50 protein-coding genes (1 of these 50 running past the window's edge) are annotated in these 57,350 nt (G+C 63.2%); 39 read left to right on the top strand and 11 right to left on the bottom strand.

The window, feature by feature from the left end:
* Positions 1–442, top strand: partial view of an MFS transporter gene (locus CAG44_RS03480; RefSeq protein ID WP_085691594.1) — the 3' portion only. 884 nt of this gene lie to the left of the window's left edge; 442 of the gene's 1,326 nt are visible here — the last part of the coding sequence; its start codon lies off the left edge, out of view; it ends in the stop codon at positions 440–442.
* Between the two features lie 230 nt (positions 443–672).
* Here CAG44_RS03480 and CAG44_RS03475 read toward each other — a convergent pair whose 3' ends face one another.
* Positions 673–2,355 (bottom strand): electron transfer flavoprotein-ubiquinone oxidoreductase, encoded by a 1,683-nt coding sequence (locus tag CAG44_RS03475; protein WP_085691593.1) that lies wholly within the window; start codon positions 2,353–2,355, stop codon positions 673–675.
* Between the two features lie 537 nt (positions 2,356–2,892).
* On the opposite strand from CAG44_RS03475, the gene CAG44_RS03470 reads away from it, so the two are divergent.
* From CAG44_RS03470 to CAG44_RS03430, 9 genes are all read left to right on the top strand, one after another.
* Positions 2,893–3,642: an electron transfer flavoprotein subunit beta/FixA family protein gene (locus CAG44_RS03470; protein WP_025339979.1), complete on the top strand. Its 750-nt coding sequence runs from the start codon at positions 2,893–2,895 to the stop codon at positions 3,640–3,642.
* Positions 3,643–4,572: an electron transfer flavoprotein subunit alpha/FixB family protein gene (locus CAG44_RS03465; protein WP_085691592.1), complete on the top strand. Its 930-nt coding sequence runs from the start codon at positions 3,643–3,645 to the stop codon at positions 4,570–4,572.
* A gap of 189 nt (positions 4,573–4,761) precedes the next feature.
* A complete protein-coding gene (locus CAG44_RS03460) occupies positions 4,762–5,583 on the top strand; it encodes an ABC transporter substrate-binding protein (RefSeq protein ID WP_075045848.1) in 822 nt (273 codons plus the stop codon).
* Positions 5,584–5,592: 9 nt separating this feature from the next.
* Positions 5,593–5,946, top strand: coding sequence for a DUF4398 domain-containing protein (locus tag CAG44_RS03455; protein WP_013973451.1), 354 nt, complete (start codon positions 5,593–5,595; stop codon positions 5,944–5,946).
* Complete coding sequence (locus CAG44_RS03450) at positions 5,943–6,755, top strand: OmpA family protein (protein WP_085614447.1); 813 nt, start codon at positions 5,943–5,945, stop codon at positions 6,753–6,755. Before CAG44_RS03455 ends, CAG44_RS03450 begins: the two co-directional genes overlap by 4 nt.
* 289 nt (positions 6,756–7,044) lie before the next feature.
* Complete coding sequence (locus CAG44_RS03445; protein ID WP_025339975.1) at positions 7,045–8,487, top strand: PLP-dependent aminotransferase family protein; 1,443 nt, start codon at positions 7,045–7,047, stop codon at positions 8,485–8,487.
* A gap of 63 nt (positions 8,488–8,550) precedes the next feature.
* A complete protein-coding gene (locus CAG44_RS03440) occupies positions 8,551–9,039 on the top strand; it encodes a hypothetical protein (protein ID WP_085691591.1) in 489 nt (162 codons plus the stop codon).
* A gap of 130 nt (positions 9,040–9,169) precedes the next feature.
* Complete coding sequence (locus CAG44_RS03435; protein ID WP_025339973.1) at positions 9,170–9,424, top strand: YkgJ family cysteine cluster protein; 255 nt, start codon at positions 9,170–9,172, stop codon at positions 9,422–9,424.
* Positions 9,425–9,457: 33 nt separating this feature from the next.
* Positions 9,458–10,063, top strand: a complete 606-nt coding sequence (locus CAG44_RS03430; RefSeq protein ID WP_085691590.1) for an START domain-containing protein — start codon at positions 9,458–9,460, stop codon at positions 10,061–10,063.
* Between the two features lie 176 nt (positions 10,064–10,239).
* Here CAG44_RS03430 and gltA read toward each other — a convergent pair whose 3' ends face one another.
* The gene (gltA, locus tag CAG44_RS03425) at positions 10,240–11,529 is read right to left on the bottom strand and encodes a citrate synthase (RefSeq protein WP_013973445.1); all 1,290 of its coding nucleotides are present in this window, start codon (positions 11,527–11,529) and stop codon (positions 10,240–10,242) included.
* Between the two features lie 351 nt (positions 11,530–11,880).
* On the opposite strand from gltA, the gene sdhC reads away from it, so the two are divergent.
* The 11 genes from sdhC to CAG44_RS03370 all read left to right on the top strand — a co-directional run bounded on the left by sdhC (position 11,881) and on the right by CAG44_RS03370 (position 26,073).
* Positions 11,881–12,267 carry a succinate dehydrogenase, cytochrome b556 subunit gene (sdhC, locus tag CAG44_RS03420; protein ID WP_012315350.1) on the top strand — a complete coding sequence of 129 codons (387 nt, stop codon included), beginning with the start codon at positions 11,881–11,883 and terminating at the stop codon, positions 12,265–12,267.
* A complete protein-coding gene (sdhD, locus tag CAG44_RS03415; RefSeq protein ID WP_003254214.1) occupies positions 12,261–12,629 on the top strand; it encodes a succinate dehydrogenase, hydrophobic membrane anchor protein in 369 nt (122 codons plus the stop codon). Before sdhC ends, sdhD begins: the two co-directional genes overlap by 7 nt.
* Before the next feature lie 3 nt (positions 12,630–12,632).
* Positions 12,633–14,405 (top strand): succinate dehydrogenase flavoprotein subunit, encoded by a 1,773-nt coding sequence (sdhA, locus tag CAG44_RS03410; RefSeq protein ID WP_025339971.1) that lies wholly within the window; start codon positions 12,633–12,635, stop codon positions 14,403–14,405.
* Between the two features lie 11 nt (positions 14,406–14,416).
* A complete protein-coding gene (locus tag CAG44_RS03405; RefSeq protein WP_016711649.1) occupies positions 14,417–15,121 on the top strand; it encodes a succinate dehydrogenase iron-sulfur subunit in 705 nt (234 codons plus the stop codon).
* Between the two features lie 246 nt (positions 15,122–15,367).
* Positions 15,368–18,199, top strand: coding sequence for a 2-oxoglutarate dehydrogenase E1 component (locus CAG44_RS03400; RefSeq protein ID WP_025339970.1), 2,832 nt, complete (start codon positions 15,368–15,370; stop codon positions 18,197–18,199).
* Between the two features lie 42 nt (positions 18,200–18,241).
* Positions 18,242–19,462, top strand: a complete 1,221-nt coding sequence (odhB, locus tag CAG44_RS03395) for a 2-oxoglutarate dehydrogenase complex dihydrolipoyllysine-residue succinyltransferase (protein WP_085691589.1) — start codon at positions 18,242–18,244, stop codon at positions 19,460–19,462.
* A 93-nt stretch (positions 19,463–19,555) separates the two neighbouring features.
* Positions 19,556–20,992, top strand: coding sequence for a dihydrolipoyl dehydrogenase (lpdA, locus tag CAG44_RS03390; protein ID WP_013973439.1), 1,437 nt, complete (start codon positions 19,556–19,558; stop codon positions 20,990–20,992).
* Positions 20,993–21,164: 172 nt separating this feature from the next.
* Entirely contained in the window at positions 21,165–22,331 is a 1,167-nt protein-coding gene (gene sucC, locus CAG44_RS03385) for an ADP-forming succinate--CoA ligase subunit beta (protein ID WP_003254205.1), read from the top strand.
* A complete protein-coding gene (gene sucD / locus CAG44_RS03380; RefSeq protein WP_004376004.1) occupies positions 22,331–23,215 on the top strand; it encodes a succinate--CoA ligase subunit alpha in 885 nt (294 codons plus the stop codon). The genes sucC and sucD overlap by 1 nt, the downstream gene beginning before the upstream one ends.
* A gap of 484 nt (positions 23,216–23,699) precedes the next feature.
* Positions 23,700–25,013 (top strand): branched-chain amino acid transport system II carrier protein, encoded by a 1,314-nt coding sequence (gene brnQ / locus CAG44_RS03375; RefSeq protein WP_025339968.1) that lies wholly within the window; start codon positions 23,700–23,702, stop codon positions 25,011–25,013.
* Between the two features lie 310 nt (positions 25,014–25,323).
* Positions 25,324–26,073, top strand: coding sequence for a DUF599 domain-containing protein (locus CAG44_RS03370; protein WP_025339967.1), 750 nt, complete (start codon positions 25,324–25,326; stop codon positions 26,071–26,073).
* Between the two features lie 67 nt (positions 26,074–26,140).
* On the opposite strand, the gene CAG44_RS03365 is transcribed toward CAG44_RS03370, so the two are convergent.
* A complete protein-coding gene (locus CAG44_RS03365; RefSeq protein ID WP_015271093.1) occupies positions 26,141–26,434 on the bottom strand; it encodes a hypothetical protein in 294 nt (97 codons plus the stop codon).
* Positions 26,435–26,588: 154 nt separating this feature from the next.
* Between CAG44_RS03365 and CAG44_RS03360 the strand changes: the two genes are divergently transcribed.
* The 4 genes from CAG44_RS03360 (at position 26,589) to CAG44_RS03345 (ending at position 30,324) form a co-directional block, all read left to right on the top strand.
* Complete coding sequence (locus tag CAG44_RS03360) at positions 26,589–27,065, top strand: PaaI family thioesterase (RefSeq protein WP_085691588.1); 477 nt, start codon at positions 26,589–26,591, stop codon at positions 27,063–27,065.
* The gene (locus tag CAG44_RS03355) at positions 27,062–27,544 is read left to right on the top strand and encodes a PaaI family thioesterase (protein WP_025339965.1); all 483 of its coding nucleotides are present in this window, start codon (positions 27,062–27,064) and stop codon (positions 27,542–27,544) included. Before CAG44_RS03360 ends, CAG44_RS03355 begins: the two co-directional genes overlap by 4 nt.
* Before the next feature lie 70 nt (positions 27,545–27,614).
* Positions 27,615–29,519, top strand: coding sequence for a molecular chaperone HtpG (htpG, locus tag CAG44_RS03350; protein ID WP_085691587.1), 1,905 nt, complete (start codon positions 27,615–27,617; stop codon positions 29,517–29,519).
* A gap of 79 nt (positions 29,520–29,598) precedes the next feature.
* The gene (locus CAG44_RS03345; protein ID WP_085691586.1) at positions 29,599–30,324 is read left to right on the top strand and encodes a dienelactone hydrolase family protein; all 726 of its coding nucleotides are present in this window, start codon (positions 29,599–29,601) and stop codon (positions 30,322–30,324) included.
* A 115-nt stretch (positions 30,325–30,439) separates the two neighbouring features.
* On the opposite strand, the gene CAG44_RS03340 is transcribed toward CAG44_RS03345, so the two are convergent.
* Positions 30,440–31,303: a pirin family protein gene (locus tag CAG44_RS03340; RefSeq protein ID WP_085592769.1), complete on the bottom strand. Its 864-nt coding sequence runs from the start codon at positions 31,301–31,303 to the stop codon at positions 30,440–30,442.
* A 117-nt stretch (positions 31,304–31,420) separates the two neighbouring features.
* On the opposite strand from CAG44_RS03340, the gene CAG44_RS03335 reads away from it, so the two are divergent.
* Positions 31,421–32,425 carry an amidohydrolase family protein gene (locus tag CAG44_RS03335; protein ID WP_085691585.1) on the top strand — a complete coding sequence of 335 codons (1,005 nt, stop codon included), beginning with the start codon at positions 31,421–31,423 and terminating at the stop codon, positions 32,423–32,425.
* A gap of 176 nt (positions 32,426–32,601) precedes the next feature.
* On the opposite strand, the gene fabB is transcribed toward CAG44_RS03335, so the two are convergent.
* From fabB to CAG44_RS03310, 5 genes are all read right to left on the bottom strand, one after another.
* On the bottom strand, positions 32,602–33,822 hold the full coding sequence (gene fabB / locus CAG44_RS03330; RefSeq protein ID WP_085664051.1) for a beta-ketoacyl-ACP synthase I: 1,221 nt from the start codon (positions 33,820–33,822) through the stop codon (positions 32,602–32,604).
* A gap of 11 nt (positions 33,823–33,833) precedes the next feature.
* Complete coding sequence (gene fabA, locus CAG44_RS03325) at positions 33,834–34,349, bottom strand: 3-hydroxyacyl-[acyl-carrier-protein] dehydratase FabA (RefSeq protein WP_003251509.1); 516 nt, start codon at positions 34,347–34,349, stop codon at positions 33,834–33,836.
* Positions 34,350–34,556: 207 nt separating this feature from the next.
* Positions 34,557–36,488: an ATP-binding protein gene (locus CAG44_RS03320; protein ID WP_085691584.1), complete on the bottom strand. Its 1,932-nt coding sequence runs from the start codon at positions 36,486–36,488 to the stop codon at positions 34,557–34,559.
* A complete protein-coding gene (locus tag CAG44_RS03315; protein WP_085592764.1) occupies positions 36,485–37,375 on the bottom strand; it encodes an ABC transporter substrate-binding protein in 891 nt (296 codons plus the stop codon). Before CAG44_RS03315 ends, CAG44_RS03320 begins: the two co-directional genes overlap by 4 nt.
* Positions 37,375–39,522 (bottom strand): TonB-dependent siderophore receptor, encoded by a 2,148-nt coding sequence (locus CAG44_RS03310; protein ID WP_177325767.1) that lies wholly within the window; start codon positions 39,520–39,522, stop codon positions 37,375–37,377. Before CAG44_RS03310 ends, CAG44_RS03315 begins: the two co-directional genes overlap by 1 nt.
* Positions 39,523–39,734: 212 nt before the next feature.
* Between CAG44_RS03310 and CAG44_RS03305 the strand changes: the two genes are divergently transcribed.
* The 13 genes from CAG44_RS03305 (at position 39,735) to CAG44_RS03245 (ending at position 53,669) form a co-directional block, all read left to right on the top strand.
* Positions 39,735–40,760 carry an NAD(P)H-dependent glycerol-3-phosphate dehydrogenase gene (locus CAG44_RS03305; RefSeq protein ID WP_025339958.1) on the top strand — a complete coding sequence of 342 codons (1,026 nt, stop codon included), beginning with the start codon at positions 39,735–39,737 and terminating at the stop codon, positions 40,758–40,760.
* Between the two features lie 36 nt (positions 40,761–40,796).
* Positions 40,797–41,144 carry a DUF4389 domain-containing protein gene (locus CAG44_RS03300; RefSeq protein WP_025339957.1) on the top strand — a complete coding sequence of 116 codons (348 nt, stop codon included), beginning with the start codon at positions 40,797–40,799 and terminating at the stop codon, positions 41,142–41,144.
* Positions 41,141–41,599 (top strand): phosphohistidine phosphatase SixA, encoded by a 459-nt coding sequence (gene sixA / locus CAG44_RS03295; protein WP_085691583.1) that lies wholly within the window; start codon positions 41,141–41,143, stop codon positions 41,597–41,599. The genes CAG44_RS03300 and sixA overlap by 4 nt, the downstream gene beginning before the upstream one ends.
* A gap of 303 nt (positions 41,600–41,902) precedes the next feature.
* Positions 41,903–42,691, top strand: a complete 789-nt coding sequence (locus CAG44_RS03290) for an alpha/beta fold hydrolase (protein WP_085691582.1) — start codon at positions 41,903–41,905, stop codon at positions 42,689–42,691.
* Positions 42,688–43,542 carry an alpha/beta hydrolase gene (locus CAG44_RS03285; protein ID WP_085691581.1) on the top strand — a complete coding sequence of 285 codons (855 nt, stop codon included), beginning with the start codon at positions 42,688–42,690 and terminating at the stop codon, positions 43,540–43,542. The genes CAG44_RS03290 and CAG44_RS03285 overlap by 4 nt, the downstream gene beginning before the upstream one ends.
* Positions 43,543–43,651: 109 nt before the next feature.
* Entirely contained in the window at positions 43,652–44,446 is a 795-nt protein-coding gene (locus CAG44_RS03280; protein WP_025339954.1) for a DUF4892 domain-containing protein, read from the top strand.
* A 12-nt stretch (positions 44,447–44,458) separates the two neighbouring features.
* Positions 44,459–45,511, top strand: coding sequence for an AI-2E family transporter (locus CAG44_RS03275; RefSeq protein ID WP_085691580.1), 1,053 nt, complete (start codon positions 44,459–44,461; stop codon positions 45,509–45,511).
* Between the two features lie 229 nt (positions 45,512–45,740).
* A complete protein-coding gene (gene kdpF / locus CAG44_RS03270; protein WP_003251485.1) occupies positions 45,741–45,830 on the top strand; it encodes a K(+)-transporting ATPase subunit F in 90 nt (29 codons plus the stop codon).
* Between the two features lie 9 nt (positions 45,831–45,839).
* Complete coding sequence (gene kdpA, locus CAG44_RS03265) at positions 45,840–47,534, top strand: potassium-transporting ATPase subunit KdpA (protein WP_085691579.1); 1,695 nt, start codon at positions 45,840–45,842, stop codon at positions 47,532–47,534.
* 9 nt (positions 47,535–47,543) lie between these two features.
* Positions 47,544–49,598, top strand: coding sequence for a potassium-transporting ATPase subunit KdpB (gene kdpB / locus CAG44_RS03260; protein ID WP_085691578.1), 2,055 nt, complete (start codon positions 47,544–47,546; stop codon positions 49,596–49,598).
* A 10-nt stretch (positions 49,599–49,608) separates the two neighbouring features.
* A complete protein-coding gene (kdpC, locus tag CAG44_RS03255) occupies positions 49,609–50,160 on the top strand; it encodes a potassium-transporting ATPase subunit KdpC (protein ID WP_085691577.1) in 552 nt (183 codons plus the stop codon).
* 162 nt (positions 50,161–50,322) lie between these two features.
* Positions 50,323–52,977, top strand: coding sequence for a sensor histidine kinase KdpD (locus CAG44_RS03250; protein ID WP_085691576.1), 2,655 nt, complete (start codon positions 50,323–50,325; stop codon positions 52,975–52,977).
* Positions 52,974–53,669 (top strand): response regulator, encoded by a 696-nt coding sequence (locus CAG44_RS03245; protein ID WP_013973414.1) that lies wholly within the window; start codon positions 52,974–52,976, stop codon positions 53,667–53,669. Before CAG44_RS03250 ends, CAG44_RS03245 begins: the two co-directional genes overlap by 4 nt.
* A gap of 372 nt (positions 53,670–54,041) precedes the next feature.
* Here CAG44_RS03245 and CAG44_RS29255 read toward each other — a convergent pair whose 3' ends face one another.
* Positions 54,042–54,647, bottom strand: a complete 606-nt coding sequence (locus CAG44_RS29255; protein ID WP_371858062.1) for a DUF6708 domain-containing protein — start codon at positions 54,645–54,647, stop codon at positions 54,042–54,044.
* 164 nt (positions 54,648–54,811) lie between these two features.
* A partial coding sequence (locus tag CAG44_RS03235) for a T6SS effector BTH_I2691 family protein (protein ID WP_085691575.1) occupies positions 54,812–57,350 on the bottom strand: 2,539 nt, incomplete at its 5' end.

Below are 57,350 nucleotides of genomic sequence, written 5' to 3'. Positions count from 1 at the left end.
CATCGGCTGCGTGCTGGCCGGGCTGCTGGTCGACCGTGCAGGCGCCTGGCGCGCACTGATGTTCTACAGCCTGTTGCTGCCGGTGGGCATCGGCGCGTTGTATGCCAGCCTGGTGGGGCAGTGGGGCATGACCTGGCTGGCCTATGCGCTGGCGGGCCTGTCCTGCGGCGTGGTGGGCGTGGTGCCGTCAGTGATGGTCGGGTTGTTCCCGGCCGAGATCCGCGTGTCGGGCATCTCCTTTACCTATAACGTGGCCTACGCGCTTTGGGCCAGCACCACACCGCTGGCGCTGATTGCGCTGATGCCGTGGAGCCCGTGGGTGTGTGTCGGCTTTTGTCTGGTCATGGGCACGGTGGGTTTGCTGACGGCCTTGTATTTCGGGCGTCGGGAGCCATTGGCGTTTGCCGCGGAGCCGATGCCGGTAATGTTTGGTGAAAAATAGTTTTCTGTTGTCTGTTCTGGCCTCATCGCCGGCAAGCCAGCTCCCACAGGGGATCGCGCCAACTTTTAGAATTTGAGCAAGACAGCTGCTCCCACAGGGATAGCGCATGGCTCGAGGTCGATGCGGTCGAGGTGGGAGCTGGCTTGCCGGCGATGAGGCCAGAACAGGTAAAACAAAAAGCCCCCGGCTCGTGAGAACCGGGGGCTTTTCGTTAGTGCAGGGCAGGGGCCTTACATGTTCGGGTAGTTCGGCCCGCCAGCGCCTTCAGGGGTGACCCAGGTGATGTTCTGGGCCGGGTCCTTGATGTCGCAGGTCTTGCAGTGCACGCAGTTCTGCGCGTTGATCTGGAAGCGCTTGTTGCCATCCTCCTGAGTGACCACTTCGTACACGCCCGCCGGGCAGTAGCGCTGGGCCGGCTCGTCGTACAGCGGCAGGTTGCTGGCGATCGGCACGTTCGGGTCGGTCAGCTTCAGGTGGCAGGGTTGTTCCTCTTCGTGGTTGGTGCTGGAGAGGAATACCGAACTGAGCTTGTCGAAGCTGAGCTTGCCGTCCGGTTTCGGGTAGTCGATCTTCTGCGACTCGGCCGCCAGCTTCAGGCAGGCGTAGTCCGGCTTGGTGTCGTGCAGGGTGAACGGCAGCTTGCCGCCGAACCAGTTCTGGTCCACATAGTTGAACGCCGCGCCCAGCAGCGGGCCGAACTTGTGCATGGCCGGGCCGAAGTTGCGGCTGGCGAACAGCTCCTCGTACAGCCAGCTGGCCTTGAAGGCGCTGACGTAGCCGTTGAGCTGGTCACCGCCTTCGCTGCCGGCGATCAGTGCGTCAGCCACCGCTTCGGCGGCCAGCATGCCGGACTTCATCGCGGTGTGGCTGCCCTTGATCTTGGCGAAGTTCAGGGTGCCCAGGTCGCAGCCGATCAGCGCGCCGCCGTTGAAGACCATCTTCGGCAGCGAGTTGAAGCCGCCCTTGCAGATGGCACGGGCACCGTAGCTGATGCGCTTGCCGCCTTCGAGATATTGCGCCATCACCGGGTGGTGCTTGAGGCGCTGGAACTCGTCGAACGGCGACAGGTACGGGTTGGCGTAGGACAGGTCGACGATCAGGCCGACCACCACCTGGTTGTTTTCCAGGTGATAGAGGAACGAACCACCGGTGTTGTCCTTGGCCATCACGTCCAGCGGCCAGCCGGCGGTGTGCACCACCAGGCCCTGCTCGTGCTTGGCCGGGTCGATTTCCCAGATTTCCTTCAGGCCGATGCCGTAGTGCTGCACATCGGATTCGCTATCCAGGTTGAAGCGCTTGATCAGCTGCTTGCCGATGTGGCCACGGCAGCCTTCGGCGAACAGGGTGTACTTGCCACGCAGCTCCATGCCAGGGGTGTACATGCCGTCTTTCGGGTTGCCTTCGCGGTCGACGCCCATGTCGCCGGTGACAATGCCGCGCACCACGCCGTTTTCATCGAACAGCGCTTCCTGGGCGGCGAAGCCCGGGTAGACTTCCACGCCCAGGTTCTCGGCCTGCTGGGCCAGCCAGCGGCACAGGTTGCCCAGCGAGATGATGTAGTTGCCCTGGTTGTGCATGGTCTTGGGCACGAACAGGTCAGGCACCTTGGTCGAACTGCCGGCATCCTTGAGCACGTAGATGTCGTCACGCTTCACTTCGGTGTTCAGCGGCGCGCCGAGCTCTTTCCAGTCTGGGAACAGCTCGTTCAGGGCACGGGGTTCGAACACCGCGCCGGAGAGGATGTGGGCGCCGACTTCAGAGCCTTTTTCCACCACGCAGACGCTGATTTCGCTACCGGCTTCGGCGGCCTTCTGCTTCAGGCGGCAGGCGGCGGACAGGCCCGCCGGGCCGGCGCCGACGATGACCACGTCGAATTCCATGTATTCGCGTTCCACTGGTTCTCTCCTACTCATCAAGGCTCGTGCTGTTGCTTTGTCTTATGGGTGCGCGGGGCATTCGCAGCGGTTCTACGCAACGGCGGAACTGTAGCTGGGCAAATGACGGACTACACCGTTTTGTCTTGGCCGCGCATTATATCTACACCACTTGGCGGGTCCAATACAAACGTTTGTTTGAATTTGCCGCAGGCCAGTAAAATCACAGGAACGCGGCTGGAGGGTGACCGATTTGCCGTATTGACCGGATTGGGTGTTACGGTCAAGATACGAGCGGTTTTACGTTCGCCGTAGGCTTGCAGCCGGGCGCAGGTACACCTCTAAAGACCAGGTGTGGAGCAGGGTTTTGCGGCCTTGGGCCGGTTTGTAGTGGAGTTTACACGCCACGACAGAAAATGACCCGTGAGTATTTGTCGCAAGAGTCCGGACAAGACTGTTCGGTCACTGTGAAGTTACCGCCTCCCGGTACGTTTTTAGAGGTGCCCTTGTACCCACGCGCATCGCAGGGCTCTGCCCCTGGCGACTATCTATTCACCGGAGAGTAACGAGGAATCCATGAAGGTTCTTGTAGCTGTCAAACGAGTGGTCGACTACAACGTCAAGGTTCGCGTCAAGGCGGACAACTCCGGCGTCGACCTTGCTAACGTCAAGATGTCCATGAACCCCTTCTGCGAAATCGCCGTGGAAGAAGCCGTACGCCTGAAGGAAAAGGGCGTCGCGTCCGAGATCGTCGTCGTTTCCGTCGGCCCGACTACTGCCCAGGAGCAACTGCGTACTGCCCTGGCCCTGGGTGCCGACCGTGCCATCCTGGTCGAAGCCGCTGACGAACTGAATTCCCTGGCTGTGGCCAAGGCGCTGAAAGCCGTTGTCGACAAAGAGCAGCCTCAGCTGGTCATCCTCGGCAAGCAGGCCATCGACAGCGACAACAACCAGACCGGCCAGATGCTGGCTGCGCTGACCGGCTTCGCCCAAGGCACCTTCGCCTCCAAGGTGGAAGTGGCTGGCGACAAGCTGAACGTCACCCGTGAAATCGACGGCGGCCTGCAGACCGTTGCACTGAACCTGCCGGCCATCGTCACCACCGACCTGCGCCTGAACGAGCCACGCTACGCGTCGCTGCCGAACATCATGAAGGCCAAGAAGAAGCCGCTGGAGACCGTTACTCCAGACGCGCTGGGTGTTTCCCTCGCCTCCACCAACAAGACCCTGAAGGTTGAAGCCCCGGCTGCCCGCAGCGCTGGCATCAAGGTCAAATCGGTGGCCGAACTGGTCGAGAAGCTGAAGAACGAAGCGAAGGTAATCTAAATGACTATCCTGGTTGTCGCTGAATACGAGAACGGTGCCGTAGCCCCGGCCACCCTGAACACTGTTGCCGCTGCCGCCAAGATCGGTGGTGATGTGCATGTGCTGGTCGCTGGCCAGAACGTGGGCGGCGTTGCCGAGTCCGCAGCCAAGATCGCTGGCGTGGCCAAGGTGCTGGTCGCCGATAACGCCGCCTACGCCCACGCCCTGCCAGAAAACGTCGCGCCGCTGATCGTCGAGCTGGCCAAGGGTTACAGCCACGTGCTGGCCCCGGCCACCACCAACGGCAAGAACATCCTGCCGCGCGTTGCCGCGCTGCTGGACGTGGACCAGATCTCCGAGATCATCTCGGTCGAGTCCGCCGACACCTTCAAGCGCCCGATCTATGCCGGTAACGCCATTGCCACCGTGCAATCGAGCGCTGCCATCAAGGTCATCACCGTGCGTACCACCGGCTTCGACGCCGTGGCCGCCGAAGGTGGTTCGGCTGCCATCGAAGCCGTTGGCGCTGCGCACAACGCCGGCATCTCGGCCTTCGTTGGTGAAGAGCTGGCCAAGTCCGACCGCCCAGAGCTGACCGCTGCCAAGATCGTCGTTTCCGGCGGCCGTGGCATGGGCAACGGTGACAACTTCAAGCACCTGTACAGCCTGGCCGACAAGCTCGGCGCTGCCGTCGGTGCTTCGCGCGCCGCGGTCGACGCCGGCTTCGTGCCGAACGACATGCAGGTCGGCCAGACCGGCAAGATCGTTGCGCCACAGCTGTACATCGCCGTCGGTATCTCCGGCGCGATCCAGCACCTGGCCGGCATGAAGGACTCCAAGGTGATCGTGGCGATCAACAAGGACGAAGAAGCGCCGATCTTCCAGGTAGCCGACTACGGCCTGGTCGCTGACCTGTTCGAAGCGGTTCCGGAGCTGGAAAAGCTGGTCTGATCCGCTTGCTTCACTTATAAAGAACCCGGCCCTCGTACAGGGGGCCGGGTTTTTTTTGTGGTCAGTTCCGGCCCAATCGCCGGCAAGCCAGCTCCTACAGGTACAGCGCAGTTCTCAAGGGCGTTGCTGTACCTGTGGGAGCTGGCTTGCCGGCGATTGGGCCGGGCAAAGCAATACAAGGAGTGAGCAATGGTGCTGCGTAAAGCAGGCAGGGTGCTGGCATGCATGGCGGTGCTGGTTTCGCCGCTGGCCATGGCGGCAGGCAAGTGCGAACGCCTGGTGGCAACCGGCAGCCCTGATGCGCCGCCCTATTCATGGCAGGACCCGAACGACCCGAAACACCTGATCGGCGCCAACGTCGACCTGCTGCGCCAGGTGGCTGGCGAGCTGGGCGTGAAGGTGGAGGTGCTGAGCGCCGGTCGTCGTGACCAGGCGCTGGAAGAAGTACGTAGCGGGCGCATGGACCTGCTGCTCGACACCCCCATGCAGGTGGAGCAACTGACCGCGCTGGACTACATCCATCCGCCCCTGCAGCTCAACGAATACCTGGTGTGGACGCGCCACGACGCCACACTGGCCTTCGAGGGCCCGGCGGACCTGGCCCAGTACCAGGGCAGTTTGTCCGAGCGTGCGCGGCTGACCCCGGCCTTTACTGCTTTCGCCAAGGCCCAGCTGAAGCTGGTGCCGGCACAGAACCTGACCCAGGCGTTCCAGAAGCTGGTGCTCGGCCAGGTGGATTACGTGCTCGCTGGCCGCTATTCGGGCATGGCCATGGCCCAGAGCCTGGGCATGAGCAATGACCTGATCGCCCGCGGCCTGCCGGTGGATCGGCCGGGCCTGTACCTGGCCCTGTCGCACAATTCGGCCTGCAATGACAGCTGGTTGCGTGGGCAATTGGCGAAAAAACTGACAGAATTGCCGATCTCCGGAGCATCCGAGGCCGTGCTGCAACGTAATGTCGAGCGCTGGAAAGCGCAGCTGCAGGTGCCGTCGGACGCCCCCAAACACTAGGAAGATTGCGTGAGAACCCAACCACTAATCCTTGCCCTGGCCGTGCTCGGCCTGGCTGGCTGCGCCAACGATCCGGCCCCTAACGAGCAGATGCGCATTTCCGAACAGGCACTGGAGCAGGCCAGGGCCGTCGGTGCCACCGAGCAGGTCGATGCGCTCAAGCTGGCTGAAGACAAGCTGGCCCGGGCCAAGACCAACATGCTCACCGAAGACTACCGCGATGCGCGCATGCGTGCCGAGCAGGCCGAACTGGATGCGCGCCTGGCCGAGGCCCAGGTACTGAACCAGAAGAGCGAAGAGCAGCTGCAACTGCTGCAGTCGCGGGTTCAGCGCCTGCGCAAGCAGTTGGAGGTGCAGCCATGATCCGTCGTGTGCCATTGGCCGCGCTGGCAGTGCTGGCGTTGGCGGCAGGTTTGCAAGGTTGCGCCAGCCAGCGCAGCAGCGCAGCGCTGGATGATGCCACTGCAGCTTTCCAGAAGGTCAAGGATGATTCCAATGTGTTGCGCAGCGCGCCGCGTGACGTGATTCGCGCAGGCGAATCACTGGCCCGTGCCGAGCGCCTGTCCAGCTACATCGGCACCGGTGCCGACGTGCGCCATTACGCCTACCTGAGCCAGCGCTACAGCGAAATTGCCAGCGAGCATGCCAAGCTGGCGCTGAACCAGGAGCGCCAGGCCAAGCTCGACCTGGAGCGCCAGCGCCTGCAGCTGGCCCTGCGCGAGGCCAAGCTGGCCAGTGTTCAGCAGCAGGGCAAGTGGGTCGAGTCGCAGATCGCCGCGCTGGCCTCGGAGCAGGCCGACCGTGGTCTGGTGATGACCCTGGGGGACGTGCTGTTCGACACCGGCCGGGCCGATCTGAAGAACTCGGCCAGCCGTACCGTGCTCAAGCTGGTGCAGTTCCTCCAGCTCAACCCGCGCCGGGTGGTGCGGATCGAGGGCTATACCGACAGCACCGGCCCGGCGGAGGACAACCTGAAGCTGTCGCGTGATCGGGCGCAGGCCGTGGCCGACATGCTGGTAGACCTGGGCATCGACGAGAAGCGCCTGCAGGTCGAGGGCTATGGCGACCAGTACCCGATCGAGGCCAATGCCTCGGAGCGGGGCAGGGCGCAGAACCGTCGGGTGGAGATCGTGTTCTCCGATGACAAGGGCAAGCTGGCGCCAGCACGCTGAATCATGTGAAAGGGGCCGCTTTGCGGCCCATCGCAGGCAAGCCAGCTCCCACAGGTGATGCACAGGGCTTGAGGTCAATGCGTCAAGGTGGGAGCTGGCTTGCCGGCGATGGGCTGCGAAGCAGCCCCGCTTTTCGTCGGGCTACCCGGGCTTGATCGTTTCCATGGCTGTCACGCAACTGTATTGTTGACTATCCTGCGATCTGTCCCAGTACACTTTGCAACTGTTACGGTATCCTCTACCGTCAGACACAAGAACAACGAGCCCGTCCTCGCGTCGAGAGCCAGCCATGACCAACCTGCTGTTGTACCAGCGTATCGCCCAGCAACTGGCCGATGACATCCGTCGTGGTGTCTACCAGCCAGGCGAGCGGGTACCCTCCGTGCGCAAGATGAGCGCCCAGCTCAATGTCAGCCATGCCACGGTGCTGCAGGCCTATGCCAATCTCGAGGACCAGGGGCTGATCCGTGCGCGGCCGCAGTCCGGCTACTACGTGCACCAGACCCCGGCCCTGACCGCGCAGACCCCGGACATCGCCCGGGTCGAGCGCCCCGGCCTGGTCACCCGCGCCAGTATCATCCAGCAGGTACTGACCGAGGCTCGCCGTGATGGCGTGTTCCCGTTCGGCGCCGCGGTGCCGCACGTCGACTACCTGCCGGTCCGTGCCTTGCACCAGCAGATTGCCAAGGTCACACGCTTCCACAGCCCGCGTGCCTTCAGCTACATGTTCAGCCCCGGTTTCGAGCCGCTGCGCCGGCAGATCGCCATTCGCATGCGTGATGCCGGTGTGCTGGTCGACCCGCGTGAAGTGATCGTGACCCATGGCTGTGTCGATGCGCTTCAGATGTCGCTGCGCGTGCTGACCCGTCCCGGCGACCTGATCGCCGCCGAATCGCCCACCTATTACGGGCTGCTGCAACTGGCCGACCTGCTAGGCCTGAAGGTGATCGAGATCCCCAGCGACCCGTCCACCGGTATCAGCCTCGAAGCGCTGCAGCTGGCGGCCAACCAGTGGTCGATCAAGGCCCTGGTTCTGACTGCGCGCCTCAGCAACCCGCTGGGTGGCACTGTCCCGGAAGAGCGGCAGAAGCAGTTGCTGCGCCTGGCGTCGGACTTCGATATCCAGATCGTCGAGGATGACATCTATGGCGAGCTGATGTTCGAGCAGGGCAAGACCAAGGCGCTCAAGGCATTCGACCGGCTGGACCGGGTGATCTATTGCTCGAGTTTTTCCAAGACCCTGTCCCCCGGCGTTCGCGTTGGCTGGATGATCGCCGGGCGCTATCAGGACGAGATCCAGCGCCTGCAAACCTTCACCACCCACTCGGCCTGCAGCGTGACGCAGATGGGTGTGGCGGCCTACCTGGAAAATGGCGGCTACGACCGGCACCTGCGTTACATCCGCCAGGAGTACCGCAAGAACCTCAGTGCCTACCAGCTGGCGGTGCAGCAGCACTTCCCCGAGGGTACCCAGATGACCCGGCCGACGGGCGGTTTCATCCTGTGGGTGAGCCTGCCGGGGCGGGTCAATACCCAGGAGCTGCATGTGCGCGCGCTGGAGCAGGGCATCAGTATTGCGCCGGGGTTGATCTTCAGTAACACCGAGCAGTTCAACCACTGTATCCGGCTTAATTGCGGTATACCCTGGAACAAGGAAGCCGAGCGCGCGGTGATCACGCTCGGTTTGCTGGCTCAGCAATTGTGCCGGGAGCCAGCAGCGGCACTTTTGTAGGCTTGCCACGCGCCCGTGGAACAGGGAGCATACGCACTTTTCCTGCCAGTCTGTCTATTTGCCATGAATGCTTTGCGCCGTTTTGCCCTGATCTTGTGCCTTGTACCGCTCGGCAGCCTGGCTGGTGTTGCCCAGGCTGCGCAGCCGGCAGGCCAGGCGCAGGCGGCGCCGCTGCAGAAAGCCAAGCCGGTGCAGAAGGCCGCAGCCAGGCCAGCGCACAAGCAGCCTGCAAAAAAAGCCGGTAACAGCAAGGCCAGGCCGGCGCGCAAGCAGGTGAGCAAGGAGGTTGCCAAGCCGCTACCCAAGGCGAAGCTGGACCTCAGCCTGCCGGCCGATATGGTCGATGGCCTTGAGCCGAATGTGGGCAGCCCTTCGCCGATACAGCGACGCAAACCTTTGCTGCCACCCATGTTCACTGAAAAGCCGGAGACCAGCGATAGCCCGTTCCAGCTCAATGGCCGGTTGATCAGCAACGAAATGCAGCTGCAGCTGCGCAATGACAGCCGTCGCGACGTGGAAGGGGCGGCCATCGATTTCGAGTACCGCCAGTAGCAGGTGAACTGACTGCCGGGTCACGGCAGATTTCATCATGCCAGCAATTTCAAACGCCTGTTTGAGCGGTTACTATCCAGGGACGTTCGTCCCGTTTTGTTCCAGGGAGTCCTGATTTTGGTGAATAGCCATGAATTGCCGTGAGGGCTGTGGTGCCTGCTGTATCGCCCCGTCCATCACCTCTGCGATGCCGCGCATGCCCAATGGCAAGCCGGCTGGCGAGCGCTGCCTGCACCTGACCGTCGACAACCTCTGCGACCTGTTCGGCAAGCCCGAGCGGCCGGCAGTGTGTGGCGGTTTCAAGGCGGATGTGGAGGTGTGCGGCAGTGACCGTGACGAGGCCATCAGGATTCTTGGCTGGTGGGAGCAGATGACGGCGGCGTGACAGGCTGGATCTTCGACAACAAGGATAAACATGATGAGATCGTTCAAGCGTATTGCTCTGCTGTGTGGCATGGGTGTTCTGCTGTCGCCCGCGGCCTGGGCCGAGAACTGGCAGGTGGCCAAGGACGAGGAGGGGATCAAGGTCTCCCTCAGTGAAGTGGCTGGTTCCAAGTACAAGGCCTATCAAGGCGTCACCGTGATCAAGGCGCCGCTGGCCAAGGTGCAGGCGTTGCAGGAGGACGTGGTCGGGGCTTGTGCGTGGATTCACGAATGCAAGTCGCAGAAGCTGCTCAAGCACGAAGGTGACCAGAGCTGGACCTACACCCAGTTCAATACGCCGTGGCCGGTGACGCCGCGTGACTCGGTATTGCATGTGACCACGGTCAAGGGGGCTGATGGCAGCCTGGTGCGCAACCTGAAGGAAGAGCCGACCTACATCCCGGAAGAGAAGGGCTTTGTGCGGGTGGCGAAGGTCGAAGGCTTCTGGAAGCTGGTGCCCAAGGGTGACAGCACGGAAGTGACCTATCAGGTGCACACCGAGCCGGGTGGTAGCGTGCCGGCGATGGTAGCCAACAAGTTCGTGGTGGATGCGCCGTTCAATACCCTGAAAGGGTTGCGGGAGCGGGCTGAGAAAAACTGAGGCTTTTGGGTAGCCTGTCCCGGCCTCTTCGCGGGCTTGCCCGCTCCCACAGGTGCGTCATGGTCTTCGAGGCCTGTGGAGTTCCTGTGGGAGCGGGCAAGCCCGCGAAGAGGCCAGCACAGGATGAATAAAAAAGGCTGCCCGAGGGCAGCCTTTTTGCGTTCGGCTATGGAAGCTTACTTGCGGTCCTGCAGCGCAACGATGTCGCGCTTCTGCTCGCCGGTGTACAGCTGGCGCGGGCGGCCGATCTTGTACGGGCTGGAGAGCATTTCTTTCCAGTGCGAGATCCAGCCCACGGTACGGGCCAGGGCGAAGATCACGGTGAACATGCTGGTCGGAATGCCGATCGCCTTGAGGATGATCCCCGAGTAGAAGTCGACGTTCGGGTACAGCGAGCGCTCGATGAAGTACGGATCGGTCAGGGCGATCTCTTCCAGGCGCATGGCCAGTTCCAGCTGCGGGTCGTTCTTGATGCCCAGCTCGCGCAGGACTTCGTCGCAGGTCTGCTTCATCACGGTGGCGCGCGGGTCGCGGTTCTTGTACACGCGGTGACCGAAGCCCATGAGCTTGAACGGGTCGTTCTTGTCCTTGGCCTTGGCGATGAACTTGTCGATGTTCGAGACATCGCCGATTTCATCGAGCATGGTCAGTACCGCTTCGTTCGCACCGCCGTGGGCCGGGCCCCAGAGTGCGGCGATACCGGCGGCGATACAGGCGAACGGGTTGGCACCCGACGAACCGGCCAGACGAACGGTAGAAGTGGAGGCGTTCTGCTCGTGGTCGGCGTGGAGGATGAAGATCCGGTCCATCGCCTTGGCCAGCACCGGGCTGATCGGTTTGATCTCGCACGGGGTGTTGAACATCATGTGCAGGAAGTTTTCCGCGTACGACAGGTCGTTGCGCGGATACATCATCGGCTGGCCCATGGAGTACTTGTAAACCATCGCGGCCAGGGTCGGCATCTTGGCGACCAGGCGCACCGCGGAAATTTCGCGGTGTTGCGGGTTATTGATGTCCAGGGAATCGTGATAGAACGCCGACAGGGCGCCGACCACGCCGCACATCACCGCCATCGGGTGGGCGTCGCGGCGGAAGCCGTTGAAGAAGGACTTCAGCTGCTCGTGAACCATGGTGTGGTTCTTCACGGTGCTGACGAACTGGGCCTTCTGCTCGGCATTCGGCAGTTCGCCGTTGAGCAGCAGGTAGCAGGTTTCGAGGTAGTCGGACTTTTCGGCGAGCTGCTCGATCGGGTAGCCGCGGTGCAGCAGGATACCTTTGTCGCCGTCAATGTAGGTGATCTTCGACTCGCACGAGGCAGTCGCCATGAAACCAGGGTCGAAGGTGAAGTGACCAGTGGCCCCCAACCCGCGGACGTCGATTACATCAGGACCAACGGTGCCGGTTAAAATGGGCAGCTCGACGGGGGCAGCGCCCTCGATGACCAACTGCGCTTTTTTGTCAGCCATGTGGCCTCCTATTAATGCTTGAAATCATCAGACAGACCCCCCACGCAGGGCCCGCACCACTATAGAGGGATAAATTCAGATGTCAATTTGCCTAAAGGCTTGTTGAAACAGGCATTGAGGCCTGATTTTTCGCGAAATTCTCGCCCATTTACGCCTTTTGTGCGTTAAAGGCAATGCGCTATTTGGGCTACCCCGTCACGTTGTCATAAGCAGCCTAACTGTCTATACTCGCAACCCGACCGCCAGGGGCTTGCAAGCCCGAACTGCTGGGGTCGCCGTTCCCTGGGTGGTGGGTACCTGACCAGTACACTTACCAACAACTTTGCCCTGATTCGCTAGGGGCTCTTCAGTGTGAAAAAAGCCGTGAAAAGCCAACGACCTGTAAACCTAGACCTAAGGACCATCAAGCTCCCCGTCACTGCGTACACGTCCATCCTGCATCGTATCTCCGGCGTCATCCTGTTCCTTGGCCTTGCCATCATGCTTTATGCACTGGGCAAGTCGCTGGGTTCCGAGGAAGGCTTTGGTGAGGTGAAGGCGTGTCTGACCAGCCCGCTGGCCAAATTCGTGACCTGGGGCCTGCTATCCGCCCTGCTTTATCACCTCGTGGCAGGTGTACGTCACCTGATCATGGACATGGGCATCGGTGAGACGCTGGAAGGCGGCAAGCTGGGCTCGAAAATCGTGATCGTCATCTCCGTGGTGCTGATCGTTCTGGTGGGAGTTTGGGTATGGTAACCAATGTCACGAACCTGTCGCGTTCGGGCCTCTATGACTGGATGGCGCAGCGCGTTTCTGCGGTCGTTCTCGCGGCTTACTTCCTCTTCCTGATCGGCTACGTGGTCGCCCACCCAGGCATCGACTACACCCAGTGGCATGGTCTGTTCTCCAACAACGCGATGCGGATCTTCAGTCTGCTGGCCCTCGTTGCCCTGGGCGCTCACGCCTGGGTCGGCATGTGGACCATTGCGACCGACTACCTGACGCCAATGTCGTTCGGCAAGTCGGCAACTGCGATTCGTTTCCTGTTCCAGGCGGTATGCGGCGTTGCGATGTTCGCTTACTTCGTCTGGGGTGTGCAGATTCTCTGGGGTATCTGATCCATGGCTAGCATTCCAACCATTTCCTTCGACGCCATCATCATCGGTGGCGGCGGCGCCGGCATGCGCGCAGCGCTGCAGCTGGCTCAAGGCGGCCACAAGACTGCCGTGGTCACCAAGGTCTTCCCGACCCGTTCGCACACTGTATCCGCCCAGGGCGGCATCACCTGCGCCATCGCTTCGGCCGACCCGAACGACGACTGGCGCTGGCACATGTACGATACCGTCAAAGGCTCCGACTACATCGGTGACCAGGACGCTATCGAATACATGTGTCAGGAAGGCCCGGCTGCGGTCTTCGAGCTGGACCACATGGGCCTGCCGTTCTCGCGTACCGAAACCGGTCGTATCTACCAGCGTCCGTTCGGTGGCCAGTCCAAGGACTTCGGCAAGGGTGGCCAGGCCGCCCGTACCTGTGCTGCTTCCGACCGTACCGGTCACGCGCTGCTGCACACCCTGTACCAGGGCAACCTGAAGGCAGGCACTACCTTCCTCAACGAGTACTACGCTGTTGACCTGGTGAAGAACCAGGACGGCGCGTTCGTCGGTGTGATCGCAATCTGCATCGAAACCGGCGAAACCATGTACATCAAGTCCAAGGCCACCGTTCTGGCCACTGGCGGTGCCGGTCGTATCTACGCCTCCACCACCAACGCCCTGATCAACACCGGTGACGGTATCGGCATGGCGCTGCGTGCAGGCGTGCCGGTGCAGGACATCGAGATGTGGCAGTTCCACCCGACCGGCATCGCCGGCGCCGGTGTACTGGTTACCGAAGGTTGCCGCGGTGAAGGTGGCTACCTGATCAACGCCCACGGCGAGCGCTTCATGGAGCGTTACGCGCCGAACGCGAAAGACCTGGCCGGCCGCGACGTGGTTGCCCGTTCCATGGTCAAGGAAATCATCGCCGGCAACGGCGTGGGCCCGAACAAGGACCACGTGCTGCTGAAGCTGGACCACCTTGGCGAGGAAGTGCTGCACAGCCGCCTGCCAGGTATCTGCGAGCTGTCCAAGACCTTCGCCCACGTCGACCCAGTCGTCGCGCCTGTCCCGGTCGTACCGACCTGCCACTACATGATGGGCGGCGTTGCCACCAATATTCATGGCCAGGCCATCACCATGGACGCCGAAGGCAAGGACCAAATCATCCCGGGTCTGTTCGCAGTGGGTGAAGTGGCGTGCGTATCGGTCCACGGTGCCAACCGCCTGGGCGGCAACTCGCTGCTCGACCTGGTGGTATTCGGCCGTGCCGCTGGCCTGCACCTGGAAAAATCGCTGTCCGACGGCGTGGAATACCGCGACGCCAGCGACACCGATATCGATGTTGCCCTTAACCGCCTGAACAAGCTCAACGAGCGTACCGCTGGCGAAGACGTTGCCAGCCTCAAGCGCGAGCTGCAGAGCTGCATGCAGAACTACTTCGGTGTATTCCGTACCGGTGAATACATGCAGAAGGGTATCGAGCAGCTGGCCGGCCTGCGTGACCGTATTGCCAACGTCAAGATCAACGACAAGTCCCAGGCCTTCAACACCGCGCGTATCGAAGCGCTGGAGCTGCAGAACCTGCTGGAAGTCGCCGAAGCTACCGCCATCGCGGCCGAAGCCCGTAAAGAGTCCCGCGGCGCCCACGCCCGTGAAGACTTCGAAGACCGTGACGACGAAAACTGGCTGTGCCACACCCTGTACTACCCGGGTGAGAAGCGCGTTGCCAAGCGCGGCGTCAACTTTGCGCCGAAGACTGTTCCAGCCTTCGAACCAAAAGTCCGGACTTACTAAGGGTGGCTGCTATGTTGAAAGTCGAAGTTTATCGTTACAACCCGGACACCGACTCGGCGCCCAAAATGGAGTCGTTCGACGTCGATACCGGCGGCAAGGACCTGATGGTTCTCGATGTATTGGCGCTGATCAAGGAAAAGGACGAAGGTTTCTCGTACCGTCGCTCCTGCCGTGAAGGCGTTTGCGGTTCCGACGGCATGAACATGAACGGCAAGAACGGCCTGGCCTGCATCACCCCGCTGTCGGCGGTGGTGAAGGGCAACAAGCTGGTTCTGCGCCCGCTGCCGGGCCTGCCGGTCATTCGTGACCTGGTCGTCGACATGAGCATCTTCTACAAGCAGTACGAGAAGGTGAAGCCGTTCCTGCAGAACGACACTCCTGCGCCGGCCATCGAGCGCCTGCAGTCGCCGGAAGACCGCGACAAGCTGGACGGCCTGTACGAGTGCATCCTGTGCGCTTGCTGCTCGACTTCCTGCCCATCGTTCTGGTGGAACCCGGACAAGTTCCTGGGCCCGGCCGCACTGCTGCAAGCCTATCGCTTCCTGGCCGACAGCCGTGACACCAAGACCCAGGAGCGCCTGGCGTCCCTGGATGACCCGTTCAGCGTATTCCGCTGCCGCGGGATCATGAACTGCGTCAACGTTTGCCCGAAAGGTCTGAACCCGACCAAGGCAATCGGCCACGTACGTAACATGCTGCTGCAAAGCGGCACCTGATACAAAGTGTTGTACCTGCAGTAAGCCGAGGTGCGGGTGGTGAGCCCGCACTGAGGTAAAACCCGAACAAGGGCTCACAAAGCCCGCGTTCATTACCTATGAAGATATGAGACCAGCAGGGGCTTTCCGGGCTGGTACCCGGAAAATCAGCAGGATCCAAGTGGCGTGGTTCAGTCGCTGTATTCGGACTTTTCCAGGTTTGCTGTGGCTCTCGCCGATCAGTCCCCTAACCGAGGGTGACCAAGCATGCAAGAAAGCGTGATGCAGCGCATGTGGGAAAGCGCCCACCTTTCAGGTGGTAACGCTGCATATGTGGAAGAGCTTTATGAGCTCTACCTGCACGACCCTAACGCTGTGCCAGAAGAGTGGCGCACCTACTTCCAGAAGTTGCCCGCCGACGGCAGCACCGCTACCGATGTATCGCACTCGACAATCCGCGACCATTTCGTACTGCTGGCAAAGAACCAGCGCCGCGCCCAACCGGTATCCGCCGGGAGCGTGAGCAGTGAACACGAGAAGAAGCAGGTTGAAGTTCTGCGACTGATCCAGGCCTATCGTATGCGCGGCCATCAGGCTGCCAAGCTCGACCCGTTGGGGTTGTGGCAGCGTCCTGCGCCCGTAGACCTGTCGATCAATCACTACGGCTTGACCAATGCCGATCTTGATACGACCTTCCGTGCCGGCGACCTGTTCATCGGCAAAGAGGAGGCGAGCCTACGCGAGATCTTCGAGGCGCTCCAGAAGACATATTGTCGCACCATTGGCGCCGAGTTCACCCACATCGTCGATTCCGAGCAGCGCAGCTGGTTCCAGCAGCGTCTGGAAAGCGTGCGCGGCCGTCCGGAGTTTTCCGCTGACGTGCAGGCCCACCTGCTCGAGCGTGTGACCGCCGGTGAAGGCCTTGAGAAATACCTGGGCACCAAGTACCCGGGCACCAAGCGTTTCGGCCTCGAGGGCGGCGAAAGCCTGATCCCGATGCTGGACGAGATGATCCAGCGTTCTGGTTCCTACGGCACCAAGGAAGTCGTGATCGGCATGGCCCACCGTGGCCGCCTGAACGTTCTGGTCAACACCTTCGGCAAGAACCCGCGCGAGCTGTTCGACGAGTTCGAAGGCAAGAAGATGAACGAGCTGGGCTCCGGTGACGTGAAGTATCACCAGGGCTTCTCCTCGAACGTGATGACCCCGGGTGGCGAAGTGCACCTGGCCATGGCGTTCAACCCGTCCCACCTGGAAATCGTCTCGCCAGTGGTCGAGGGTTCGGTGCGCGCCCGTCAGGACCGCCGCAACGACACCGTTGGCGACAAGGTACTGCCGATCTCGATCCACGGCGACGCAGCATTCGCCGGCCAGGGCGTGGTCATGGAAACCTTCCAGATGTCGCAGACCCGCGGTTTCAAGACCGGCGGTACCGTGCACATCGTGATCAACAACCAGGTTGGTTTCACCATCAGCAACCCGCTGGACGCGCGCTCCACCGAGTACGCCACCGACGTTGCCAAGATGATCCAGGCGCCGATCCTGCACGTGAACGGCGACGACCCGGAAGCCGTGCTGTTCGTGACCCAGCTGGCCATCGACTACCGCATGCAGTTCAAGCGTGACGTGGTCATCGACCTGGTCTGCTACCGCCGCCGCGGCCACAACGAGGCCGACGAGCCGAACGGCACCCAGCCTTTGATGTACCAGCAGATCAGCAAGCAGCGCACCACGCGTGAACTGTACGCTGAGGCGCTGATCCAGGCCGGCCGCATCGATTCCGAGCGCGCCCAGGCCAAGATCGACGAGTACCGCAACGCGCTGGACAACGGCCTGCACGTGGTGAAGAGCCTGGTCAAGGAGCCGAACCGCGAGCTGTTCGTCGACTGGCGTCCGTATCTGGGCCATGCCTGGACCGCGCGTCACGACACCCGCTTCGACCTCAAGACCCTGCAGGAACTGTCGGCCAAGCTGCTGGAGATCCCGGAAGGTTTCGTCGTCCAGCGCCAGGTCGCCAAGATCTACGAAGACCGTCAGAAGATGCAGGCCGGTGGCTTGCCGATCAACTGGGGTTATGCAGAGACCATGGCCTACGCCACCCTGCAGTTCGAAGGTCACCCGATCCGCATGACCGGTCAGGACATCGGCCGTGGCACCTTCTCGCACCGTCACGCGGTGCTGCACAACCAGAAGGACGCCAGCACCTACGTACCGCTGAAGAACCTGTTCCCGGGCCAGCCTCAGTTCGAACTGTACGACTCCTTCCTGTCGGAAGAAGCGGTACTGGCCTTCGAATACGGCTACTCGACCACCACGCCGAACGCGCTGGTGATCTGGGAAGCCCAGTTCGGTGACTTCGCCAACGGTGCGCAAGTGGTGATCGACCAGTTCATCACCAGCGGCGAGCACAAGTGGGGCCGTCTGTGCGGTCTGACCATGCTGCTGCCACACGGTTATGAAGGGCAGGGCCCGGAGCACTCCTCCGCGCGCCTGGAGCGTTACCTGCAGCTGTGCGCCGAGCACAACATCCAGGTCTGCGTACCGACCACCCCGGCCCAGATCTACCACCTGCTGCGTCGCCAGGTCATCCGTCCGCTGCGCAAGCCGCTGATCGTGCTGACGCCGAAGTCGCTGCTGCGCCACAAGCTGGCCATCTCTACCCTGGAAGACCTGGCAGAAGGCTCGTTCCAGACCGTGATCCCGGAAATCGACAGCCTCGATCCGGCCAAGGTCGAACGCCTGGTCCTGTGCGGCGGCAAGGTTTACTACGACCTGCTGGAAAAGCGCCGTGCCGAAGGCCGCGAAGACATCGCCATCGTGCGTATCGAGCAGCTGTATCCGTTCCCTGAGGACGACCTGGTCGAAATCCTGGCGCCTTACACCAACCTCAAGCATGCGGTCTGGTGTCAGGAAGAGCCGATGAACCAGGGCGCCTGGTACAGCAGCCAGCACCACATGCGCCGTATCCTGGGCCGCCACAACAAGGCACTGGTCCTGGAATACGCCGGCCGCGACGCTTCCGCCGCGCCAGCCTGTGGTTACGCATCGAAGCACGCCGAACAGCAGGAAAAACTGCTGCAAGACGCCTTCACTGTTTAATGCCTTCGCGCACCTGAAACCGAATTTAAGGAAACACAGATAATGGCTATCGAGATCAAAGCCCCAACCTTCCCGGAATCGGTTGCCGATGGCACCGTTGCCACCTGGCACAAGCAGCCGGGCGATGCCGTCAAGCGTGACGAGCTGATCGTCGACATCGAGACCGACAAGGTCGTCCTGGAAGTACTGGCCACCGCCGACGGCGTGCTGGGCGCCATCGTCAAGGGCGAGGGCGACACCGTCCTGTCCGACGAAGTACTGGGTTCGATCGTTGAAGGCGGTGCTGCCGCCGCTGCACCAGCTGCCGCCCCGGCCACTGCTGCCCCGGCTGCCGCTGCTGCCGACGCTGGCGAAGAAGACCCGGTTGCCGCCCCGGCCGCGCGCAAGCTGGCTGAAGAGAACGGCATCGACCTGGCTACCGTTGCCGGCACCGGCAAAGGTGGTCGCATCACCAAGGAAGACGTCGTCGCTGCCGTCGCCAACAAGAAGTCGGCGCCTGCTGCAGCTGCCAAGCCTGCCGCCGCTGCCGCTGCTGCCCCGGTTGTCGTTGCCGCTGGCGACCGCACCGAGAAGCGTGTGCCGATGACCCGCCTGCGCGCCAAGATCGCCGAGCGTCTGGTCGAAGCCCAGTCGAGCATGGCCATGCTGACCACCTTCAACGAAGTCGACATGACCGAAGTCATGGCCCTGCGTTCGAAGTACAAGGACCTGTTCGAGAAGACCCACAACGGCGTACGCCTGGGCTTCATGTCGTTCTTCGTCAAGGCCGCCACCGAAGCCCTGAAGCGCTTCCCGGCTGTCAACGCCTCGATCGACGGCAACGACATAGTCTACCACGGCTACGCCGACGTCGGCGTTGCCGTGTCCAGCGACCGTGGCCTGGTGGTACCGGTACTGCGTAACGCCGAGTCGATGAGCCTGGCGGAAATCGAGAACGGCATCGCCACCTTCGGCAAGAAGGCCCGTGACGGCAAGCTGGCCATCGAAGAGATGACTGGCGGCACCTTCACCATCACCAACGGTGGTACCTTCGGTTCGATGATGTCGACCCCGATCGTCAACCCGCCGCAGGCCGCCATTCTCGGCATGCACAACATCATCCAGCGCCCGATGGCCATCAATGGCCAGGTGGTGATTCGCCCGATGATGTACCTGGCGCTGTCGTACGATCACCGCCTGATCGACGGCAAGGAAGCGGTAACCTTCCTGGTCACCATCAAGAACCTGCTGGAAGATCCGTCTCGCCTGCTGCTGGACATCTAACCCTCTGGCTGCGTACCGTGCCGGCCCTGGCTTCGCAGGAAGCCATGCCGCGCGGTCCGCGGCTTGTAGCTTGTAGCTGATAAGGAATCTTTTATGACCCAGAAATTCGACGTAGTGGTGATTGGTGCAGGTCCTGGCGGCTATGTGGCTGCCATCAAGGCCGCACAACTTGGTCTGAAGACTGCCTGTATCGAGAAGTACACCGACGCCGAGGGCAAGCTGGCCCTGGGCGGCACCTGCCTGAACGTAGGTTGCATTCCTTCCAAGGCGCTGCTGGACAGCTCCTGGAAGTACAAGGAAGCCAAAGAGAGCTTCAACGTCCACGGTATCTCCACTGGTGAAGTGAAGATGGACGTCGCCGCGATGGTTGGCCGCAAGGCTGGCATCGTCAAGAACCTGACCGGTGGCGTTGCCACCCTGTTCAAGGCCAACGGCGTTACTTCGATCCAGGGCCACGGCAAGCTGCTGGCCGGCAAGAAAGTCGAAGTCACCAAGGCTGACGGCACCACCGAAGTCATCGAAGCCGAGAACGTGATCCTGGCTTCCGGCTCGCGCCCGATCGACATTCCGCCGGCTCCGGTCGACCAGAACGTCATCGTCGACTCCACCGGCGCCCTGGAATTCCAGGCCGTGCCGAAGCGCCTGGGCGTTATCGGTGCTGGCGTGATCGGCCTGGAGCTGGGCTCGGTATGGGCTCGCCTGGGTGCTGAAGTCACCGTCCTGGAAGCCCTGGACACCTTCCTGATGGCTGCCGACACCGCCGTGTCGAAAGAAGCCCAGAAGACCCTGACCAAGCAAGGCCTGGACATCAAGCTGGGCGCGCGCGTCACCGGCTCGAAAGTCAACGGCAACGAAGTCGAAGTGACCTACACCGACGCCAACGGCGAGCAGAAGATCACCTTCGACAAGCTGATCGTCGCGGTCGGCCGTCGCCCGGTGACCACTGATCTGCTGGCCGCCGACAGCGGCGTGACCATCGACGAGCGTGGCTACATCTTCGTCGACGACTACTGCGCTACCAGCGTGCCGGGCGTGTATGCCATCGGTGACGTGGTACGCGGCATGATGCTGGCCCACAAGGCCTCGGAAGAGGGCATCATGGTGGTCGAGCGCATCAAGGGTCACAAGGCCCAGATGAACTACGACCTGATCCCGTCGGTCATCTACACCCACCCGGAAATCGCGTGGGTCGGCAAGACCGAACAGGCCTTGAAGGCCGAGGGCGTTGAGGTTAACGTGGGCACCTTCCCGTTCGCGGCCAGCGGCCGTGCGATGGCTGCCAACGACACCGGTGGTTTCGTCAAGGTCATCGCCGATGCCAAGACCGACCGCGTCCTGGGTGTACACGTGATTGGCCCATCGGCTGCCGAACTGGTGCAGCAGGGCGCAATCGCTATGGAATTCGGCACCAGTGCCGAGGATCTGGGCATGATGGTCTTCAGCCATCCGACCCTGTCCGAAGCGTTGCATGAAGCAGCGCTGGCAGTGAATGGCGGCGCCATTCACGTGGCCAACCGTAAGAAGCGTTAATTATAAGAAACCACGGCGGGCTGCCCGTCGTGAGTCTTGCGTGCATGACTCACCGCGGAAAGTCCGCCGGACCGGATCACACGGGAAAACCCGGGGTCAACGGTCACAGGTGGTGCGGCGCCAGTGATGGCGCAGCGCCGAAGCGCAGTACCTAACGAAGACGGTAAAAAGCATGAATCTTCACGAGTATCAGGGTAAGCAGCTGTTCGCTGAATACGGCCTGCCAGTTTCCAAGGGTTTCGCTGTCGATACCCCTGAGCAAGCTGCAGAAGCCTGCGACAAGATCGGCGGGAACGAGTGGGTGGTAAAAGCCCAGGTTCACGCGGGTGGTCGCGGTAAAGCGGGCGGCGTCAAGCTGGTTCGCAGCAAAGAAGACGCCAAGGCGTTCGCTGCACAGTGGTTGGGCAAGAATCTGGTTACCTACCAGACCGATGCCAACGGTCAACCCGTCTCCAAGATTCTGGTCGAATCCTGCACTGACATCGCCAAAGAGCTGTACCTGGGCGCTGTAGTCGATCGTTCGAGCCGCCGTATCGTGTTCATGGCTTCCACCGAAGGTGGCGTGGACATCGAGAAAGTTGCTCACGAAACGCCTGAGAAGATCCTCAAGGCCACCATCGACCCGCTGGTCGGCGCTCAGCCGTTCCAGGGTCGCGAGCTGGCATTCCAGCTGGGCCTGGAAGGCAAGCAAGTTCAACAGTTCGCCAAGATCTTCGTTGGTCTGGCCAAGCTGTTCAAGGATCACGACCTGGCCCTGCTGGAAGTGAACCCGCTGGTGATCAAGGCCGACGGCGACCTGCACTGCCTCGATGCCAAGATCAACATCGACGCCAACGCCATGTACCGTCAGCCTAAGCTGAAAACCTTCCACGACCCGTCGCAGGACGACGCCCGTGAAGCCCACGCTGCCAAGTTCGAACTGAACTACGTTGCCCTCGAAGGCAACATCGGCTGCATGGTCAACGGTGCCGGCCTGGCCATGGGTACCATGGACATCGTCAACCTGCACGGCGGCAAGCCGGCCAACTTCCTCGACGTTGGCGGTGGTGCTACCAAAGAGCGCGTTACCGAAGCGTTCAAGATCATTCTGTCCGACAGCAATGTCGCGGCCGTTCTGGTCAACATCTTCGGCGGCATCGTTCGCTGCGACATGATTGCCGAAGGCATCATCGGTGCAGTGAAAGAAGTCGGCGTGAAAGTTCCGGTCGTCGTTCGCCTTGAAGGCAACAACGCCGAACTGGGCGCTAAAGTACTGGCAGAAAGCGGTTTGAACATCATTGCGGCAACCAGCCTGACCGACGCTGCTCAACAAGTTGTCAAAGCTGCGGAGGGCAAGTAATGAGCGTCCTGATCAATAAAGACACCAAAGTCATCTGCCAGGGCTTCACCGGCTCGCAGGGTACTTTCCACTCCGAACAGGCCATCGCCTACGGCACCAAGATGGTCGGCGGCGTAACCCCAGGCAAGGGTGGCACCACCCACCTGGGCCTGCCAGTGTTCAACACTGTGAAAGAAGCTGTGGAAGCTACCGGCGCTGACGCTTCGGTCATCTACGTTCCGGCTCCTTTCTGCAAGGACTCGATCCTGGAAGCTGCCTTCGGCGGCATCAAGCTGATCGTGTGCATCACCGAAGGCATTCCTACCCTGGACATGCTGGATGCCAAGGTCAAGTGCGACGAGCTGGGCGTGACCCTGATCGGCCCTAACTGCCCAGGTGTCATCACCCCGGGCGAGTGCAAGATCGGCATCATGCCAGGCCACATCCACCTGCCAGGCAAGGTCGGTATCGTTTCGCGTTCCGGCACCCTGACCTACGAAGCTGTGAAGCAGACCACCGACGCCGGCTTCGGCCAGTCGACCTGCGTCGGCATCGGCGGTGACCCGATCCCGGGCTCCAACTTCATCGACATCCTGAAGCTGTTCCAGGAAGACCCGAAGACCGAAGCGATCGTCATGATCGGCGAGATCGGCGGTTCGGCTGAAGAAGAAGCTGCGGCCTATATCAAGGCCAACGTCACCAAGCCTGTCGTTTCCTACATCGCTGGTGTTACCGCACCTGCGGGCAAGCGCATGGGCCACGCTGGCGCCATCATCTCCGGCGGCAAGGGCACTGCGGACGAGAAGTTCGCCGCCCTGCAGGACGCTGGTGTGAAGACCGTGCGTTCCCTGGCTGACATCGGCAAGGCCCTGGCCGAGCTGACTGGCTGGGAAGTCAAGAAGTAATACTGCTACACCCCCCACGCGCACAGAGGCCACCTTCGGGTGGCCTTTGTCGTTTCTGGGGGTTGGGTATTCCTGTGCCGACCTCTTCGCGGGCTTGCCCGCTCCCACAGGAGATCTCCACATTCCGGGCCTGTCGTGATTCCCTGTGGGAGCGGGCGAGCCCGCGAAGAGGCCGGTACAGGCAACATGGATTTTTCGATGAGTTTGATAGGAATTTTCACGCAGACGAATATTTCAATCCGAGGATAATTCTCGCTGTCCTCGGTCGCACAGACGACAAACATGTACGCACATCGGACAAGCAGCACTGTGCCAGTGCGTTTGACTGACAAAACAGTTACATTACGCGTTCACTCTGTGCCCGTACCCCAAAAGGGAACGACACGCTAAACGGGTCTGGCCTATCAAGCCGGGCAGCATTTCCCCTCATCCAAAGGGAAATCCCCTCTCGAATCCCGATTTCAGCAGTGTGGTACTACCTTAAATGAAAGTTCTCAAAGGCCAGGATATCCTGGCGCTTGGCTTTATGACGTTTGCGCTTTTCGTGGGCGCTGGCAACATCATCTTCCCGCCTATCGTCGGTCTGCAGTCTGGCCCGCACGTATGGATGGCGGCCCTGGGCTTCCTGGTTACCGCCGTGGGCCTGCCGGTCATCACCGTGGTCGCCCTGGCCAAGGTCGGCGGCGGCATGGATGCCCTGAGCAGCCCGATCGGCAAGTTCTTCGGTGGCCTGCTGGCGGCCGTGTGCTACCTGTCGGTCGGCCCGCTGTTCGCCACCCCGCGCACCGCGACCGTATCGTTCGAAGTGGGCGTTGCGCCGTTGACCGGTGAAAGCCCGCTGGCGCTGTTCATCTACAGCCTGGTGTACTTCCTCGTGGTACTGGCCGTGTCCATGTACCCGGGCAAGCTGCTCGACACCGTGGGCCGCTTCCTGGCGCCGTTGAAGATCATCGCCCTGGCGGTGCTGGGCATCGCCGCCTTCGCGCTGCCTGCCGGCACCATTGGTGAAGCGCAGCCGGCCTATGCCGCCGCAGCGTTCTCCAAGGGCTTCTCCGATGGTTACCTGACCATGGACACCCTGGGTGCCCTGGTGTTCGGTATCGTCATCGTCAACGCCATCCGCTCGCGCGGTGTCGAGTCGCCGAAGCTGATCACCCGCTATGCCATCATCGCCGGCCTGATCGCCGGTGTCGGCCTGGCCCTGGTGTACATCAGCCTGTTCCGCCTGGGTGCAACCAGCCACGATATCGCGGCTGACGCCACCAACGGCGCGGCGGTACTGCATGCCTACGTGCAGCACACCTTCGGTTCGCTGGGCAGCGGCTTCCTCGCCGTGCTGATCGCGCTGGCTTGCCTGGTGACCGCAGTCGGCCTGACCTGTGCCTGCGCCGAGTACTTCAGCCAGATGCTGCCGCTGTCGTACCGTGCACTGGTGGTGATCCTGGCGGGCTTCTCGCTGCTGATCTCCAACCTCGGCCTGACCAAGCTGATCATGTTCTCGATCCCGGTGCTCACCGCGATCTACCCGCCGTGCATCGTGGTGGTCGGGCTCAGCTTCGTGAAGGACCTGTGGAACTCGCCAACCCGCATCCTGGCGCCAGTGATGCTGGTGTCGCTGCTGTTCGGCATGGTCGATGCGATCAAGGGCAGCGGCATTGCCCACGTGCTGCCAGACTTCATGGCCCACCTGCCGTTGAGCGACCAGGGCCTGGCCTGGCTGGTGCCTTCGGTGGTGACCCTGGTTGGCGCCGTGGCCTGCGACCGCATGCTCGGCAAGCCGCGCGAAGCGCTGGCCTGATAGTCGAAGCCTGAGGGCGGCACCGGCCACAAGCCGAAGGGTGCTCGCCAAGGGTGGAAACTCAAGAGCCCCGTATCCTAGAGGATGCGGGGCTTTTTCTTTGCCTGTACCGGCCTCTTCGCGGGCACGCCCGCTCCCACAGGTCAAGCGCAAACCTCAGAATTGGCGCTGTACCTGTGGGAGCGGGCGTGCCCGCGAAGAGGCCGGATGAGCAGTGCAAATATCAGGATGGATGTGTGCCTTTTGCCGCTTGCCAGCGTCGAAATCCGGTCCCTATCCTTCAGGTATCTGGCCCTCCCGGGAACCCTGCATGAACTTCATCCAAAGCAACTTCAACAACCTGTTGGCCATCGCCTGGTTCGCCCTGTGCTGGGGCGGTTACACCCGTTATGCCATCTGGAAGGGCCGCGACACCGCGTGCCTAGCCAGCGTGCTGCACCTGTACCGCGAAGACTGGATGCGCCGCATGCTGCTGCGCGACAACCGCATTGCCGATGCCAGCGTGATCGGCAACCTCGAGCGCAACGCCTCGTTCTTCGCCTCCAGCACCCTGATCATCCTTGCCGGCATCCTCACTGTGCTTGGGGCCTCCGACCGGGCGCTGTCGCTGCTGGCCGACCTGCCGCTGGTGCAGCAGACGTCCCAAGGCATGTCGGAGATCAAGCTGCTGTGCCTGGCCATGGTCTTCGTCTACGCCTTTTTCACCTTCAGCTGGTGCATGCGCCAATACAACTTCGCGGCAGTGCTGGTGGGTTCGGCGCCGATGATCGGTGAACGGCTGGTCAATGAACTTGAACGCAAGGCATTCGCCTCGCGGGCGGCGCGGGTGCTGTCCCTTGCCGCCAACCAGTTCAACCTGGGCCTGCGTTCCTATTACTTCGGCATGGCCATGTTGAGCTGGTTCATCAGCCCATGGTTGTTCATGGTCATGAGTGTCGGGGTAGTGCTGATTCTGTACCGCCGCGAGTTCCATTCGGATGTGTTGGATGTGATGGTGTTCACACCTACCGAAAGTGTTTCGATCGAACCCGCCAAGGAAAACACCGTTTCTGGAACCTGAAACGTTTAATCCATAAGTTTCAGGCACAAAAAAACCCGACAATGTCGGGTTTTCTTGTTTTAGCCGATTACTGCTTGGCAGGTTCGGCTGGAGCAGCTGGGGTAGCTGGAGCGGCTTCCGGAGCCGGAGTAGCCGGAGCGGCTTCTTCGGCGGCCTTCTGCTCGGCTTCGGCCTGATCTTTGGCGGCTTCGGCGTTTTCCTTGGCAGCCTCGTTCATTTTATCCTGAGCTTCGCCCGCTTTTTCCTGGGCTTGCTCGGCGTGTTGCTGTGCGTCCTGGGCTTTGTCTTCGCTCGCTTTATCGCAAGCGGCCAGGCCCATGGCAGCGGCCAGCATCAGAGCAAAAGCAAAAGGTTTACGCATGGGGGTGTTTCTCCTTGGTGGAATAAGTGACTTGTTCCTTCGAGTGCAACTACGCGGAATAAGTTCCGCGAAGATTACACATATATAACGCCCCGTTCTATATGGACTTTTTAACGATTTTATGCCGCTGCGGCAATACGCAGGGAAACAGCCAATGAGCGATTCAACCTTGATGGCCATGGCCGAGCGTTTTCTCTCGGCCCTGAGACATTGTCAGTTGTTGCAAATGCGCGTGGCGCAAACCAATGCCGATGGCATGACCCTGGTGCTGCCCTGGTCACCGGCCATCGTCGGCAACCCGCAGACCGGCGCCGTGCATGGCGGCGCGCTGACCACGCTGATGGACACCACCTGCGGCATGGCCACGTTGTGCGTGCTGCCGCGCTTCGAGGTGTGCCCGACACTGGACCTGCGCATCGACTACATGCACCCGGCAGAGGCCGGCAAGGACATCTACGGCCATGCCCAGTGCTACCGGGTCACCCGCGATGTGATCTTCACCCGTGGCACGGCCTATCAGGACGACCCCACCCAGCCGATCTGCCAGGTGGTGGGCACGTTCATGCGCCTGGGCCAGGAGATCAAGGGTGGCATCCGTTTCGGCAACAGCCTGAAGGAGGGCGGGGCATGATTCCGCACGAGGTTCGCCAACAGCTCAACGCCGCCCATGCAGTGGGAGACTATCGGCCTTTGCTGGCACTGATCCCCTATGCCGGCCTGATCGGCATCGAATGCGAGCGCGAGGGCGATGACCTGCTGTTCCGCCTGCCGGCCAGCCAGGACAACATCGGCAACCCGCTGCTGCCGGCCATCCACGGCGGGGTGATCGCAGGCTTCATGGAGCTGTCGGCAGCGCTGTACCTGCTGATCTTCAGCGAGAGCGCGAGCATTCCGAAGATCATCGACTTTTCCATCGATTACCTGCGCGCCGGGCACTTTCGCGATACCTACGCCCAGTGCCAACTGTGGCGCCAGGGCCGGCGGGTGACCAATGTGGCCATCACCGCCTGGCAGGGTGACAGGCAGTCGCCGATCGCCACGGCTCGCGCGCATTTCAAGATCGAACCGGAAAAGCCCTTGAAATCATCCGGGCAGCCCCCATCTGCATGACATCCGCCGCTAACGCAGGCCAACCTGGCCGCCAGGCGTCAACTGCCATCAGATCGGAGTTTTGAAGACCATGAGTGTGGAGACTCAAAAAGAAACGCTGGGCTTCCAGACCGAGGTAAAGCAGCTGCTGCACCTCATGATCCATTCCTTGTATTCGAACAAGGAGATCTTCCTGCGTGAATTGATCTCCAACGCCTCCGACGCCGCCGACAAGCTGCGTTTCGAGGCCCTGGCCAAGCCAGAGCTGTTCGAAGGCGACGCCGACCTGAAGATTCGCCTGAGCTTCGACAAGGACGCCGGTACCGTGACCCTCGAGGACAACGGCATCGGCATGAGCCGCGAAGACGTCATCGCCCACCTGGGTACCATCGCCAAGTCCGGCACCGCCGACTTCATGAAGAACCTCACCGGTGACCAGAAGAAGGACTCGCACCTGATCGGTCAGTTCGGTGTGGGCTTCTACTCCGCGTTCATCGTTGCCGACAAGGTCGATGTGTACAGCCGCCGTGCCGGCCAGCCGGCCGCCGAAGGCGTGCACTGGTCGTCGAAAGGCGAGGGCGAGTTCGAAGTCGCCACCATCGACAAGCCACAGCGCGGCACCCGCATCGTCCTGCACCTGAAGAAGGACGAGCAGGAGTTCGCTGATGGCTGGCGCCTGCGCAACGTGGTCAAGAAGTACTCCGACCACATCGCCATGCCGATCCAGCTGCCGAAGGAGCAAGCTGCCGCCGAAGGCGAAGAACAGCCGGCCGAAGAGTGGGAAACCGTCAACCGTGCCAGCGCCCTGTGGACCCGTCCGCGTACCGAGATCAAGGACGAGGAGTACCAGGAGTTCTACAAGCACATCGGCCATGACTTCGAAAACCCGCTGGCCTGGAGCCACAACAAGGTCGAAGGCAAGCTCGAATACAACTCGCTGCTGTACGTGCCGGCCCGCGCGCCGTTCGACCTGTACCAGCGCGAAGCGCCACGCGGCCTGAAGCTGTACGTGCAGCGCGTGTTCATCATGGACCAGGCCGAGTCGTTCCTGCCGCTGTACCTGCGCTTCATCAAGGGTGTGGTCGATTCCAACGACCTGTCGCTGAACGTGTCGCGTGAAATCCTGCAGAAAGACCCGATCATCGACTCGATGAAGACCGCGCTGACCAAGCGCGTGCTGGACATGCTGGAGAAGCTGGCGAAGAACGAGCCCGAGCAGTACAAGGGCTTCTGGAAGAACTTCGGCCAGGTGCTGAAGGAAGGCCCGGCCGAAGACTTCGCCAACAAGGAAAAGATCGCCGGCCTGCTGCGCTTCGCTTCCACCCAGGACGACAGCGGCGAGCAGAGCGTGGCCCTGGCCGACTACCTGGCACGCGCCAAGGAAGGCCAGGACAAGATCTACTACCTCACCGGCGAGTCGTACGCGCAGGTCAAGAACAGTCCGCACCTGGAAGTCTTCCGCAAGAAAGGCATCGAAGTGCTGCTGCTGACCGACCGTATCGACGAGTGGCTGATGAGCTACCTCAACGAGTTCGACGGCAAGGCCTTCGTCGACGTCGCCCGTGGCGACCTGGACCTGGGCAAGCTGGATTCGGAAGAAGAGAAGAAGGCCCAGGAAGAAGTCGCCAAGGACAAGGAAGGCCTGGTCGAGCGCCTGAAGGGCGCGCTGGGTGACAGCGTGGCCGAAGTGCGCGTGTCGCACCGCCTGACCGACTCGCCGGCGATTTTGGCCATCGGTGAGCAGGACCTGGGCCTGCAGATGCGCCAGATCCTCGAAGCCAGCGGGCAGAAGGTGCCGGAGTCCAAGCCGATCTTCGAGTTCAACCCGACCCACCCGCTGATCGAGAAGCTGGACAACGAGCAGAGCGAAGACCGCTTTGCCGAGCTGTCGCACATCCTGTTCGATCAGGCGGCCCTGGCGGCCGGTGACAGCTTGAAGGACCCGGCGGCTTACGTTCGTCGCCTGAACAAGCTGCTGGTCGAGCTGTCTGCTTGAGTTGATGCATAGGAAAGCCCGCTTCGGCGGGCTTTTTTCATGGCGAGCATATTGATGACGAGTGCCAAAGGAGTGCTTGATGAGCAAAGTAATCGTCGAATCGCTGGTCTATCACCTGTCCGGCAAGGCGTATGAAAGCCGCCTGGTCTACGAGCCGGGCGCGCTGGGGCGGCCAGGCCTGGTGATGGCGCCGAACTGGATGGGTATCGGCGAAGGTGCCGAGCGCATCGCCAAGGAAGTGGCCGAAAAGGGCTATGTGGTGCTGATTGCCGACCTGTACGGGCAATCGGTGCGTCCGTCCAACGCCGACGAGGCCGGCGCGGCGATGATGCCGTTGAAGAACGACCGTGGCGAGTTGCGCAAGCGCATGCAGGAAGCCCTGGCGCAACTGTTGGGGCAGTCGAAGGCGCTGCTGGAGCCGGGCAAGGTCGGCACGTTTGGTTTCTGCTTTGGTGGCTGCTGTGCACTGGAGCTGGCCCGTACTGGCGCCGATTTGCGTGCGGCGGTGTCGTTCCATGGCACGCTGGACACGCCGAACCTGGAAGATGCCAAGCGCATCAAGGGCTCGGTGCTGGTGCTGCACGGCGCTTCCGATCCACTGGTGCCGAAGGAGCAGCTGCCGGCCTTCGAGGAGGAGATGAACGCGGCCAAGGTTGACTGGCAATTGCTCAGCTATGGCGGCGCGGTGCACTCGTTTACCGACCCGAGTGCCAATGTGCCGGGCAAGATGCAATATGACCGGCGTACATCGGAGCGGGCGTTCCGCTCGATGCATAACCTGCTGACCGAAGTGTTCCAGCGCTGAGATTGCAGGGGGCCGCTGTGCGGCCCATCGCTGGCAAGCCAGCTCCCACAGTGAAGACAGCGCCGTACCTGTGGGAGCTGGCTTGCCGGCGATGGGCTGCAAAGCAGCCCCAAAATTACCTGGGCAGCTCGATCCTCGAAGTTTCCCCCGGCACCACCGGCCAATCCCCCGCAGCCCACTTTGCCCGGGCCTGTTCGATCAGTTCCACATCGCTGGCGACAAAGTTCCAGTTCATCCGCCGCGGCCCATCCAGCGGCGCGCCACCAATCAGCACCAGTTGGCACTCACCTTCCGCATACAGTGTCACCTCTTCGCCCTCCGGCAGCACCACCAGGCTACACGGCTCCACCTCCTCATCGTTCATCAGCAATTCGCCATCCAGTACGTACAGCGCCCGTTGCGCATGCTCATTCGGCACCTGCAAGGTAGTCGCCGGCTGCATCCGCACATGTGCGTAAAGGGTAGGGGAGAGCACCGGCACCGGCGACTCCAGGCAGAACCCGCTGCCGGCAATCATGCAGATGCGCACCCCCAGGCTCTCGCTGACCGGCAGGCTTGCCGCCGGGTGGTGGCTGTAACTTGCCGGGCCTTGTTCATGCTCGCGTGGCGATGCCAGCCATACCTGCAACCCGTGCAGGCGTGAACCATGGGCCAGGGCATCTTCAGGCGTGCGCTCGACATGGGCCACGCCGCTGCCTGCGGTCATCCAGCTGACATCGCCCGGCAGCACTCGCTGCGCCGAGCCTAGGCTGTCCTTGTGCAGTATTGCCCCTTCGAACAGGTAGGTAAGGGTCGACAGGCCGATATGCGGGTGCTGGCGGATGTCCATGCCATGCCCAGGGGCATAGTCGGTTTCGAGCATGTGGTCGAAAAACACGAAAGGGCCGACGCTGCGGCACTGGGCCGACGGCAGCGGGCGCAGGATCGGCTGGCCCTCGACCGATTCGGCACGTGGGCGGATGACCAGGGGGCTGCTCATGGGAAGGCTCCAGGCAAGGTGGAAATGCCCCAAGCATAGCGGTTTGCCCGCTGCGGCTGAACCGTCTCGTTGGCTGGCCGGTCTAGAGGTGTGGTACCCGGAAAAGGAAGCTTCATCATGAGCGTCAGAGCGCTGGCCTGCGTGCTGTTATCCACCTGGCTGTGCCAAGCGGCGCAGGCGCGCGACTACCGCTACAGTGATGCCCACCTGCACTACGTCGACTTCTTCCAGGAAAGCGAAGGCATGCCTGCGCTGATCAAGGCCATGGACGCCGCCGGTATCGAGCAGTCGATGATTTCCGGCGTCCCGGTGGCCAAGAAGTGGCACGAAGACGAGCCGAAGCGCCCGCGCTATTACGCTGGGGATGACGCCGAAGCCTACTGGTACAGCGCCACCGACACCTACGTGGCCGCGGCGTTGCAGCAACTGCCCGACGAGCAGCGCAAGCGCTTTCATCCGTTCCTGGCCGGCTTCAATCCGGTGGACAAGAACGCCGCCAGCCATATCGAGCGCATGCTCGATCTGCATCCTGGGCTGTGGCAGGGCATCGGCGAGGTGTTCACCCGCCACGATGACCTGACGGCACTGACCAGCGGTGACACGCCGCGCGCCAACAACGAAGCGATGACGCGTATCTATCACCTGGCAGCCGAGCGCGACTTGCCGGTGCTGCTGCATTCCAACATCACCTCCAAACGCGAGCGCAACCCCTTGTACCTGGCGGAGATCGAAGAGCCGCTGCGCAATCACCCGCACACGCGGTTTATCTGGGCGCACGCCGGCAGCAGCATGGAGATTCACCGGCACCAGACACAGATGGACTTTCTGCTGCCGGTGCTGACGCGGTTACTGGAGGATTACCCGAACCTGTATGTCGATTTGTCGTGGAGCGTGCTGGAGCCTTATCTGCTGGATGACCAGGGTGTGCCGCGCAAGGCGTGGCTGGCACTGGTCGAAAGGTTCCCGGAGCGGTTCATGCTGGGTTCGGATGTGGTGGGGCGGTTTGGTAGCCTTGGGGAGCAGATGCATGGGTTCAGGCCGTTTCTGGATGCATTGCCGGAACAAGTTGCCAACAAGGTGGCCAGGGAGAATTTTCTGGCTGTACTGCCCAGGCAGAAATAAGGGTTTTCCTGTGCTGGCCCTATCGCCGGCAAGCCAGCTCCCACAGGTACTGCGCAGGTTCCGAAGCCTATGCAGTACCTGTGGGAGCTGGCTTGCCGGCGATAGGGCCGGTACAGGCGATACAAATGAAAACGCCCCGAACCAGTCGGGGCGTTTTCGTTTACCGCAGCAGCGTCTTACTTGCCTTCCCAGCGCTTGAGCACCAGGGTGGCGTTGGTGCCGCCGAAGCCGAAGCTGTTGCTCATGACCGTGTCGATCTTGGCGTTTTCTTCGGTCTTGCGCAGGATCGGCAGGTCGGCGACCTCCGGGTCCAGCTCGTCGATGTTGGCGGAGCCGGCGATGAAGTTGTTTTCCATCATCAGCAGGCAGTAGATCGCCTCGTGTACGCCGGCAGCGCCCAGCGAGTGGCCCGAAAGGCTCTTGGTCGAGCTGATCTTCGGTGCCTTGTCGCCGAACACGGCGCGAACGCCCTTGATCTCGGCAACGTCACCGACCGGGGTCGAGGTGCCGTGGGTGTTCAGGTAGTCGACCGGGGTGTCGACGGTCGACAGCGCCTGCTGCATGCAGCGGATGGCACCTTCGCCGCTCGGGGCAACCATGTCGTAGCCGTCGGAAGTGGCGCCGTAGCCGACGATTTCCGCGTAGATCTTGGCGCCACGGGCCAGGGCGTGTTCCAGCTCCTCGACCACCACCATGCCGCCACCGCCAGCGATGACGAAGCCATCACGGTCGGCGTCGTAGGCGCGCGAGGCCTGGTCCGGGGTTTCGTTGCGCTTGGTCGACAGGGCGCCCATGGCATCGAACAGGAACGACTGGCTCCAGTGCTCTTCTTCACCGCCACCGGCGAAGACGATGTCCTGCTTGCCCCACTGGATCTGCTCCAGGGCGGTGCCGATGCAGTGTGCCGAAGTTGCGCAGGCCGACGAGATCGAGTAGTTGATGCCCTTGATCTTGAACGGGGTGGCCAGGCACGCCGAAACGGTGCTGCCCATGGTGCGGGTAACGCGGTACGGGCCGACGCGCTTGACGCCTTTCTCGCGCAGGGTGTCCAGTGCTTCCATCTGGTTCAGGGTCGAGGCGCCGCCGGAGCCAGCCACCAGGCCGGTACGCGGGTTGGAAACCTGCTCTTCGGTCAGGCCGGCGTCCTTGATCGCGTCCTGCATCGCCAGGTAGGCGTAGGCAGCAGCGTGGCCGACGAAGCGGTAGACCTTGCGGTCGATCAGTTCTTCGAGGTTGAGGTCGATGGACCCGGAAACCTGGCTACGCAGCCCCATTTCCTTGTATTCCGGGTTGTAACGGATACCCGGACGGCTGTTGCGCAGGTTTTCGGTGACGGTAGCTTTGTCATTGCCCAGGCACGATACGATGCCCAGACCAGTGATAACGACGCGGCGCATGCGAATAACCCTTAGAAATTGTCAGTGGAGGTGAACACGCCGACCCGCAGGCCTTCGGCAGTGTAGATCTCGCGGCCGTCGACGCTGACCGAGCCATCGGCGATGGCCATGTTCAGCTTGCCCTTCAGGACGCGCTTGATGTGAATGTTGTAAGTGACTTTCTTGGCTTCCGGCAGTACCTGGCCAAAGAACTTCACCTCGCCCGAACCCAGGGCGCGACCGCGGCCCGGCAGGCCCTGCCAGCCGAGGAAGAAACCTACCAGCTGCCACATGGCGTCGAGGCCCAGGCAGCCCGGCATTACCGGGTCGCCTTCGAAGTGGCAGGCGAAGAACCACAGGTCCGGATTGATATCCAGCTCGGCGACCAATTCACCTTTGCCGTACTTGCCGCCTTCTTCGCTGATATGGGTGATGCGATCGACCATCAGCATGTTCGGCGCGGGCAGTTGCGCATTACCTGGGCCGAACAGCTCACCGCGACTGCAGCGCAGCAGGTCTTCCCGAGTAAAGGCGTGTTGTTTGGTCATGCGAGCTCCTCAATAACCCCCTGCGGCAGGGGATGAATCTTCCCGGCCGGCCCGATACGCATCGCGTCCGAGACGGCAGCCTACAGGTAGACTATTGCGTTGTGGTGAAAGTCACAGTGCACCCGGTGAAAGAAGTACAGGTGTGCACTGAAACGTCTATTTTCAGGTCCGATGAAGGTCCTGTCCAGTGTTTAAGACTGCCGCACTTTAGCATTTATCGCCAGTCGCGGTTGTCTGACCGGGTAGCCAGCGCTGCAGCACGCGCTGCAGTTCGGTGCGGCGCAAGGGTTTGCTCAGGTAGTCGTCCATGCCGGCCGCCATGCAACGCTCGCGGTCGCCCTGCAAGGCGTTGGCGGTCAGGGCGATGATCGGTAACCTGGCGCCGTTGGGCAGCTGGCGGATACGCCGGGTGGCTTCATAGCCGTCCAGGTGCGGCAGGCGGCAGTCCATCAGCACGGCGGCAAAACGCTGCCGGCTGACCCGTTCGACCGCCTCCAGGCCGTCCTCGGCCGTGCATACCGCCAGCCCCAAGCTACGCAGCATGGCCTCGATGACACTTTGGTTGACCGGATTGTCCTCTACCAGCAGCACCTGATCATTGTCGGCCACCGCCGGCGGCGCAGCGCTTGGCAGCGTCTGCGATACCGGGGCAGGGGTGGCCAGGGCCAGCGGCATCTCCAAGGTAAAGGTCGAGCCCAGGCCTTCACGGCTTTCGCCGCGCAGCTTGCCGCCCATGCGTTCGGCCAGGGTGCGGGCGATCGACAGCCCCAGCCCGGTGCCGCCATAGCGGCGGGAAATCGAGCTGTCGGCCTGCTGGAAGGCGACGAACATCATTTCCAGGCGCTCGTTGTCGATGCCGATACCGGTGTCGCGCACACTGCAGGTCAGCCAGATCAGCTGGCGGTCGAGCACCTGCCAGCGCGCCTCGACCTGTACCTGGCCGCGTTCGGTGAATTTCAGCGCGTTGCCGACCAGGTTCAGCAGGATCTGGCGGATGCGCGTGGGGTCGCCGTTCACCTGCAGCTGCTCGATACCCGCCGGCAGTTGCAGGTGCAGGGCAAGGCCGCGCTGCTGGGCGCTGTGCTGGAACGACTGGACGCTGCTGGTGATCAGCTCGCCCAGGTTGAAGTCGATGTGTTCCAGTTGCAGCGCGGCGCGTTCGATGCGCGAGAAGTCGAGGATGTCGTTGATGACCTTGAGCAGGTGCCCGGTAGACTCGCTGGCCACCGCGGTGTACTCGGCCTGTTCGCTGTTCAGCTGGGTGGTTTCCAGCAACTGCAGCATGCCCAGCACGCCATTCATCGGCGTGCGCAGCTCGTGGCTCATCATCGCCAGGAAGTCCGATTTGGCGCGGTTGGCTTGTTCGGCCTCTTCGCGGGCCTGGATCAGCTCGGCAATGGCCTGCTTCTGTTCATTGCTGGCCTGCTCCAGGGCGTGGGCCAGGTTGTTGATGTGGCGCGCCAGGTGGCCCAGTTCGCTGTCATCGACCACCGGCAACAGGGTGTGGTACTCGCCCTGCTGGATGGCCTTGACCGCATGCCCCATGTCGCTGATCGGCTTGGCCAGGCTCAGGGCCAGGCGGCGCGCCAGCAGGAAGGTGAACAGCAGGGCGAACAGCGCGAGGATACCGGCCTTGATCACGATTTCCTGCTGGCGCTGGCTGAAGGCGTCATCGGACATGCCGACGATGACCCGGCCCAGGTAATCGTCGCCGATGGCCGGGGTGGTGGCCTTGCCCTGTTGCAGGAAGTCGCTGTCCAGGCGGATCTGCTGCAGGCGGATGGGTGCCTGGAACACTTCGACGCGCTGCGCGCGGTTGGCGCTTTCGTCGGACTGCTCCACATACACCAGGATGTGGTTGCGGCTGTCCTGCACCTCGAGGAAGCGCACGTGGGGGATGCTGAGCGTGGCGCGCATCAGGCCCTCGAGCACTTCGTTGTTGCCCGAGATCACCCCGTATTCCGAGGCTGGCGCCAGCTGGTTGGCGATCAGTTGCCCGGTGTGGTTCAGTTCCTGGCGCAGGTCCTGGATACGCACGAAGGTGAAGAAGCTGATCAGCAGCAAGGTCAGCAGCAGGGCAGGGCCGAGGCTGATGATCTGGGTGCGGGTGTGGATGTCCCAGCTCAGGCGCTTGCTCATGGGGTGGGTTCTCCTTCGGCCAGGGCCTTGGCGGCGGCGTTCGGATCGATCGGTTCAAGGCCCAGGGCGCGCGCCACCTGCTGGTTGCCGCTGACGCCGAAGCGTACCGGGTACAGGCTGCGCGGCCAGCGCGCCGGTGGCTGGTCGAGCAACTGGTCGAGTACCGCCAGCCAATCGTCCTGGTCGCTGAAGGTGCTGGCCAGGGCGCCGGCGCGGACGAACCCGGCGTTCGGGCCGATCAGCGCCATCTGCCGGCCATAGCTGCTCAACAGCAGGTTCTTCGCAGTCTTGGAGTTGAACAGGTCGGCATCGTCCAGGCCTAGCAGCACGTCACTGTTGGCCAACAAATGTTGCAGAGGGCGGCTGTCGCGCGGGTCGGGCCAGTCCTGGGCAATGATCTCCAGGCCCAGCGCGCGGGCGGCATGGCGCAGCTCTTCGAGCAGAAAGCTGCTGTGCTCACCGTACAGCACACCAATGCGCTGGGCCTGCGGCAGCAGGTAGCGCGCCAGGCGCAGCTGCCGGCCCAGCGGCGGGTCGCTCCACAGCAGCGTGAGGAACGCGGGCCGCGACTTTCCCAGGCGCTGTTCAGCCTGTACCCGGCTGACCCTCATGGCCAGGGCCGGCGGGCCGGCGGTTTCCCCAAGGCGCCACTCCAGTGCGGCGTTGTCCAGCAAGATCAGGCGCTGGTCAGCCTTGAGCTTGCCCGGGCGTGGCAGGTCGGCGGTGGTCTGGAAATGCACGTGATCGTGCGGCCGGCGGCTTTCCAGCGCAGCGACGAAACTGCGAATGCCGGGCTGGTCTTCCGCGCCTACCAACACGATTTCGCTGGCAGACAGCGGCCCCATCGGCCACAGGCACAACAGCAACAGGCGCAGCAGCAGGGCCATCAGAACTCCAGCTCCGCGCTGACGCTCAGGCGGTGGCGGCTGTCGTAGCGGTTCTGGATTGCCGTGGTCGGCTCATCGTCCAGGCGCTGTTGCCACAGCGCCGCCAGCTCCAGGTTGCTGCCATGCACCCGGAAACGCTTGGCCAGGCGCAGGTCCAGGCGCTCGTAGCGGTATTGGTTGAGCGCATCGTCGCCGTAATAGAACAGCGCACTGGACCAGCCGTCGCCCCACTCGCGCATCCACCCGGCCGAGCCGCTGTTGCGCGCGCTGAGGCGGCGGTCGGCGGGGTTGCTGGCCCAGGCATCCACGTAGGCGTAGGTAAGGCGCAGGCGGTCGCGCAGGGTCGGGCGCCAGTCCAGTTGCGCCTCGCTGCCGCTGAAACGGGCCTTGTTGGCGTTGCTGGCGATGTACTGGTTGTTCTTCAGGGGCTCGCTGATCATTCCGGTGATCTCGTCGTAGAACAGCTTCACATCCATGTTCAGGTCGATGTCGCTGAAGTAGCCGTTGTAGCCCAGCTCGCGCGAGCGCATGCGTTCCTGGTCGAGGTCGCCCGGGCCGCGGGTCTTGACGAAGTATTCGCCGTTTTGCAGTCCGAAAGCGTTGGGGGTCAGGTTCTTGACCGTGTAGCTCCAGTTGATGTTGTTCTCGAACATGTCTGGCGAGCGCACTGCCTCGGAATACACCGCACGCAGGCCATGGCGCGGGGTGATCAGGTAATTGACCGCCACGCGTGGGGTCAGCGAGCTGCCGGACAGGCGCGAGTCCTCGAACATGGCGCCGCCCTGCAGGATCCAGTGCTCGTCGGCGCGCCACTCCAGCTGGCCGAACAGGCGCCAGGTCTGGTCGTCGATGCTGCCATTGAAGTAGGTCTGCGAGTCGGCACGATCATAGCGGTAGTTCATGCCGCTGAGCAGGCGCAGGCTGTCGGTCAGGCTCAGGGTGTCCTGGATTTCCAGGTCGTAGCGGGTTTCGCGGGTGCTCTGGTCGACGTCGCCGCAGACCTGCTGCTTGCCACCGTTCGCCCATTGCTGCTGGACCTTCTCCAGAAGCGCTTTCATGACGGGATCGTTGGTCGAAAGTGGTGCGCCGGTAGCAATGCCGCGCGCCACTTTTTCGGCGAAGTCAGGGTTCATTTGCCACAGCTGGGTCAATTCCGGGCTGAACGACTGCAAGGCGTCACAGGCACGCCACACCTGCTGGCGGTCGAAATGCTGGGCAGAGCCCTGGATATACAGGCTGTGCTCGGAGCTGAAGTCCTTGGTCCAGCGCAATGAGCCGGCGTAGTCCTTGGCATTGACGTCAGCGTTGTTACCGGCTTCGTATTTGGCGAACACCGGCTGATAGGTATAAGGCCGCTGGTTGCTGCCTTCCTTCGCCGCCAGTTGCCATTCCAGGGTCTGGTCGTGTGCCAGGCTGTGGCTGGCGTTGATATTGAAGCGGGTCAGCCGGCGGCTGTCGCGGTAGTCCTGGCCGAACTGGTTCTCGTCGAAGCCATCGTCCTGCTGGCCGGACAGCGACAGGCGCATGTCGCCGCCATCCCAGCCGAAGCCGTGGCTGGCGTAGAAATCATTGATGCCGTCCTGGCCGCGGGTCATCTTCAGCCGCGTGCCATGGCTGTCGGCGGGGTTGCGGGTAAGGATGTTGACCACTGCCATCAGCGCGTTGGCGCCATAGCTGACCGTGTTGGGGCCTCGGAACACCTCGATGCGCTCGATATCCTCCATGGCGAGCGGGATGTCGCTCCAGTCCACCGTGGCCAGGCCGGCGCGGTACACCGAACGGCCATCGATCAGCACCTGCATGCGCCGGGCATCGTTGACGTTGCTGCCGTGGTAGTTGACCGTGGGTTGGTTGCCGGCGTTGTAGCCCACCATCATGCCCGGCACCAGGCGCAGCAGCTCGGGGATGTCGCGGGCACCGCTGGCGCGGATCAGCTCGCTGTCGAGCACGGTCATGCTGCCCGGGACTGCGGCGGGGGATTGTTTCAGGCGCGTGGCGGTCAGAACCTGCGGCAGGTCCGTGTTGTCGATGAACAGGTCATCGGCCACGGCCGGGCCACCGAGCAGGGCAGTCAGTATGAGCAGGCGCGGGTACGGGGGCGTGCCAGGGAACACAAAGCGGCCTTGTATCAGGATTGAAACAGGCATGGTAACCGACCGCGGGGGTTTTGCCAGTGATCTGCTCTACCTGTCGGGCCCTTTCGCGGGCATGCCCGCTCCCACAGCCGCTCTGAAGGACTGCGCTATCCCTGTGGGAGCGGGCGTGCCCGCGAAAGGGCCGGTACTGACACTGGTTCTGTAGCAGGCGAGCCGTATAATGGCCGGGTCGCCACTTAACTTTTGGCTTTAACGGATTGGATATGACTGAACAGCAACCTGTTGCAGTTCTGGGAGGCGGCAGCTTCGGCACCGCCGTGGCGAACCTGCTGGCAGAAAACGGTGTGCCGGTGCGCCAATGGATGCGCGACCCGGAACAGGCCGAGGCCATGCGCGTCAATCGCGAGAATCCGCGCTACCTCAAGGGCATCCGCCTGCACGACGGCGTCGAGCCGGTCAGCGACCTGCTGGCCACCCTGCAGGCCAGCGAGCTGATTTTCGTCGCCCTGCCATCGAGCGCCTTGCGCAGCGTGCTGGCCCCGCATGCCGAGCTGCTGCGCGGCAAGGGCCTGGTCAGCCTGACCAAGGGCATCGAAGCGCAAAGCTTCAAGCTGATGAGCCAGATCCTCGAGGAAATCGCCCCCGAGGCGCGCATCGGCGTGCTGTCCGGCCCCAACCTGGCCCGTGAAATCGCCGAACATGCACTGACCGCCACGGTGGTTGCCAGCGAGGACGAAAAACTGTGCCAGCAGGTGCAGGCCGTGCTGCATGGGCGTACCTTCCGCGTCTACGCCAGTGCCGACCGCTTTGGCGTCGAGCTGGGCGGGGCGCTGAAGAACGTCTACGCCATCATCGCCGGCATGGCGGTGGCCCTGGGCATGGGCGAAAACACCAAGAGCATGCTGATTACCCGCGCCCTGGCCGAGATGACCCGCTTCGCCGTCAGCCAGGGCGCCAACCCCATGACCTTCCTTGGCCTGGCCGGTGTCGGTGACCTGATCGTCACCTGCTCCTCGCCCAAGAGCCGCAACTACCAGGTCGGCCACGCGCTGGGCCAGGGCCTGAGCCTGGAGCAGGCGGTCAACCGCCTGGGCGAAGTGGCCGAAGGCGTCAACACCCTCAAGGTGCTCAAGGCCAAGGCGCAGGAAGTGCAGGTGTACATGCCGCTGGTGGCTGGCCTGCATGCCATCCTGTTCGAAGGCCGCACGCTGAACCAGGTGATCGAGCACCTGATGCGTGCCGAGCCGAAGACCGATGTCGATTTCATTTCCATCAGCGGTTTCAACTGAGCCTTCAGCGGCTCTGACAACAGCAAGGAGCAACACATGAACGATACGCCCGAACGCGCCCAGCGCGAGTCGATCATCCTGCGGGTCCTGTGGATGGTGGTGTTCCTGGTGGTCTGGCAGCTGGCCGAGCTGCTGCTCGGTGGCCTGGTGCTGGTACAACTGATCTACCGCCTGGTGTACGGCGCCCCCAGCGCCAGCCTGATGAACTTCGGCGACAGCCTGAGCCAGTACCTGGCGCAGATCGGCCGCTTCGGCAGCTTCCACAGCGACCAGAAGCCCTGGCCGTTCGCCGACTGGCCGGCACCGCGTGCCCCGGAAGGCGAGGCGCCGCATGCAGTGGCTCCGGCCCCGCACCCGGTGCGTGACGAGGAGCCCAAGCTGTGAAGCTGTGGGTGCTGCGCCACGGTGAAGCGGAGCCGCGGGCCAACAGCGATGCCGAGCGCCGGCTGACCGCCCATGGTCGCGAGCAGGTGCTGCACAGCGCCGCCCGCCTGCTGGGCCAGCCACTGCAGGCGATCATCGCCAGCCCTTACGTACGCGCCCAGCAAACGGCCGCCCTGGTGCATGACACCCTGGGCTTCGCCGAGCCGGTGCGCACCGTGCCCTGGCTGACACCTGACAGTGATGTGCAGCAGGTTATCGGCGAAATCGAGCGCCTGGGCCTGGAGCATGTGCTGCTGGTCAGCCACCAGCCGCTGGTGGGTACCCTGGTAGGGGCGTTGCAGCATGGCCACCAGCAGCAACCGGCAGGCATGAGCACTGCAAGCCTGGCGGAGCTGGAAGGGAACTGGCCGCTGGCTGGGTTGATGACCCTTAGGGCGATCAACTCGCCGGCCTGAAACCCCGGGGCCGCTGCGCGGCCCTTCGCGGGCTTGCCCGCTCCCACAGGTGTGTCGCTGAGCTCATGGTTTACGCGATCCCTGTGGGAGCGGGCAAGCCCGCGAAGGGCTGCAAGGCAGCCCCAGTCAAACCGACAAACCTTAACTGACTCGCATTAGGGCTTGGCGAAGCCCGTGCCATCCTCCGCCGCGCCGCGCCCACAAGCCTGACCTGATAGCCCTCGCCGATGACCTATCCGGACGTTGCCGAACTGCCCCGCGATACCGACAATGGGCCATCATCCCCCATCCGGACCCGGCGCCATGTCGCAGCAGATCTTCTTCGCCCATGCCAACGGTTTCCCCTCGGCCACCTACGGCAAGCTGTTCGCCGCCCTGGCACCGGACTACCAGGTGCAGCACCTGGCCCAGCACGGCCACGATCCGCGCTTTCCGGTGGACGACAACTGGCAGAGCCTGGTCGATGAACTGCTGCACCACCTGGCCCGGCAGGACCAGCCGGTATGGGGCGTCGGCCATTCGCTGGGCGGGGTGTTGCACCTGCACGCAGCCTTGCGCTGCCCCGAGTACTACCGCGGCGTGGTGATGCTCGACTCGCCGGTGCTCACCCGCGCCGACCAGTGGCTGCTGCGCACCGCCAAGCGCTTCGGCTTCATTGACCGTATCACCCCGGCTGGCCGCACCCTGGGGCGCCGCGAAACCTTCAATGACCGCGACAGTGCCCGAGACTATTTCGCCGGCAAGTCACTGTTTCGCCATTTCGATCCCGAATGCCTCGATGCCTACATAGAGCACGGCCTGCAGGCGATGGAGCAGGGGCTGCAGTTGCGCTTCGACCCGGCCACGGAAATCAGCATCTACCGCAGCATCCCGCATACCAGCCCTGCGCCCGCGCGGCAATTGCAGGTGCCGCTGGCCATGGTCCGTGGCGAGCGCAGCAACGTCATTCGCCGCCACCACACACTGGCTGTGCGCGGCATGCCCAGGGGCGAGTTCCACAGCGTGCCGGGTGGGCACATGTTCCCGCTGGAGCGACCAACCGACACCGCCAGCCTGATCAAGGGCCTGTTCGACCGCTGGAGCCAGGCATGAGCGCGCAGGTCGAGGAAATCCGCCTGAGCCTGGGCCATATCGAACTGGCGGCGCACCTGTTCGGCCCCGAGGACGGGCTGCCGGTAATCGCCCTGCATGGCTGGCTGGACAACGCCAACAGCTTCGCCCGCCTGGCGCCGCAGCTGAAAGGCCTGCGCATCGTCGCCCTGGACCTGGCCGGGCATGGTTACTCCGAGCACCGGCCGCTCGGCGCCGGCTATGCCCTGGCCGACTACGCCCATGACGTGCTGCGGGTGGCCGAGCAGCTGGGTTGGCAACGTTTCGCCCTGCTGGGCCATTCGCTGGGGGCAATCATTTCCGTGCAACTGGCTGGCGCGCTGCCGGAGCGGGTCAGCCATCTGGCCCTGATTGACGGCGTCATCCCGCCGACCGGCGCCGAGCAGGATGCCGGCGAGCGGCTGGGCATGGCACTGCAGGCCCAGTTGCGCCTGGATGGCAAGCGCAAGTCGGTGTACACCACACTGGAGCAGGGCGTGCAGGCACGCATGAAAGGCATGGTCGCGGTCAGCCGCGAGGCAGCCGAGCTGCTGGCCCAGCGTGGCCTGATGCCGGTGCCCGGCGGTTACAGCTGGCGCAGCGACAGTCGCCTGACCCTGCCTTCGCCAGTGCGCCTGAGCGAGGCCCAGGCCATGGCCTACGTGCACCGGGTAAGTTGCCCGGCGCGCCTGGTGGTGGCTGCCGACGGCATGCTGGCGCGCCACACAGGGTTGCTGGAGCAGCTACCCTTCGAGCAGGTGACGCTGCCCGGTGGCCATCACCTGCACCTGAACGATGAGCAGGGCGCGGCCCTTGTCGCAGACTGTTTCAATCGCTTCTTTGGCTTTGCTTGACTTGCACCGGACAAGTGTCGAGGCTTGGCGGGTTGAACAGGGAGACAACCATGCAACTGCCAGACATCCTGGAGCTTCACCTCGGCGCTGAGCGCCGCCTGGTTCGCCAATGAGCGCGCCTGTTGCCATCCGTAATGCCTTCGCTGCCTGCCTGGTGTTCGCCAGCCCCGTTTTGTGGGCCGGCAGCCTGCCGGTACCGGTGGACGCCAAGGTGGTCGACCAGCGCCCGGCCGTGGAGCAGGAGCGTGTCTACCCCATGGGCCCGCTGCGCAAGATCAGCGGCCGCCTGCGGGTCGAGGACAAGGTCGAAAGCCGTGGCCAGGTCAGCTCGGTAACCTACGAACTGCCGGTCGAGCGTACCGCCCGCGAAGCCTTCACCAGCGCTCGCGAAGCACTGCAGCGCGACGGCGGCTACCCGCTGTTCTGGTGCCAGGGCCGCGATTGCGGCGAGGCCAGCCTGTGGGCCAATGATGTGTTCGCCAATGCCCGCCTCAACGGCGGCGACGAGCAGCAGGCGTTCATCCTGCTGCGCCGCTCGGCGGAGCAGGCCGATACCCTGGTCGCGCTGTACAGCGTCACCCGCGGCAACCGCCGCGCCTACCTGCACGTGGAAGAGTTCGTCGCCGGCAGCCCGCTGGGCGAACTGCTGCCGACCGCCGCCACGGTGCTGCGCGAAATGCGCGACACCGGCAAGCTCGACTACCCTGACCTGGCCGCACCGCAAGACGCCTGGGCGAACCTGCTGGCCCGCAGCCTGAACCTCGACAGCACCCTGCGTGCCAGCCTCAGTGGCGCCCAGGCTGAAGCCTGGCGCGAGGCGCTGGTCAAGGCGGGGGTGCGCAATGGCCGCCTCGAAGTCGGTAGCGCGCCTACCGACGGCCTGCACCTTGAACTGATCCGTTGAACGGGCACCACCATGGCTAACAATGACCGCTTGCTGGTCCAGATTCTGCTGCTGGCGCTGCTGGGTGCCGGCCTGTGGGTGATGGCACCTTTCATTTCAGCGCTGTTGTGGGGCGCCATCCTGGCCTTTGCCAGCTGGCCGTTGATGCGCTTGCTGACGCGTGCGCTGGGCGGGCGCGAAACCCTGGCGGCCAGCCTGCTGACCACTGCCTGGATCCTGATCGTGGCGCTGCCGCTGGTGTGGCTGGGGTTCAACCTGGCCGATCACATTCGCGATGCGACGGCGTTCGTGCGTGACGTGCAGGTGGACGGCCTGCCCGATGCCCCGGCCTGGCTGGGTGGCATCCCGTTGGTTGGCGAGCGCCTGGTCAGCTGGTGGCAATCGCTGGACCAGCAGGGCGCGGCCTTGCTGGCCTCGGTCAAGCCGCATCTGGGGCAGGTGGGCAACTGGTTGCTGGCGCGCAGCGCGCAGATCGGCAGCGGCGTGCTGGAGCTGACCCTCAGCCTGGTATTCGTGTTCTTCTTCTATCGCGACGGCCCGCGCTTGGCGGCGTTCGTCCTGCGCTTGCTGCACCGCTTGATGGGCGACCGTGCCGAGTACTACCTGGAGCTGGTGGCCGGTACGGTGCAGCGGGTGGTCAACGGGGTGATCGGTACGGCCGCCGCGCAGGGCGTGCTGGCGTTGATCGGCTTCCTGATTGCCGGTGTGCCCGGGGCCATCGTGCTGGGGCTGGTGACCTTCATGCTCAGCCTGATCCCCATGGGCCCGCCACTGGCCTGGATCCCGGCCACGGGCTGGCTGGTATGGAAGGGCGAATACGGCATGGCGGTGTTCCTGGGGGTTTGGGGTACCTTCATCATCAGTGGCGTGGACAACGTGCTCAAACCGTACCTGATCAGCCGTGGCGGCAACCTGCCGCTGGTGATCGTGCTGCTGGGGGTATTTGGCGGTTTGATCGCCTTTGGCTTCATTGGCCTGTTCATCGGGCCGACCTTGCTGGCGGTCGGGTACAGCCTGCTGTTGGACTGGAGCCGCAACGCGGTGCAGCAGCCGCCCCAGCGGTAAGTTTATGCCGGCCTCTTCGCGGGCTTGCCCGCTCCCACAGGTACAGCAAAGGCCTTGAGCCTTGTGGAGTCCCTGTGGGAGCGGGCGAGCCCGCGAAGAGGCCGCCACAAACCGCTGATCTTTACACCTTCTTTATTCCCATCCCCACCCCCCAATCTCGCCCCTTTACGCCCCTCGCTCGGACAATTTCCCCAAAGCGGCCCAAGCCGCACCACGGGGAGAACCACACATGAACATGCTCGACGGGCTGTCACTGCTGCTGGCAGTGGCATTGGCGTTTTATCTGCTGGTGGCGCTGCTGCGCGCCGATCGCAGCTAGGGAGCGGCCATGCACAGTTACGACTTCGCCTTGCTGTTGGCATTTTTCGCCATCGTGCTGCTACCGGCACCCTGGCTCGGGCGGTTCTACTTCAAGGTCATGGAAGGCCAGCGCACCTGGCTGTCGCCGGTGCTGGGCCCGGTCGAGCAGGCCTGCTACCGGCTGGCGGGCGTGCGCGCCAGCCAGGAGCAGAGCTGGCAGCAGTACACCCTGGCCCTGCTGGCCTTCAACCTGGCCGGGTTCCTGCTGCTGTTCGCCGTGCTGCTGTTGCAGGGCTACCTGCCATTCAACCCGCAGCATCTGCCCGGCCAGGAATGGTCGCTGGCGTTCAACACCGCGGTCAGCTTCGTCACCAACACCAACTGGCAGGCCTACAGTGGTGAGGCGTCGGTCAGCTACCTGAGCCAGATGCTCGGCCTGACCGTGCAGAACTTCGTCAGCGCTGCCACCGGCCTGGCCGTGCTGGTCGCCCTGTGCCGCGGCATCGCCCGGCGCAGCGCCACGACGCTGGGCAACTTCTGGGTCGACATGACCCGCGCCACCCTCTACGGCCTGCTGCCGCTGTGCCTGCTGCTGGCGTTGTTGCTGGTATGGCAGGGCGTACCGCAAACCTTGGCCGACTACGCCCACGCGGTCACCCTGCAAGGCACCGAGCAGACCATCCCGCTGGGCCCGGCCGCCAGCCAGATCGCCATCAAGCAGCTAGGTACCAACGGCGGTGGCTTCTTCGGAGTGAACTCGGCGCACCCGTTCGAAAACCCCACGGCCTGGAGCAACCTGTTCGAGGTGGCTTCGATCATCCTCATTCCGGTGGCGCTGGTGTTCACCTTTGGTCACTACGTGAAGGACCTGCGCCAGAGCCGCGCCATCCTCGCCTGCATGCTCGCCCTGTTCCTGATCGGCGGCAGCACGGCGTTGTGGTCCGAGTACCAGCCCAACCCGGCCCTCGAGGGCGCGCAGGTACAGCAAAGCGCGCCCATGGAGGGCAAGGAAAGCCGCTTCGGCACCACCGGTTCGGTGCTGTGGACAGTGACTACCACCTCCGCCTCCAACGGTTCGGTCAATGCCATGCACGACAGCCTCAACCCGCTGACCGGCATGGTGGCGATGGTCAACATGATGGTCGGTGAGGTGATCTTTGGCGGCGTTGGTGCAGGGCTGTACGGCATGCTGCTGTTCGTGCTGATCGCGGTGTTCCTGGCCGGGCTGATGATCGGCCGCACCCCGGAATACCTGGGCAAGAAGCTGCAGGCCCGCGAGGTGCAGTTGCTGGTGGCGACCCTGCTGGTGATGCCGGTCGGCGTGCTGGTGCTCGGCGCCATCGCCGCCAGTCTGCCGGGCCCGGCGGGTGCGGTCAGCAACCCGGGTGCGCATGGCTTCAGCCAACTGCTGTACGCCTACACCTCGGGCACGGCCAACAACGGCTCGGCCTTTGCCGGCTTCGGTGCCAACACGGTGTTCCACAACCTGATGATCGGCCTGGCCATGCTTGTCGGCCGCTTCGGCTACATCCTGCCGGTGCTGGCGCTGGCCGGCTGCCTGGCGGCGAAGAAAAGCGCGCCCCAGGGGCTGAACAGCTTCCCCACCCATGGCCCGCTGTTCACCGGCCTGCTGCTGGTCACCATCCTGCTGGTCGGTGGCCTGACATTCCTGCCGACCCTGGCCCTTGGGCCGATTGCCGAACACTTGAGCCTGGGTTTTTGAGGACCGACCATGAACATGCCCATTCCTGAAGTACAAGCTCGGCATAGTGCCAAGGACCAGACCCGCTTCGCTGCGTTGTGGCGCCCTGCTCTGGTGCAAGCATTCGTCAAGCTCGACCCGCGCCAGCTCAAGCGCTCGCCGGTGATGCTGGTAGTCGCCCTGACTGCTGTGCTGACCACCGTCCTGTGCTTCGCCCCCGGCAGCGGCGTGAGCACCGGCGTTGCCGTGCAGATCGCCCTGTGGCTGTGGTTCACCGTGCTGTTCGCCAACTTCGCCGAGGCCCTTGCCGAAGGCCGTGGCAAGGCCCGCGCCGACAGCCTCAAGGCCGGCAGCCAGGGCCTGACCGCCCAGCGTCGCAAGCGCGATGGCAGCTACGAGACCGTCGCGGCCAGCGCGCTGCGCAAGGACGATGTGGTGCGCGTGGTGGCCGGCGAAATGATCCCCGGTGACGGCGAGGTGCTCGAAGGTATCGCTGCGGTCAACGAGGCCGCCATTACCGGCGAGTCCGCGCCGGTTATCCGCGAGTCCGGCGGCGACCGCTCGGCGGTGACCGGCAATACCCGGCTGGTCTCCGACTGGTTGTTGATCCGCATCACCAGCAACCCGGGCGAATCGACCCTCGACCGCATGATTGCCCTGGTCGAAGGCGCCAAGCGGCAGAAGACCCCGAACGAGATCGCCCTCGACATCCTGCTGATCGGCCTGACCCTGATCTTCCTGATCGTGGTGGTGACCCTGCAGCCGTTCGCCCGCTTCGTCGGTGGCAGCCTGCCGCTGATCTTCCTGGCCGCATTGCTGGTGACGCTGATCCCCACCACCATCGGCGGCCTGCTGTCGGCCATCGGCATTGCCGGCATGGACCGGCTGGTGCGGCTGAACGTCATCGCCCGTTCCGGCCGCGCGGTGGAGGCGGCCGGTGACGTGCATACGCTGATGCTCGACAAGACTGGCACCATCACCTTTGGCAACCGCCGCTGCAGCGCGCTGCACGCCGCACCGGGTATCACCGCCCGCGAGCTGGGGGAGGGCGCCTTGCTGGCCTCGCTGGCGGACGACACCGCCGAGGGCAAGTCGATCGTCGAGTACCTGCGCCAGTTGCATGACTTCGTAGAACCGGCCGCCGGGCAGTTCGAGGCGGTGGCGTTCAGCGCCGAGACGCGCCTGTCGGGCATCGACCTGCAGCAGCACCGCTACCGCAAGGGCGCCGTCGACGCCGTGCTGGCGTTCGTTGGCATGCAACGCCTGGAAATGCCCCAGGCGCTGGCCCGTGAAGTGGAGCGCATTGCCCAGAGCGGCGGTACACCGCTGCTGGTGTGCATCGACAAGCGCCTGCTCGGCGTGATCCACCTCAAGGACGTGGTCAAGCCCGGCATCCGCGAGCGCTTTGCCGAGCTGCGCAAGCTGGGCATCCGCACGGTGATGGTGACCGGCGACAACCCGCTGACCGCCGCCGCCATCGCTGCCGAGGCCGGCGTGGATGACGTGCTGGCCGAGGCCACGCCAGAGAAGAAGCTGGCGCGCATCCGCCAGGAGCAGAACGACGGCCGCCTGGTGGCCATGTGCGGCGACGGCGCCAACGACGCCCCGGCCCTGGCCCAGGCAGACGTGGGCATGGCCATGAACGACGGCACCCAGGCCGCGCGCGAGGCGGCCAACATGGTCGACCTGGACAGCGACCCGACCAAGTTGCTGGCTGTGGTGCAGGTCGGCAAGGAGCTGCTGGTGACCCGCGGCGCGTTGACCACCTTCTCCATCGCCAACGATGTGGCCAAGTACTTCGCCATCCTGCCGGCGCTGTTCGCCGCCATCTACCCGCAGCTGGGCGTGCTCAACCTGATGCATTTGGCCAGCCCGCAGAGTGCGATTCTGTCGGCCATCGTGTTCAACGCGCTGATCATCATCGTGCTGATCCCGCTGGCGCTGCGCGGCGTGCGGGTGCAGGCGGCCAGCGCGGCACACCTGCTGCGGCGCAACCTGCTGATCTATGGGCTGGGTGGCATTGTCGTGCCGTTTGCCGGGATCAAGCTGATCGACCTGCTGCTCAATGTCCTGCACCTGGTCTGAGGAGGCCACCATGAATGCTTATGTACGCCCGGCATTGAGCCTGGCCCTGTTGATGACCCTGGTGACCGGCGCGCTGTATCCGTTGGCGGTGACCGGTATTGCCCAGGTGGTTTTCCCCAGCCAGGCCAATGGCAGCCTGGTGCGCGATGACCGGGGCCAGGTGCGCGGTTCGGCGCTGATCGCCCAGGATTTCCAGGGCGATGGCTGGTTCCACGCGCGGCCATCGGCAGGCGCCTATGCCACCGTGGCCAGCGGCGCCAGCAACCTGTCGCCGAGCAACCCGGCGCTGGCCGAGCGGGTCAAGGGCGATGCGGCTGCGTTGTACCAGGCGCAGCAGGGGCCGGTGCCCCAGGCGCTGCTCACCACCTCGGGCAGCGGCCTCGACCCGCACCTGCCGCCGGAGGCCGTGGCCTACCAGATCCCGCGGGTGGCGGCGGCACGGCAGTTGCCGGTGGAGCGCTTGCAAGGCTTGCTGGAAGAGGCCACCCTCCACCCATTGATCGGCCCGCCGGTGGTCAATGTGCTGGCCTTGAACCAGGCACTTGAGCATCTGGGCCACTGATATCGGGGCCGCTTTGCGGCCCTTCGCGGGCTTGCCCGCTCCCACAGGTACAGCGCAGCTTCCGAGTATTGCGATCACCCTGTGGGAGCGGGCAAGCCCGCGAAGGCCTGCAAAGCAGGCCCAAAAGAGGCTGCAGGACGCCGCCACACCAAAGGATGAAAGATGAGTGACTCCGCCCGCGCAGACGCGCTGTTGGCTACCCTCCCGCGAAGTGACCGGGGGCGGTTGAAGGTGTTCCTTGGCGCCGCCCCCGGCGTCGGCAAGACCTTCGCCATGCTCCAGGCCGCCCACGCCCAGCAACGCCAGGGCGTGCAGGTGCTGGCCGGTGTGGTCGAAACCCATGGCCGTGCAGAAACCGAGGTATTGCTCGGAGGCCTTCAGCAGCAACCCCTGCTGCGCAGCCAGTACCGCGGCGTCACCCTTGAGGAAATGGACCTCGACGGCCTGCTCAAGGCCGCGCCGGCCCTGGTGCTGGTCGACGAACTGGCCCACACCAATGCGCCCGGCAGCCGCCACGCCAAACGCTGGCAGGACGTACAGGAACTGCTGGCCGCCGGCATCGATGTGTACACCACGGTCAACGTCCAGCACCTGGAAAGCCTCAACGACAAGGTCCGCGACATTACCGGCGTGCAAGTGCGCGAAACCCTGCCGGACTGGGTACTGCAGGAAGCCTTCGAGCTGGTGCTGATCGACCTGCCACCCCGGGAGCTGCTCGAACGCCTGCGCGAAGGCAAGGTGTACGTGCCCGAGCAGGCGCGGGCCGCCATCGATGCGTTCTTCTCGCAAACCAACCTTACCGCCCTGCGCGAGCTGGCCATGCAGACCGCCGCCGCCCAGGTGGATGCCGACCTGGCCCACGGCTATCGCCAACGCGGCCAGGAAGCCCCGGCCCTGCGTGGGCGCTTGCTGGTGGGCGTGGATGGCGACGACCAGGCGGAACGTTTGGTGCGCCATGCCAGCCGCGTGGCGCAACGCCGCCACCTGCCCTGGAGCCTGGTGCACGTGGACAACGGCCGCCTGCGCGACGAAACCGCGCGCCAGCGCCTGCAAGCTGCCCAGCAACTGGCCGAACGCCTGGGCGGGGAGGTGGTACTGCTGCGTGCCGGTGAAGTGGTGCGCACGCTGATCCAGCATGCCGCCGAACGGCGGGCCAGCCTGGTGCTGGTCGGGCAGTCCCGCGACCGCCTGCGCCGGCGCCTGTTCGGTGCCGGTGTGGCCGCGCGGCTGCTGCGCGAAAGCCACGGCCTGGAAATCAACGTGCTGGACCGCGACGCGCAGCCGCAAGCGCCGCGTTCGGCGGTGCGGCGGGTGTGGGTCTGGCGCCATTACCTGCTGGCGCTGCTGGCCACGGTCATGGCCGCGGGCCTGGCCTGGGCGGTGTCGAGTGTGCTGGCCCTGCCCAACATCTCGCTGGTGTTCCTGGCCGCGGTGTTGCTGGTGGCGGTGCGCAGCAGCCTGGGGCCTGCGCTGGCCTGCGCGGTGCTGTCGTTCCTGACCTACGACTTCCTGTTCATCCCGCCCAATCTGTCGTTCAGGATCCAGCGCGAAGAAGACGTGCTGACCTTGGTGTTCTTCCTGTTGATGGCTGCACTCACCGGCAACCTGGCTGCGCGCCAGCGCCGCCAGTTGCAGGCGCTGCGCGAGACCCAGGCGCAGACCAACCAGTTGCTCGACCTGTCGCGCCGGCTGACCGTGGCCACCGACCGCCAGGCGGTGTTCAACGCCGCCGGCCAGCACCTGGACGGTTGGCAGGACATGCAGGTGTGCCTGCTGGAGCGCAATGTCGAAGGCCAGTTGCAGGTGGCCAGCGGCGAAGCCCATGCCTTCAGCGATAACGAACGCGCCGCCGCAGAATGGGCCTGGCAGCACGGCCAGGCCGCCGGTCATGGCAGCGACACCCTGCCCAATGGCCGCTGGTGGTGGTGGCCGCTGGCGGTGGATGAGCAGCCCTTGGCATTGCTCGGTGTGCGCCCACGTTCCGGCCAGCCGCTCAGCGACCCGCGCCGGCGCCTGCTCACTGCCCTTGGTCAGCCACTGGCCCAGGCCCTGGCCCGCGCGCGCCTGGCCGAACAGCTGGAGGCCGCGCGCCTGCATGGCGAAACCGAGCAGCTGCGCAGCGCCTTGCTCGCGTCCGTTTCTCATGACTTGCGCACCCCGCTGACCGCCATGCGCGGCAGCATCGACAGCCTGCTGGCGTTGGGCGAGGCGATCCCCACCGCCGACCGCCGCGAACTGCTGGAAGGTACCCGCAACGAGGCCGAACGCCTCGACCGCTACATCCAGAACCTGCTCGACATGACCCGCCTGGGCCACGGCGGCCTCAAGCTGGCCCGCGACTGGGTGGCCCCGGCCGACATCGTCGGCAGCGCGCTCAACCGCCTGCGCGCGGTGCTGGCGCCGCTGCGGGTACACACCGATGTGCCGGCCGAGCTGCCGTTGCTGTTCGTGCATGCGGCGTTGATCGAGCAGGCGCTGGTCAACGTGCTGGAAAATGCCGCGCGCTTCTCGCCAGCCAATGGCCGGCTGGAGCTGCAGGTGTCGGTGCAGGATGCCCTGTTGTGCTTTGCCGTCAGCGACCAGGGCCCCGGCATTCCCGTGGATGATCGCGAGAAGATCTTCGACATGTTCTACACCGCCGCTCGCGGCGACCGCGGCGGGCAGGGCACCGGCCTGGGCCTGGCGATCTGCCAGGGCATGATCGGCGCCCATGGCGGGCAGATCCTGGTGGGCGAAGGCATCGATGGCCAGGGCACCAGCATCACTTTATGCTTGCCGCTGCCTCCTCAACCTGAAACCGAAAGCGAAACCCCATGAGTCAGTCCGCCACCCTTCTGGTCATCGACGATGAACCGCAGATCCGCAAGTTCCTGCGTATCAGCCTGGCCTCGCAAGGCTACAAGGTGCTCGAGGCCGCCACCGGCGCGGAAGGGCTGGCCCAGGCGGCGTTGGGCAAGCCGGACCTGGTGGTGCTTGACCTGGGCCTTCCGGACATGGACGGCCAGCAGGTACTGCGTGACCTGCGCGAGTGGAGCGCGGTGCCGGTGCTGGTGTTGTCGGTGCGCGCCAGCGAAGTGCAGAAGGTCGATGCGCTGGATGGTGGCGCCAACGACTATGTGACCAAGCCGTTCGGCATCCAGGAGTTTCTGGCGCGGGTGCGCGCCTTGCTGCGCCAGGTGCCGCAGGCCGGTGGCTCGGAAGTGGCGGCCAGTTTTGGGCCGCTGATGGTGGACTTTGCCTTTCGCCGGGTGACCCTGGATGGCGTGGAAGTGGCGCTGACCCGCAAGGAGTATGCGCTGCTGGCGCAACTGGCCGGGCACCCGGGGCGGGTGATTACCCAGCAGCAACTGCTCAAGGATATCTGGGGGCCTACCCATGTGGACGACACCCATTACCTGCGGATCGTGGTCGGGCATCTGCGGCAGAAGCTGGGCGATGACCCCACGGCGCCGCGGTTCATCATCACCGAGCCAGGGGTGGGGTACAGGTTGGTGGCGCCGACCATGTAACCCCTGTGGGAGCGGGCGTGCCCGCGAAGAATCCAGCGCGATGCATGGCACCGGCTGCGCCGGTGTTCGCGGGCATGCCCGCTCCCACAGGGTCCCTGCTAATTCAATGAGTCATGTGCAGTCCAAGAGAGATTGCCCAGCCCTATGGGCTGCGCTGTCGCGTAGAAAACTGAATTCGCAAGCGGCCCGCGTACCCTGTGGGAGCGGCTTTAGCCGCGAAGAATCCAACGCGGTGCATGGCACCGGCTGCGCCGGTGTTCGCGGCTGAAGCCGCTCCCACAGAGTCCCTGCTAATTCAATGAGTCATGTGCAGTTCAATGAGAGCTGGCATGCCGGCGATGGGGCCAGAGCAAGCAGCGCAAGACAGTAAGCTCAGGGGGCGGTTCTCGACTCCAGATCCATTTCCGCTGGCCACTCTACTCGGGGTGCCAGGCGCAGGGCGAACTCACACCAGAGCACATCGTTGTGATCCTTGGGGGGGGCGGGTGGTGGCAGGGCTGAGGGGCCTTCCTGCATGTAGGTGCAGATGTAGGCCCAGGCATGCTGGTCGGCACCCATCGTAACCAGAGGAAAACGGTCGATGACATTGTTTGTGCCAGGTGCAACGATGGAGAGTGTGACACCCGATTTGAAAATTAACCCACCGTTTGGCAGTGCGCCGGTCTGGGACCAGCGCTCGGCGCGGACTTGGGACCAGTCGTAGCAAACTGTTTCTACTTTCCAGTTCGTGAAGGGGTTCCACCAGCAGTACTTGAAATTGTACGCATACAATTTTTTACGTACTCGGTTGAAGCGAAGGGGTTCATCTCGGGGTGGGGATATGCTTGCTCGAAGGCAAAATACGGATGCCCATACTCCGCATGCAAGTATTAATATGTCAACTAGCACGGATTCGAAGTCTCTCTGCTCCAAGTTGGAGTTTATGAAACTGAGCAGAGGGGTGGTGATGGCGATAGTTGGAAGCGAAAGTAAAGCCATTACTTCTCTTGCCCAACCGAGGGGTCTGGGTACTTCAAGGTAGATAAGATCCTGATGGTTAGGGGATTGATTGCCCAGGCTGGCTTCGGTCGCAATGGGAATGTCAGGATGGGGTAGGTCCTCTATCCATCCTGTACATGGCGGGTTAAGGTGCGGGCGGGCCATTAGAATAGACTCCTTAGCGAGGACAGATTGTTTTCTCTCATTGTCACTTTTGCATAACCTGACATGTCATGCTTGTTGGGCCAATAAGTGAGCGTTAGCTCAATAGCTTTTGTGCAATGGTTTTCCAGTAGTGGAATTGAAGTGCTGATGTGCAGGGTCTTATCGGTGGTTTTAAAAATTATTCGTTCGCTGACGCTTTCAGGGCTAGCAAAGGTTTTTTGGGTTTCTTCGGGCACGTATTCGACTACTTTTGGATGTGAACTATTACCGGAGAGATAAAAAGGCAGTCGATTTTGCCCTGCTGGGTACACAGTCAGTTGCCATTTGTACTGTGCGTCTTCAGTGCTGAAATTTGGCAAGCTTATGTACAAATCGAGATAAAAACCTGCCGCGACAGCAGCGTCATCGCTGATGAAGGCTTTTGTTTGGTCTAGCGTGTACGTACTGTGAGTTGGTTGAAATCTTGTCTCAATTGAAGCCTGCGCTTGAACTCCCAAGGCTGCCGCGTTCAGTGAGCCAATTGCGGTATCCAGATCTTGTGGATTCATCCAGCGACGATGTTCCTCTGGTGTTCCCCATCTACTGTGTCGGGACCAAAGCTCTAATAGTGAAGATTCTTGATTTTTGGCATCCATCGCCAGCGTATAGGCTGCCAGACCAAGGATGATCGTAAAGCCTAAGGGACCGAGTAGCGAACTTGCGAATAATGCCGAGTAAATACCAGAGACAGTGGAAACTGTAGCAAGCACGGCCGCGCGAGCGTACTGGTTTGCAGAGGTGCTGTCCCCTTGGTTATTAGTTCTGGCGAGCGCATTCACGTATTGCACTGCATCCATGGCATTGGCGAGTGCAGCGATGGCGCCGCCATACTTGGCTAGGTTCTTTCCTAGTAAGGCTGTGGTTACCGTTCCGGGCCACGGTATCTTCGGTCGTACAAGTGTGACAGCAAGCCCTGCCGCTTCGACACTCACTCCCAACAACCCAAGCGATGAAGACCAGATCGCCGCAAGCGCCTCCGGATTGTTCTGATGCATCTCCTGCAACGCCCGATAGTTCTTGCCCAGGCTGTCCTGCTGGAACCATATGCCCCCCAAGGCAAACAGCAGCTTCACGCTTTCGTTACTCGCTGCAGCATCCCGCAGGCTGCGCATCGCATCGCTTGCCACGCTTTGCGCGGCCGTAGAACTGATCTTCAAACCACCCGTAACCTGCGCACGCAGCGTACCCGCACCAATCGCAATATTGCGTACCAGCGCCCCGACGCCACCGGCTGCACCTTCGCGCAACTGCACCAGCCGCGCCTGTAAACTTTCAGCACTTTCCAACGTCCAGAGCATCACCTCGATCATCTGGCTACGGTTACCCGCTGCCGCAATATTGATCGCGCCACTGAGCACCATGGCTCGCACCTTGCGGCCCAGGGGATCACGGAACTGCTTGTCTACCTGCTGCAGAAACGCATCGGTCCGCGCTTCCAGGGCTTCATTGAGCAGGCTCATGTATTCGCCCACTGTCAGCGACACCCGCAGCGGCGTCACCTGCTGCCCGGCGAACAGGGCAAACGCCGAGCGATGCACATGGCCGATCAGGGTCTTGGTCCGTTCACTCAGGTGCTGGCTGAGCGCATTCCCGGCGCTGTTGGTCGCGGCCAGCAACTGGCCAACGGCATCCTGTATCGGCTTGATCATCAGCAGCTGGCCATCGGCGGTACCGGCGATGCCCTTGATGATGTCGTACACCTTGCCGAAGTCGTCCCCGGACAGCGCGTTGGCCACCTGCTGCATCAGCTTCTGGTTCTTGGCCAGCAGTGCCTGGTAAAGCAGGCTGCGGTCGTCTTCCAGCAGCTGCTGCCAGATATGCTGGGTGATCCCGAGCGGCTGACCCTCCTGCGGCAGGGTTTCAGTGGGCCCGCCGGCCAGGCAGGCGGCCATCATCTGGATGAAGTACTCCACCGAAACGGGGGAGGTCGCGTCATAGTCGTAGTAGCCGATCTGCTGAAACGCCCGCTTGGCATAGTGCCGCGCATACAGATCGCCAACCTGGTCGATCATCGACTGCCAGTTTTTCAGTTCGCGGTCGTAATCGGCCTGGAACGCGGCGCGGGCGCTTTCGTCGTAACGCTCTTCCAGCCGCTCGCGGGCATCCTGCTGTTTGCGCGCGATGTTGCGTTCGGTCTGCGCGTCGATGTCCACCGGCGGCAGATACGCCTTGGCCGCGATCGGGCTGTCGTTCCACTGCTCGACCTGCCGGGCTTCCCGCTGCGCGTCCTCGGCACCCTGCACGGCCGCCATGGCAGCGTGCAATTCGCGGATGCCCAGTAGTGCTTGCGAGGTGAAGTATTCGAAGTGCCGCTGCGGCTGCGCCCGCCATTCCTGCAGGGCTTGCACCCAGCCAGTGCGTTGCGCGTTGAGCTCCATGACCATGCCGACCGGGTCGGGTAGCGTCAGCGCCAGCAGGCCATTGGGCAGTTGTTCCTGCTGGATGACATTGCGCACATGCGTGCGGGTTTCATGCCAGCGGCCCAGGCGGCTGTAAAAG

Origin of the sequence: Pseudomonas sp. B13(2017) (assembly GCF_002113245.1) — a bacterium.
Taxonomy (GTDB): domain Bacteria; phylum Pseudomonadota; class Gammaproteobacteria; order Pseudomonadales; family Pseudomonadaceae; genus Aquipseudomonas; species Aquipseudomonas putida_Z.
This window is presented reverse-complemented; position numbering and strand designations above follow the sequence as displayed.

Excerpts from the sequence above, each read along its gene's own strand:
- CAG44_RS03475 (WP_085691593.1), bottom strand. The coding sequence starts at position 2,355 with ATGAGTAGGAGAGAACCAGTGGAACGCGAATACATGGAATTCGACGTG.
- CAG44_RS03470 (WP_025339979.1), top strand. The coding sequence starts at position 2,893 with ATGAAGGTTCTTGTAGCTGTCAAACGAGTGGTCGACTACAACGTCAAG.
- CAG44_RS03465 (WP_085691592.1), top strand. The coding sequence starts at position 3,643 with ATGACTATCCTGGTTGTCGCTGAATACGAGAACGGTGCCGTAGCCCCG.
- CAG44_RS03460 (WP_075045848.1), top strand. The coding sequence starts at position 4,762 with ATGGTGCTGCGTAAAGCAGGCAGGGTGCTGGCATGCATGGCGGTGCTG.
- CAG44_RS03450 (WP_085614447.1), top strand. The coding sequence starts at position 5,943 with ATGATCCGTCGTGTGCCATTGGCCGCGCTGGCAGTGCTGGCGTTGGCG.
- CAG44_RS03445 (WP_025339975.1), top strand. The coding sequence starts at position 7,045 with ATGACCAACCTGCTGTTGTACCAGCGTATCGCCCAGCAACTGGCCGAT.
- CAG44_RS03440 (WP_085691591.1), top strand. The coding sequence starts at position 8,551 with ATGAATGCTTTGCGCCGTTTTGCCCTGATCTTGTGCCTTGTACCGCTC.
- CAG44_RS03435 (WP_025339973.1), top strand. The coding sequence starts at position 9,170 with ATGAATTGCCGTGAGGGCTGTGGTGCCTGCTGTATCGCCCCGTCCATC.
- CAG44_RS03430 (WP_085691590.1), top strand. The coding sequence starts at position 9,458 with ATGAGATCGTTCAAGCGTATTGCTCTGCTGTGTGGCATGGGTGTTCTG.
- gltA (WP_013973445.1), bottom strand. The coding sequence starts at position 11,529 with ATGGCTGACAAAAAAGCGCAGTTGGTCATCGAGGGCGCTGCCCCCGTC.
- sdhD (WP_003254214.1), top strand. The coding sequence starts at position 12,261 with ATGGTAACCAATGTCACGAACCTGTCGCGTTCGGGCCTCTATGACTGG.
- sdhA (WP_025339971.1), top strand. The coding sequence starts at position 12,633 with ATGGCTAGCATTCCAACCATTTCCTTCGACGCCATCATCATCGGTGGC.
- CAG44_RS03405 (WP_016711649.1), top strand. The coding sequence starts at position 14,417 with ATGTTGAAAGTCGAAGTTTATCGTTACAACCCGGACACCGACTCGGCG.
- CAG44_RS03400 (WP_025339970.1), top strand. The coding sequence starts at position 15,368 with ATGCAAGAAAGCGTGATGCAGCGCATGTGGGAAAGCGCCCACCTTTCA.
- odhB (WP_085691589.1), top strand. The coding sequence starts at position 18,242 with ATGGCTATCGAGATCAAAGCCCCAACCTTCCCGGAATCGGTTGCCGAT.
- lpdA (WP_013973439.1), top strand. The coding sequence starts at position 19,556 with ATGACCCAGAAATTCGACGTAGTGGTGATTGGTGCAGGTCCTGGCGGC.
- sucC (WP_003254205.1), top strand. The coding sequence starts at position 21,165 with ATGAATCTTCACGAGTATCAGGGTAAGCAGCTGTTCGCTGAATACGGC.
- sucD (WP_004376004.1), top strand. The coding sequence starts at position 22,331 with ATGAGCGTCCTGATCAATAAAGACACCAAAGTCATCTGCCAGGGCTTC.
- brnQ (WP_025339968.1), top strand. The coding sequence starts at position 23,700 with ATGAAAGTTCTCAAAGGCCAGGATATCCTGGCGCTTGGCTTTATGACG.
- CAG44_RS03370 (WP_025339967.1), top strand. The coding sequence starts at position 25,324 with ATGAACTTCATCCAAAGCAACTTCAACAACCTGTTGGCCATCGCCTGG.
- CAG44_RS03365 (WP_015271093.1), bottom strand. The coding sequence starts at position 26,434 with ATGCGTAAACCTTTTGCTTTTGCTCTGATGCTGGCCGCTGCCATGGGC.
- CAG44_RS03360 (WP_085691588.1), top strand. The coding sequence starts at position 26,589 with ATGAGCGATTCAACCTTGATGGCCATGGCCGAGCGTTTTCTCTCGGCC.
- CAG44_RS03355 (WP_025339965.1), top strand. The coding sequence starts at position 27,062 with ATGATTCCGCACGAGGTTCGCCAACAGCTCAACGCCGCCCATGCAGTG.
- htpG (WP_085691587.1), top strand. The coding sequence starts at position 27,615 with ATGAGTGTGGAGACTCAAAAAGAAACGCTGGGCTTCCAGACCGAGGTA.
- CAG44_RS03345 (WP_085691586.1), top strand. The coding sequence starts at position 29,599 with ATGAGCAAAGTAATCGTCGAATCGCTGGTCTATCACCTGTCCGGCAAG.
- CAG44_RS03340 (WP_085592769.1), bottom strand. The coding sequence starts at position 31,303 with ATGAGCAGCCCCCTGGTCATCCGCCCACGTGCCGAATCGGTCGAGGGC.
- CAG44_RS03335 (WP_085691585.1), top strand. The coding sequence starts at position 31,421 with ATGAGCGTCAGAGCGCTGGCCTGCGTGCTGTTATCCACCTGGCTGTGC.
- fabB (WP_085664051.1), bottom strand. The coding sequence starts at position 33,822 with ATGCGCCGCGTCGTTATCACTGGTCTGGGCATCGTATCGTGCCTGGGC.
- fabA (WP_003251509.1), bottom strand. The coding sequence starts at position 34,349 with ATGACCAAACAACACGCCTTTACTCGGGAAGACCTGCTGCGCTGCAGT.
- CAG44_RS03320 (WP_085691584.1), bottom strand. The coding sequence starts at position 36,488 with ATGAGCAAGCGCCTGAGCTGGGACATCCACACCCGCACCCAGATCATC.
- CAG44_RS03315 (WP_085592764.1), bottom strand. The coding sequence starts at position 37,375 with ATGGCCCTGCTGCTGCGCCTGTTGCTGTTGTGCCTGTGGCCGATGGGG.
- CAG44_RS03310 (WP_177325767.1), bottom strand. The coding sequence starts at position 39,522 with ATGCCTGTTTCAATCCTGATACAAGGCCGCTTTGTGTTCCCTGGCACG.
- CAG44_RS03305 (WP_025339958.1), top strand. The coding sequence starts at position 39,735 with ATGACTGAACAGCAACCTGTTGCAGTTCTGGGAGGCGGCAGCTTCGGC.
- CAG44_RS03300 (WP_025339957.1), top strand. The coding sequence starts at position 40,797 with ATGAACGATACGCCCGAACGCGCCCAGCGCGAGTCGATCATCCTGCGG.
- CAG44_RS03290 (WP_085691582.1), top strand. The coding sequence starts at position 41,903 with ATGTCGCAGCAGATCTTCTTCGCCCATGCCAACGGTTTCCCCTCGGCC.
- CAG44_RS03285 (WP_085691581.1), top strand. The coding sequence starts at position 42,688 with ATGAGCGCGCAGGTCGAGGAAATCCGCCTGAGCCTGGGCCATATCGAA.
- CAG44_RS03280 (WP_025339954.1), top strand. The coding sequence starts at position 43,652 with ATGAGCGCGCCTGTTGCCATCCGTAATGCCTTCGCTGCCTGCCTGGTG.
- CAG44_RS03275 (WP_085691580.1), top strand. The coding sequence starts at position 44,459 with ATGGCTAACAATGACCGCTTGCTGGTCCAGATTCTGCTGCTGGCGCTG.
- kdpF (WP_003251485.1), top strand. The coding sequence starts at position 45,741 with ATGAACATGCTCGACGGGCTGTCACTGCTGCTGGCAGTGGCATTGGCG.
- kdpA (WP_085691579.1), top strand. The coding sequence starts at position 45,840 with ATGCACAGTTACGACTTCGCCTTGCTGTTGGCATTTTTCGCCATCGTG.
- kdpB (WP_085691578.1), top strand. The coding sequence starts at position 47,544 with ATGAACATGCCCATTCCTGAAGTACAAGCTCGGCATAGTGCCAAGGAC.
- kdpC (WP_085691577.1), top strand. The coding sequence starts at position 49,609 with ATGAATGCTTATGTACGCCCGGCATTGAGCCTGGCCCTGTTGATGACC.
- CAG44_RS03250 (WP_085691576.1), top strand. The coding sequence starts at position 50,323 with ATGAGTGACTCCGCCCGCGCAGACGCGCTGTTGGCTACCCTCCCGCGA.
- CAG44_RS03245 (WP_013973414.1), top strand. The coding sequence starts at position 52,974 with ATGAGTCAGTCCGCCACCCTTCTGGTCATCGACGATGAACCGCAGATC.
- CAG44_RS29255 (WP_371858062.1), bottom strand. The coding sequence starts at position 54,647 with ATGGCTTTACTTTCGCTTCCAACTATCGCCATCACCACCCCTCTGCTC.